The organism is Catenibacterium mitsuokai (assembly GCF_025148785.1).
Lineage (GTDB): Bacteria > Bacillota_I > Bacilli_A > Erysipelotrichales > Coprobacillaceae > Catenibacterium > Catenibacterium mitsuoka.
In genome coordinates this window covers 2,593,015-2,650,196 of the sequence record NZ_CP102271.1, presented here as the reverse complement: position 1 = coordinate 2,650,196, position 57,182 = coordinate 2,593,015, and the positions used below count along the sequence as shown (strand labels likewise).

General features: G+C 32.9%; 65 protein-coding genes and 1 riboswitch (1 of these 66 running past the window's edge). Of the genes, 50 read left to right on the top strand and 15 right to left on the bottom strand.

The annotated features are described in order from the left end of the window. Positions 1-505 precede the first annotated feature (505 nt). From rpmH to mnmE, 6 genes are all read left to right on the top strand, one after another. Positions 506-640, top strand: a complete 135-nt coding sequence (gene rpmH, locus NQ499_RS13605; RefSeq protein ID WP_006504672.1) for a 50S ribosomal protein L34 — start codon at positions 506-508, stop codon at positions 638-640. Between the two features lie 40 nt (positions 641-680). Next, positions 681-1,019: a ribonuclease P protein component gene (rnpA, locus tag NQ499_RS13600; protein WP_006504671.1), complete on the top strand. Its 339-nt coding sequence runs from the start codon at positions 681-683 to the stop codon at positions 1,017-1,019. 2 nt (positions 1,020-1,021) lie between these two features. Beyond that, complete coding sequence (locus NQ499_RS13595) at positions 1,022-1,903, top strand: YidC/Oxa1 family membrane protein insertase (protein ID WP_006504670.1); 882 nt, start codon at positions 1,022-1,024, stop codon at positions 1,901-1,903. A 5-nt stretch (positions 1,904-1,908) separates the two neighbouring features. Beyond that, positions 1,909-2,508 carry a Jag family protein gene (locus tag NQ499_RS13590; RefSeq protein ID WP_006504669.1) on the top strand — a complete coding sequence of 200 codons (600 nt, stop codon included), beginning with the start codon at positions 1,909-1,911 and terminating at the stop codon, positions 2,506-2,508. Positions 2,509-2,570: 62 nt separating this feature from the next. Next, positions 2,571-3,902 carry an MATE family efflux transporter gene (locus NQ499_RS13585; RefSeq protein WP_006504668.1) on the top strand — a complete coding sequence of 444 codons (1,332 nt, stop codon included), beginning with the start codon at positions 2,571-2,573 and terminating at the stop codon, positions 3,900-3,902. A gap of 2 nt (positions 3,903-3,904) precedes the next feature. Beyond that, positions 3,905-5,236 carry a tRNA uridine-5-carboxymethylaminomethyl(34) synthesis GTPase MnmE gene (gene mnmE, locus NQ499_RS13580; protein WP_022424775.1) on the top strand — a complete coding sequence of 444 codons (1,332 nt, stop codon included), beginning with the start codon at positions 3,905-3,907 and terminating at the stop codon, positions 5,234-5,236. Positions 5,237-5,515: 279 nt separating this feature from the next. On the opposite strand, the gene NQ499_RS13575 is transcribed toward mnmE, so the two are convergent. The 6 genes from NQ499_RS13575 to NQ499_RS13550 all read right to left on the bottom strand — a co-directional run bounded on the left by NQ499_RS13575 (position 5,516) and on the right by NQ499_RS13550 (position 10,052). Then, positions 5,516-5,956, bottom strand: a complete 441-nt coding sequence (locus NQ499_RS13575; protein WP_155812583.1) for an HTH domain-containing protein — start codon at positions 5,954-5,956, stop codon at positions 5,516-5,518. A 197-nt stretch (positions 5,957-6,153) separates the two neighbouring features. Next, positions 6,154-7,767: a hypothetical protein gene (locus tag NQ499_RS13570; RefSeq protein WP_259848557.1), complete on the bottom strand. Its 1,614-nt coding sequence runs from the start codon at positions 7,765-7,767 to the stop codon at positions 6,154-6,156. Continuing rightward, positions 7,757-7,972: a transposase gene (locus NQ499_RS13565; RefSeq protein WP_259848556.1), complete on the bottom strand. Its 216-nt coding sequence runs from the start codon at positions 7,970-7,972 to the stop codon at positions 7,757-7,759. Before NQ499_RS13565 ends, NQ499_RS13570 begins: the two co-directional genes overlap by 11 nt. A gap of 117 nt (positions 7,973-8,089) precedes the next feature. Beyond that, on the bottom strand, positions 8,090-8,239 hold the full coding sequence (locus NQ499_RS13560) for a hypothetical protein (protein WP_259848555.1): 150 nt from the start codon (positions 8,237-8,239) through the stop codon (positions 8,090-8,092). Positions 8,240-8,450: 211 nt separating this feature from the next. Beyond that, entirely contained in the window at positions 8,451-9,221 is a 771-nt protein-coding gene (locus NQ499_RS13555; protein ID WP_259848554.1) for an AlbA family DNA-binding domain-containing protein, read from the bottom strand. 372 nt (positions 9,222-9,593) lie between these two features. Beyond that, a complete protein-coding gene (locus NQ499_RS13550; RefSeq protein WP_155812834.1) occupies positions 9,594-10,052 on the bottom strand; it encodes a hypothetical protein in 459 nt (152 codons plus the stop codon). A gap of 373 nt (positions 10,053-10,425) precedes the next feature. On the opposite strand from NQ499_RS13550, the gene NQ499_RS13545 reads away from it, so the two are divergent. Continuing rightward, positions 10,426-11,265, top strand: a complete 840-nt coding sequence (locus NQ499_RS13545) for a hypothetical protein (RefSeq protein ID WP_259848553.1) — start codon at positions 10,426-10,428, stop codon at positions 11,263-11,265. A 58-nt stretch (positions 11,266-11,323) separates the two neighbouring features. Here NQ499_RS13545 and NQ499_RS13540 read toward each other — a convergent pair whose 3' ends face one another. Then, positions 11,324-12,574, bottom strand: coding sequence for an IS110 family RNA-guided transposase (locus NQ499_RS13540; RefSeq protein ID WP_259848552.1), 1,251 nt, complete (start codon positions 12,572-12,574; stop codon positions 11,324-11,326). Between the two features lie 318 nt (positions 12,575-12,892). On the opposite strand from NQ499_RS13540, the gene NQ499_RS13535 reads away from it, so the two are divergent. From NQ499_RS13535 to NQ499_RS13520, 4 genes are read left to right on the top strand one after another with little or no spacing between them, the layout of a single operon-like run. Continuing rightward, entirely contained in the window at positions 12,893-13,558 is a 666-nt protein-coding gene (locus NQ499_RS13535; RefSeq protein WP_259848551.1) for a hypothetical protein, read from the top strand. Then, on the top strand, positions 13,548-14,354 hold the full coding sequence (locus NQ499_RS13530; protein WP_006504643.1) for a hypothetical protein: 807 nt from the start codon (positions 13,548-13,550) through the stop codon (positions 14,352-14,354). Before NQ499_RS13535 ends, NQ499_RS13530 begins: the two co-directional genes overlap by 11 nt. Further along, positions 14,344-14,988, top strand: a complete 645-nt coding sequence (locus NQ499_RS13525) for an ABC transporter ATP-binding protein (protein ID WP_006504644.1) — start codon at positions 14,344-14,346, stop codon at positions 14,986-14,988. Before NQ499_RS13530 ends, NQ499_RS13525 begins: the two co-directional genes overlap by 11 nt. Next, on the top strand, positions 14,981-15,673 hold the full coding sequence (locus NQ499_RS13520; RefSeq protein ID WP_006504645.1) for a hypothetical protein: 693 nt from the start codon (positions 14,981-14,983) through the stop codon (positions 15,671-15,673). Before NQ499_RS13525 ends, NQ499_RS13520 begins: the two co-directional genes overlap by 8 nt. Before the next feature lie 28 nt (positions 15,674-15,701). On the opposite strand, the gene NQ499_RS13515 is transcribed toward NQ499_RS13520, so the two are convergent. After that, positions 15,702-16,367, bottom strand: a complete 666-nt coding sequence (locus tag NQ499_RS13515) for a BglG family transcription antiterminator (protein WP_040389608.1) — start codon at positions 16,365-16,367, stop codon at positions 15,702-15,704. 151 nt (positions 16,368-16,518) lie between these two features. Further along, positions 16,519-17,592 (bottom strand): metallophosphoesterase, encoded by a 1,074-nt coding sequence (locus NQ499_RS13510; protein ID WP_006504647.1) that lies wholly within the window; start codon positions 17,590-17,592, stop codon positions 16,519-16,521. A gap of 49 nt (positions 17,593-17,641) precedes the next feature. Here NQ499_RS13510 and NQ499_RS13505 point away from each other — a divergent pair, with 49 nt between their 5' ends. After that, positions 17,642-17,950 (top strand): BRCT domain-containing protein, encoded by a 309-nt coding sequence (locus NQ499_RS13505; RefSeq protein WP_006504648.1) that lies wholly within the window; start codon positions 17,642-17,644, stop codon positions 17,948-17,950. 4 nt (positions 17,951-17,954) lie between these two features. Further along, positions 17,955-18,821: a DUF4299 family protein gene (locus NQ499_RS13500; RefSeq protein ID WP_006504649.1), complete on the top strand. Its 867-nt coding sequence runs from the start codon at positions 17,955-17,957 to the stop codon at positions 18,819-18,821. Here NQ499_RS13500 and NQ499_RS13495 read toward each other — a convergent pair. Next, positions 18,801-19,112: a branched-chain amino acid transporter permease gene (locus tag NQ499_RS13495; RefSeq protein WP_006504650.1), complete on the bottom strand. Its 312-nt coding sequence runs from the start codon at positions 19,110-19,112 to the stop codon at positions 18,801-18,803. The two genes, NQ499_RS13500 and NQ499_RS13495, sit on opposite strands and share 21 nt — an antisense overlap. Continuing rightward, positions 19,112-19,801 (bottom strand): AzlC family ABC transporter permease, encoded by a 690-nt coding sequence (locus NQ499_RS13490; protein WP_006504651.1) that lies wholly within the window; start codon positions 19,799-19,801, stop codon positions 19,112-19,114. The genes NQ499_RS13495 and NQ499_RS13490 overlap by 1 nt, the downstream gene beginning before the upstream one ends. Positions 19,802-19,890: 89 nt before the next feature. On the opposite strand from NQ499_RS13490, the gene gloA2 reads away from it, so the two are divergent. The 7 genes from gloA2 to NQ499_RS13455 all read left to right on the top strand — a co-directional run bounded on the left by gloA2 (position 19,891) and on the right by NQ499_RS13455 (position 25,893). Beyond that, on the top strand, positions 19,891-20,268 hold the full coding sequence (gene gloA2 / locus NQ499_RS13485) for an SMU1112c/YaeR family gloxylase I-like metalloprotein (RefSeq protein ID WP_006504652.1): 378 nt from the start codon (positions 19,891-19,893) through the stop codon (positions 20,266-20,268). Further along, positions 20,261-20,674 (top strand): hypothetical protein, encoded by a 414-nt coding sequence (locus NQ499_RS13480; protein WP_006504653.1) that lies wholly within the window; start codon positions 20,261-20,263, stop codon positions 20,672-20,674. The genes gloA2 and NQ499_RS13480 overlap by 8 nt, the downstream gene beginning before the upstream one ends. Positions 20,675-20,689: 15 nt before the next feature. Next, positions 20,690-20,859, top strand: a riboswitch (Lysine riboswitch). Between the two features lie 72 nt (positions 20,860-20,931). Beyond that, positions 20,932-21,390, top strand: a complete 459-nt coding sequence (locus tag NQ499_RS13475; protein ID WP_040389609.1) for an ACT domain-containing protein — start codon at positions 20,932-20,934, stop codon at positions 21,388-21,390. A 1-nt stretch (position 21,391) separates the two neighbouring features. Further along, positions 21,392-22,291 (top strand): 4-hydroxy-tetrahydrodipicolinate synthase, encoded by a 900-nt coding sequence (gene dapA / locus NQ499_RS13470; RefSeq protein WP_006504655.1) that lies wholly within the window; start codon positions 21,392-21,394, stop codon positions 22,289-22,291. Between the two features lies 1 nt (position 22,292). Further along, positions 22,293-23,039: a 4-hydroxy-tetrahydrodipicolinate reductase gene (dapB, locus tag NQ499_RS13465; RefSeq protein WP_022424591.1), complete on the top strand. Its 747-nt coding sequence runs from the start codon at positions 22,293-22,295 to the stop codon at positions 23,037-23,039. Between the two features lie 10 nt (positions 23,040-23,049). Further along, positions 23,050-24,351 carry a diaminopimelate decarboxylase gene (gene lysA / locus NQ499_RS13460; RefSeq protein ID WP_006504657.1) on the top strand — a complete coding sequence of 434 codons (1,302 nt, stop codon included), beginning with the start codon at positions 23,050-23,052 and terminating at the stop codon, positions 24,349-24,351. Positions 24,352-24,561: 210 nt separating this feature from the next. Further along, positions 24,562-25,893 carry an ATP-binding protein gene (locus NQ499_RS13455; protein ID WP_006504658.1) on the top strand — a complete coding sequence of 444 codons (1,332 nt, stop codon included), beginning with the start codon at positions 24,562-24,564 and terminating at the stop codon, positions 25,891-25,893. Positions 25,894-26,298: 405 nt separating this feature from the next. On the opposite strand, the gene NQ499_RS13450 is transcribed toward NQ499_RS13455, so the two are convergent. After that, complete coding sequence (locus NQ499_RS13450; RefSeq protein ID WP_259848550.1) at positions 26,299-27,699, bottom strand: IS110 family RNA-guided transposase; 1,401 nt, start codon at positions 27,697-27,699, stop codon at positions 26,299-26,301. Between the two features lie 307 nt (positions 27,700-28,006). On the opposite strand from NQ499_RS13450, the gene NQ499_RS13445 reads away from it, so the two are divergent. The 3 genes from NQ499_RS13445 (at position 28,007) to NQ499_RS13435 (ending at position 29,197) form a co-directional block, all read left to right on the top strand. Continuing rightward, entirely contained in the window at positions 28,007-28,480 is a 474-nt protein-coding gene (locus tag NQ499_RS13445; RefSeq protein ID WP_155812881.1) for a hypothetical protein, read from the top strand. Positions 28,481-28,660: 180 nt separating this feature from the next. After that, positions 28,661-28,978 carry a hypothetical protein gene (locus NQ499_RS13440; protein WP_155812882.1) on the top strand — a complete coding sequence of 106 codons (318 nt, stop codon included), beginning with the start codon at positions 28,661-28,663 and terminating at the stop codon, positions 28,976-28,978. A gap of 42 nt (positions 28,979-29,020) precedes the next feature. Then, positions 29,021-29,197, top strand: coding sequence for a hypothetical protein (locus NQ499_RS13435; RefSeq protein ID WP_006506948.1), 177 nt, complete (start codon positions 29,021-29,023; stop codon positions 29,195-29,197). Positions 29,198-29,314: 117 nt separating this feature from the next. Here the strand turns inward: NQ499_RS13435 and NQ499_RS13430 are convergent, their stop codons facing one another. Continuing rightward, positions 29,315-29,578 (bottom strand): hypothetical protein, encoded by a 264-nt coding sequence (locus NQ499_RS13430; RefSeq protein WP_006506949.1) that lies wholly within the window; start codon positions 29,576-29,578, stop codon positions 29,315-29,317. A 325-nt stretch (positions 29,579-29,903) separates the two neighbouring features. Between NQ499_RS13430 and NQ499_RS13425 the strand changes: the two genes are divergently transcribed. The 3 genes from NQ499_RS13425 to NQ499_RS13415 are packed head-to-tail and all read left to right on the top strand — an operon-like array spanning position 29,904 to position 32,454. Further along, complete coding sequence (locus NQ499_RS13425; protein ID WP_006506950.1) at positions 29,904-30,599, top strand: LytR/AlgR family response regulator transcription factor; 696 nt, start codon at positions 29,904-29,906, stop codon at positions 30,597-30,599. Further along, complete coding sequence (locus NQ499_RS13420; protein WP_006506951.1) at positions 30,589-31,773, top strand: hypothetical protein; 1,185 nt, start codon at positions 30,589-30,591, stop codon at positions 31,771-31,773. The genes NQ499_RS13425 and NQ499_RS13420 overlap by 11 nt, the downstream gene beginning before the upstream one ends. Before the next feature lie 12 nt (positions 31,774-31,785). Next, on the top strand, positions 31,786-32,454 hold the full coding sequence (locus NQ499_RS13415) for a DUF4177 domain-containing protein (RefSeq protein WP_006506952.1): 669 nt from the start codon (positions 31,786-31,788) through the stop codon (positions 32,452-32,454). Between the two features lie 28 nt (positions 32,455-32,482). On the opposite strand, the gene NQ499_RS13410 is transcribed toward NQ499_RS13415, so the two are convergent. Then, complete coding sequence (locus NQ499_RS13410) at positions 32,483-33,403, bottom strand: alpha/beta hydrolase (RefSeq protein ID WP_162013206.1); 921 nt, start codon at positions 33,401-33,403, stop codon at positions 32,483-32,485. A 189-nt stretch (positions 33,404-33,592) separates the two neighbouring features. On the opposite strand from NQ499_RS13410, the gene NQ499_RS13405 reads away from it, so the two are divergent. The 14 genes from NQ499_RS13405 to NQ499_RS13340 are packed head-to-tail and all read left to right on the top strand — an operon-like array spanning position 33,593 to position 43,661. Next, complete coding sequence (locus NQ499_RS13405) at positions 33,593-34,213, top strand: L-threonylcarbamoyladenylate synthase (RefSeq protein ID WP_006506954.1); 621 nt, start codon at positions 33,593-33,595, stop codon at positions 34,211-34,213. Then, a complete protein-coding gene (gene rpiB / locus NQ499_RS13400; RefSeq protein WP_006506955.1) occupies positions 34,191-34,631 on the top strand; it encodes a ribose 5-phosphate isomerase B in 441 nt (146 codons plus the stop codon). The genes NQ499_RS13405 and rpiB overlap by 23 nt, the downstream gene beginning before the upstream one ends. A gap of 5 nt (positions 34,632-34,636) precedes the next feature. After that, on the top strand, positions 34,637-35,872 hold the full coding sequence (locus NQ499_RS13395) for a serine hydroxymethyltransferase (RefSeq protein ID WP_006506956.1): 1,236 nt from the start codon (positions 34,637-34,639) through the stop codon (positions 35,870-35,872). An 11-nt stretch (positions 35,873-35,883) separates the two neighbouring features. Continuing rightward, on the top strand, positions 35,884-36,504 hold the full coding sequence (gene upp / locus NQ499_RS13390) for a uracil phosphoribosyltransferase (RefSeq protein ID WP_006506957.1): 621 nt from the start codon (positions 35,884-35,886) through the stop codon (positions 36,502-36,504). Then, positions 36,504-36,878, top strand: a complete 375-nt coding sequence (locus tag NQ499_RS13385) for a hypothetical protein (RefSeq protein ID WP_006506958.1) — start codon at positions 36,504-36,506, stop codon at positions 36,876-36,878. The genes upp and NQ499_RS13385 overlap by 1 nt, the downstream gene beginning before the upstream one ends. After that, positions 36,878-37,543, top strand: coding sequence for a F0F1 ATP synthase subunit A (locus NQ499_RS13380; RefSeq protein WP_006506959.1), 666 nt, complete (start codon positions 36,878-36,880; stop codon positions 37,541-37,543). Before NQ499_RS13385 ends, NQ499_RS13380 begins: the two co-directional genes overlap by 1 nt. 31 nt (positions 37,544-37,574) lie before the next feature. Beyond that, a complete protein-coding gene (atpE, locus tag NQ499_RS13375) occupies positions 37,575-37,802 on the top strand; it encodes an ATP synthase F0 subunit C (RefSeq protein ID WP_006506960.1) in 228 nt (75 codons plus the stop codon). Positions 37,803-37,827: 25 nt separating this feature from the next. Further along, complete coding sequence (atpF, locus tag NQ499_RS13370) at positions 37,828-38,328, top strand: F0F1 ATP synthase subunit B (protein ID WP_006506961.1); 501 nt, start codon at positions 37,828-37,830, stop codon at positions 38,326-38,328. After that, positions 38,328-38,864 (top strand): F0F1 ATP synthase subunit delta, encoded by a 537-nt coding sequence (locus NQ499_RS13365; protein WP_006506962.1) that lies wholly within the window; start codon positions 38,328-38,330, stop codon positions 38,862-38,864. The genes atpF and NQ499_RS13365 overlap by 1 nt, the downstream gene beginning before the upstream one ends. Positions 38,865-38,873: 9 nt before the next feature. Then, positions 38,874-40,400, top strand: a complete 1,527-nt coding sequence (gene atpA, locus NQ499_RS13360; RefSeq protein ID WP_040390216.1) for a F0F1 ATP synthase subunit alpha — start codon at positions 38,874-38,876, stop codon at positions 40,398-40,400. A 2-nt stretch (positions 40,401-40,402) separates the two neighbouring features. Beyond that, the gene (atpG, locus tag NQ499_RS13355; protein ID WP_006506964.1) at positions 40,403-41,257 is read left to right on the top strand and encodes an ATP synthase F1 subunit gamma; all 855 of its coding nucleotides are present in this window, start codon (positions 40,403-40,405) and stop codon (positions 41,255-41,257) included. A gap of 14 nt (positions 41,258-41,271) precedes the next feature. Beyond that, a complete protein-coding gene (gene atpD / locus NQ499_RS13350) occupies positions 41,272-42,672 on the top strand; it encodes a F0F1 ATP synthase subunit beta (RefSeq protein WP_006506965.1) in 1,401 nt (466 codons plus the stop codon). Next, positions 42,665-43,069: an ATP synthase F1 subunit epsilon gene (gene atpC / locus NQ499_RS13345; protein WP_006506966.1), complete on the top strand. Its 405-nt coding sequence runs from the start codon at positions 42,665-42,667 to the stop codon at positions 43,067-43,069. The genes atpD and atpC overlap by 8 nt, the downstream gene beginning before the upstream one ends. Positions 43,070-43,109: 40 nt before the next feature. Then, a complete protein-coding gene (locus NQ499_RS13340) occupies positions 43,110-43,661 on the top strand; it encodes a M15 family metallopeptidase (RefSeq protein ID WP_006506967.1) in 552 nt (183 codons plus the stop codon). Here NQ499_RS13340 and NQ499_RS13335 read toward each other — a convergent pair. Next, positions 43,658-44,143, bottom strand: coding sequence for a VanZ family protein (locus tag NQ499_RS13335; RefSeq protein ID WP_040390217.1), 486 nt, complete (start codon positions 44,141-44,143; stop codon positions 43,658-43,660). The two genes, NQ499_RS13340 and NQ499_RS13335, sit on opposite strands and share 4 nt — an antisense overlap. Before the next feature lie 437 nt (positions 44,144-44,580). Between NQ499_RS13335 and NQ499_RS13330 the strand changes: the two genes are divergently transcribed. The 10 genes from NQ499_RS13330 to NQ499_RS13285 form a co-directional block, all read left to right on the top strand. Further along, entirely contained in the window at positions 44,581-47,007 is a 2,427-nt protein-coding gene (locus NQ499_RS13330; RefSeq protein WP_006506969.1) for a glycoside hydrolase family 25 protein, read from the top strand. Between the two features lie 219 nt (positions 47,008-47,226). After that, on the top strand, positions 47,227-48,840 hold the full coding sequence (locus NQ499_RS13325; protein WP_006506970.1) for a L,D-transpeptidase family protein: 1,614 nt from the start codon (positions 47,227-47,229) through the stop codon (positions 48,838-48,840). 114 nt (positions 48,841-48,954) lie between these two features. Then, on the top strand, positions 48,955-49,413 hold the full coding sequence (locus NQ499_RS13320) for a GtrA family protein (protein ID WP_006506971.1): 459 nt from the start codon (positions 48,955-48,957) through the stop codon (positions 49,411-49,413). Between the two features lie 14 nt (positions 49,414-49,427). Beyond that, complete coding sequence (locus NQ499_RS13315) at positions 49,428-50,468, top strand: acyltransferase (RefSeq protein ID WP_040390218.1); 1,041 nt, start codon at positions 49,428-49,430, stop codon at positions 50,466-50,468. Positions 50,469-50,592: 124 nt separating this feature from the next. Continuing rightward, a complete protein-coding gene (locus NQ499_RS13310; protein WP_006506973.1) occupies positions 50,593-52,038 on the top strand; it encodes a sugar transferase in 1,446 nt (481 codons plus the stop codon). A 13-nt stretch (positions 52,039-52,051) separates the two neighbouring features. Beyond that, the gene (locus NQ499_RS13305; protein WP_040390219.1) at positions 52,052-52,828 is read left to right on the top strand and encodes a DUF4422 domain-containing protein; all 777 of its coding nucleotides are present in this window, start codon (positions 52,052-52,054) and stop codon (positions 52,826-52,828) included. After that, a complete protein-coding gene (locus NQ499_RS13300) occupies positions 52,828-54,405 on the top strand; it encodes a peptide ABC transporter substrate-binding protein (RefSeq protein WP_006506975.1) in 1,578 nt (525 codons plus the stop codon). Before NQ499_RS13305 ends, NQ499_RS13300 begins: the two co-directional genes overlap by 1 nt. A 16-nt stretch (positions 54,406-54,421) precedes the next feature. Further along, positions 54,422-55,693, top strand: a complete 1,272-nt coding sequence (locus tag NQ499_RS13295) for a hypothetical protein (protein ID WP_006506976.1) — start codon at positions 54,422-54,424, stop codon at positions 55,691-55,693. Then, positions 55,686-56,786: a UDP-galactopyranose mutase gene (gene glf, locus NQ499_RS13290; RefSeq protein ID WP_226793719.1), complete on the top strand. Its 1,101-nt coding sequence runs from the start codon at positions 55,686-55,688 to the stop codon at positions 56,784-56,786. The genes NQ499_RS13295 and glf overlap by 8 nt, the downstream gene beginning before the upstream one ends. A gap of 51 nt (positions 56,787-56,837) precedes the next feature. Next, positions 56,838-57,182, top strand: partial view of a glycosyltransferase gene (locus tag NQ499_RS13285; protein WP_006506700.1) — the beginning only. Its footprint extends 771 nt past the window's final position; 345 of the gene's 1,116 nt are visible here — the first part of the coding sequence; it begins with the start codon at positions 56,838-56,840; the stop codon falls past the right edge of the window.

The window sequence follows — 57,182 nt, the reverse complement described above, 5'->3', positions numbered from 1 at the left end:
TATAAAAGAAAATGGGAATAAAGACTAGTGAATATTGACTATTCACAGTAATGATGTGCACAAAAAATGGTGAATAAGTACTTATTCATACGTTTTTCAGAGTCTTTTTCACGAGATATTCACATTTTTATTGTGAACTTAACGCTATTTTTTGAATTCTTCACACTTATTCACAAAAATTGAGAATATCTAAAAAATAGTGTTGCACCATGTTTTATGTGCATATATGTGCGGTATTTCCTCTATTCACGTCTTATTCAGATTATTGTGCACATAAAAAAATATGTTATATAGGAGAAAAATGATGGTTTTACACAATATGTGAATGAATAAATTCCGATGGGGAATGAAGTGTGGAAAATAGCTGTGAAGAAGCAAAAACTGTTGAATATAAGCCAAAATTTCTTATAAATAATATTGACTTAAAATAGTATTTCCCATATAATGACACTGCATATGTTATGTAGTATAAAAAAAGTAGCTACATATTGGAGGTGTAAAAAGAATGAAAAGAACATATCAGCCAAATAAAAGAAAAAGAGCTAAGACTCATGGCTTCAGAGCTAGAATGGCAACTGTAGGTGGACGTAAAGTTATCGCTAGACGTCGTAAAAAAGGAAGAAAAGTATTATCTGCCTAAAAAAAATCCACTTTAATGTGGTTTTTTTTCTAAAAGAAATATGAAAAAAGAATTACGTGTAAAAAAAAGTACTGAATTTGAAACCATTATAAAGAAAAGAAAAAGCGTAGCGAATAGAGAGTTTGTTTTATATTGGAATCCTAATGATCTAGAGCATATGCGTATTGGTTTATCAGTCGGTAAGAAAATAGGGAATGCCGTTGCCAGAAACAAGACTAAGAGACAAGTAAGAATGATGGTTCATGAATTGTTCACAAAAGAAGACCATAATGATTACATTCTGATTGTTAGAAAACCCTATTCTCAGAATGATTTTGAACAGAACAAGAAATCTCTTCAAAATCTATATTTAAAAATGAAAAAAAGAATGGAGAAGTAAAAATGGTATTAGATCCTCGTACAAAGAAGTACTTAAAGATCTTTGCGGTGATTGCTTTAGTGTTCATTTTTACAGGGTGTACAAGTAATGTTGACAAGAGCGGTCATTTATTAGCAAGCCGTGCTATCACTGAATCAACACCATGGTCACTAAAGGCAGGATTTTTTGATTTTATTCTTACAATTCCTATCGCAAAGGGAATCCTATTAATCACTTCATGGACAGGTAATGTCTTATGGGGTGTCATCTTAATGACTATTCTTATCAACTTGATTATCTTACCAGTTATGATCAAGTCTACTATTTCTACACAGAAGATGCAGATGCTTCAGCCAGAAATGGAAAGAATCCAGAACAAATATCGTGGTAAGAATGATCAGACTAGTCAGATGCGTATGCAGAATGAAATTATGAACTTATACAAGAAAAATAACGTTTCTATGTTTGGTTCATTATGGACTTTCTTAACATTACCTATCATGTTCGCAATGTATGGTGCTGTTCAGAGAATCCAGATCTTGTATACATCACAGGCATTTGGTATGAATTTAGGTTTAACACCTTTATCTCAGATTACTAGTGGTAAATTCATTTATATTGTTGTTATTTTAGTTATGGCTTTATCTCAGTTCTTTGCTATCGAAATCAACAACTTAATGTTGAAGAGAAACAAGAAGTATAAACCTTCTGCTCAGCAGAACCAGATGAAGACTATGAATATCGTAATGACATTAATGATCATCTACTTTGGTTTAATCATGCCAACAGCTATGTCATTCTATTGGATTACTACAAACTTAATTACTGTAGTTAGAACAGTATTTATTCAGATTCAGTATATTGAAAAGCAAGAAAATCAGAAAGACACTCATGTAATTAGGTAATCATTATGAATACTTATGAAGCTAAAACAGAAGAAGAAGCATTGAATCATGCTTGTCAGGACTTAGGTATTACACCAGAAGAATTCCATTATGAGGTTGTTGAAGTTCATAAGGGGTTATTCAGTAAGAAAGTTGTTATTGCTGGATGGTGTGAATCTATGGTTGAAGAATATATAGGTCAGTTCGTAGAAAGAACATTAAGTTCTTTAGGTTTCGAAACACAGACTACTGTCTTCAAACAGGACGATCGTATCTACTGTAATGTAGAAACAAGTAATAATTCAGTTGTGATTGGTAAGAATGGTGTTATTTTAAGAGCATTAAACTTCATTACTAAGAGTGCTGTCAATACTCAGTTCAAACAGCGTATTGAAATCTCTGTAGATATCAATGGTTATAAAGAACAGAGATACCAGAAGGTTGCTGCAATGGCTAAACGTTTTGGTAAGAAAGTACAACATTCTAAGATCAATATGAAGTTAGATCCTCTACCAGCTGATGAAAGAAAAGTAATTCATCAGGTGATTGCAGAAATGCCACATCTTGCAACACAGTCACACGGTGAAGGTAAAAACCGTTACTTAGAAATTTATTATGTTGATTAAAGAAGGCTCTGCCTTCTTTTTTTTAAATTCTTTTGATAGAATGGATAGGAAGGGAGATGCACATGAAAAAATTGAATTTATTAGAAGGACGTATTGTCCCTCTTCTTATAAAATTAACACTACCTATTATTGGTACATCATTTCTAGAAATGGCCTATGCACTGATTGATATGCTTTGGATTGGAAAACTTGGTGCTTCCTCTATTGCAGCAGTTGGTGTAGCAGGTATGTTTAGCTGGTTATCGCAGGGCCTCGCAATGATTGCGACACAGGGTGGACAAGTTAAAACAGGACATTCATTAGGTGCAGGTAATCAAGAAGCAGCTACAGATTATGCTTCATCGGCTATTCAGTTAGGGATTATATTCGCACTATTATTCTCTTTCTGTACAGTTGTATTTTCAAGTTTCTTTATTGGTTTATTTGGATTATCATCACAAGCCACTATTAATCAGGCTATTAACTATTTACGTATTACATGCGGTTTGATTATCTTTAACTTCTTAAATATTATTATGACAGGTATCTTAAATGCCTCTGGTGATAGTCAGACACCATTCCAGTGTAATAGTGTTGGTTTGTTATTAAATATTATCCTAGACCCATTCTTTATCTTTGTATGTGATCTAGGTGTTGTAGGTGCAGCACTTGCGACAGTATTAGCTCAAGTTTCTGTATTCCTATTATTTATGAGACATAACTTTAAGAAGAATACACTACTTAAACATATTTCATTGAAGAAGGTTTATTCAAAGATTTATTATAAGAATATACTTAGAATTGGTTTTCCATTAGGATTACAGAGCATGTTATTTTCTGTATGTTCAATGGTAGTGGCTGCTTTTGTCGCTGAGTTTGGAGATGCAGCTGTTGCAGCACAGAAGGTAGGTACACAGGTAGAAAACATTTCTTGGTGTATGGCGACTGGATTCCAGACATCTATTAATGCCTTCATTAGTCAGAACTATGGAGCTGGTAAGTATGATCGTGTAGAAAAAGGATATCATACAATGCTGGTATTCTCTATACTATGGGGTATTGTATGTACAAGCTTGATGGTCTTCTTCCCTCATGTGATTTATGGCTTCTTTACTGATGATTTAATGGTAACGCAAATTGGAGAGAACTATTTACGTATAGTGGGTCTATCAGAGACATTTATGATTCTAGAATTAATGATTTCTGGAGCCTTTAGTGGATTAGGAGAAACAATTCCTCCTTCTATCACCAGCATTATATTCACTCTAGGACGTATTCCGGCTATTTTATTAATCTTAAACACATTCCATTTAAATGGTATCTGGTGGGTTATTTCTTTCTCAGGTATTATTAAAGGTCTGGTTAATTTTATTTGGTTCTATAAGTATAAGAAAAGAACACTTAAGGAGGTATGACGATGAATGATGATATTATTTGTGCTATTGCGACATCTCGATTAGAAGCCGCTATTTCTATTATTCGTATATCAGGTAAAGGGTGTATTGATTTTGTTCAGAGCTTCTTTACAGGTAATCTAAATAAGAAGTCTCAGACTATTTCTTATGGCTATATTGTCGATGGTGAAGAGAAAGTAGATGAAGTACTTATATCTATCTATCGTGGACAACATACATTTACTGGTGAAGAAATGGTAGAAATCAACTGTCATGGTGGTGTCTTTATTACGAATAAAGTTCTTTCTTTATGTTTAAAGAAAGGAGCGAGAATGGCTGAGCATGGAGAATTCTCTAAGCGTGCATTCTTAAATGGACGTATTGATTTATCCCAGGCAGAAGCGATCAGTGATTTAATTACAGCGAATAATGATCAGGCAGCTAAACTCGCATTAAAAGGAATACAGGGAAATATCACAAACTTCATTAAAGACTTAAAAGAAGACCTGATTAAGATTATTACTCAGATTGAAGTAAACATTGATTATCCAGAATATGAAGATATAGAAGAACTAACAGCTGAAAAACTGTTACCTGGTTCTGTATCTTTAAGAAAGAAGATGGATGATATTCTTGATCGTTCTAAAAACATGCATTTAATAAAGGATGGTATTTCTACTGTCATTGTAGGTAAACCTAATGTAGGTAAGTCTAGTTTATTGAATGCATTATTAGAAGAAGATAAAGCAATTGTAACTGATATTGCAGGAACGACTAGAGATGTAGTAGAAGGTTCTATTCGTCTAAATGATATTGTATTGAATATGATTGATACAGCAGGTATTAGAGAAACAGAAGATAAGATTGAACATATGGGTGTTAAGAAGTCTTTATCTTTAATTGATCAGGCTGATTTAGTGCTAGTTGTATTAGATGGTTCTAGACCAATAGAGGCAGAAGATAAGGAACTATTAGAACGTACTGAAGGATTAAATAGAATTGTATTAATCAATAAATCTGATAAGGGCTGTGTGATTGATACAGAAGGTATTCATATTAGTGCTAAAGAGAATCATATAGATGAACTCATTCAACATATTAAAGATGAGTTTGACTTTAGTGCTATCACTAATTCTCAGGCACAGGTACTTGCGAATCAAAGACAGGTACAGTTATTAGAGAAAGCTTCACAGTCATTAAATGTTGCGATTCAGGCAATGGAGGATGGTATTCCTACAGACTTGATTGTGACTGATTTATATGATAGCTGGGAGAACTTAAAAGAGATTTTAGGTGAACAGGCTAAAGAAGATTTACTTGATGAATTGTTTAAGAGATTTTGTATAGGAAAGTAAAAAGATCCTCTAGGTATGGCCTAGAGGATTTTTCTATTGAAAATAAAAGGAAGGTTTTCTCCCTTCCATACTTTAACGCCCTACTCTTGTGGCGGTAGGAGCCGTACTGATAAGGTATTTCTACCTTCAAATAGATTATATGAAATTATGAATTTTTGTCAAGAATTCAGCTGTTTTTATTAAAGGTTTATTAAAGCAAATGAATGGAATGAGTATAATTAGATTGTCTCATAGGTCTATGGTAAGTACAAATGAAGCAAGTTTTTTTCCTCCTTTAATTTAACGTTTAACCTTCCAATAACCCTTTTTCCTTGAACCAACTCTTTCTAAAAGTCCTTTTTTCTTTAATATAACAATATTTCTTGTAATTGTTCTATTACTAATACCTGACAATATTACTGTTAATTGTTTAATTGTAATGTCTGGTTTATTTTTCATTATTTCTAGTATTTTTATTTCTTCCATAGTTAGTTCTATCTCATCTTTCACATCACTTTGATGATTTATTATGTTATCAGTACCATCTTGAGTATTTATTTTGTGATTGGTGCCATCTTGATCATTTATTATGTCACCAGCACCTTTTTGAATATTTATTGTGTCATTTATTATGTCATCAGCACCTTTTTGAACATTTAATGTGTCATTTATTATGTCATCAGTCCTATTTTGGTCATTTAAACTGTCTTCCTTTTTATCACAATAATTAAGATTTGGCATACTGACTACTCCCACGGGCAAGCCCTGGGGTTCCGATTGCCAAGTGTAGCTTGTAATCGTACATCATTTTCAGACTTTGGAGTTACAAGTGTAAATCTATTTGAATCAGAACTTTCATTACCAAGCAGTCCAACGACCACATTAACGGTAAATTTCTACTTTCGTAAGGAAGTATAATCAATCTCCCTGAATATGTTTTACGCTATCTTAATTCCGCTATTTAATACCTTGATCTCGTTAACCTTAATCCATTCGATTAGGGCTTTTTCTTTGTTGTAACACTTATCAAATTCAGAAATGCATTTGCTTTTATCTATATCTTTGGTTCTGTAGTCGTAACAGTATAATAGGAATGATGAATACCAGTCTCTTTGTACCTCAGTACCATCTTGCAGCTTATACATTCGGTCAGATAATCTCTTTTTAATATAGTCATCAACAGTATGATCATATTGACTTGCTCTGTAATCATTAGATACTTCAATATATATACCACCTGATACCTTGAATTTCTGTTCTACAGCAGTTTGAAACCCAGAAGGACATCTATTCTTTATAGACTTGCCAAAACGCTTTTTCTTATTAAACTTGCCTTTACTATTGATCGTAGTTTCTTTGGCTCGTCTCATAAGCCTGCCTGCATTTTTAGGTTCTGTGATAAATACATCTCCAAGACTTCTTAAATGGTTAGCGTCTTCATTTATTGCAAGCTGTCTGTTTATGGCATTGATACGACATAATTTAGAATGTTTTTCTTTTAATTTCTTATAATGATTAGAATATCTCCAAGTCTTACGGCCTTTTTTAACAGTACCATCATCATTATAATTCTGCGGATTAGTTGCACGTCTTGACCTGTCCATAGCACGGTAAAGCAGACGTTCTTTTCTCTCAGAAGTTTGAATACTGTTGCCACGCTCTGAAAGATTCTTCAAGCCCACCTCAGTATCAGATGTATAAGCAACTGTCTGTGTCCCTATATCAGCACCAATCATTCCTTTGCCATATTTATGTCTTGGACTGCCAAATCTATCATATTTAGGTTTTGCCTTGCCTTCGATGGTTAAATGTAAATATACTCTGTATTTACCTCTTATCATCTTGGGAACAAGCGTAGCATAGCAGGGTCTGTATGTATCTATGCAACAGCCATCTTTAATAAGAGTATTAACAGCCCTGTCATCCAAAATCTCAGATTCGGCAAGATATGATAAAACGGCATCTACTTCATCCTGTTGAAATCTATCATTTATTTGTATTCCAAATACCATCCTGCCAAGCTTGAAATGAAGTTTATTATCTGTAACGGATATAGGTATACCACGATTAATCTGCTTTGCACGAATACAAGGCAGTTCTCCGTATTTAGAAAAATGTAAAACATTACCATTACCATATAGGCATTTTTCCATGCCACGCCATATATCTTCGGCTTTAGTCAGAGCAAATACAGCGTCTACACCATATTTCTTACCTATTGGAATCATGGATGTTCTGCAGTATTCCCATGTAATATTATAAGCTTTCTGCATTTCATTAAGTTGTTCAGCATAAGTTTTTCGTTTATCCTTATCTTTAGAATTACCATACAGAAACAGTAATTTACGGTATCTCTTTGTACGCATAAGCTGGTTATAATTCTTTCTCATAATACCGATAAGCTCATTACCAGCTTTGCGTATCTTATCAGAAAGAGCCACTACTTTAAGTACATCAGAATAAGACATATCGGTTTCTACAGCCAGGATATGCCTGTCAGAAAGTTTATGAAATTGTTTAAGATGTCTTTTATGCTCTTTATCAGTTATCATTTTTCTGCTCCTTAATATACTTGATTACTGTAGATACAAAATATCCTCTAGACCATAAAATACCGCATCCTGCATAGGATTGTATTAATTGTGGAAATGCCTTGAATAGTTCAATAGCACTTATATCTTTAAAAGTCCTTACAACATCACAGGGAGCAGCAGTTTGTGGTACATCTACAAAGACATGTATATGGTCAGGCTTCACTTCAAGAGCCTTAATGTGGTAATAGATTTTTCTGTGATATCTGTTTCAATATTTCCTCTACATTACCTTTTAATACCAGAAATATGAATTTAGAATACCTAATGATGTGATACTGTATCAGATATTTTCAATACGAAGCAAGTCAAGAAATATGATACTCTCACCTTCCTCAGCAGAATAGATACGTGCAAGGTTTTCAAGTTCTGTTTTCCATCCGGCAGGAATGGAGATATTTATTTGTACATTGTCACTTTTAGTTCGTGCCATTACTTTTTCCACAACTTGAATGATATGCTGAATTATTAGGATTACACTGTTCTGCATGGTTATTATTGTTCGCTATATGTGCAACATTATTAGGATTTTTCTGATTACAGTGATGGTTGTTGTGTTGTATGTATGCTTATATCATAGTTACTTTTACTAATGATCTGTTTACTTTCTATACTTTAATATACATAGATTATATATCATTTTTCTAAGTATTTATCAAGTGAAATGTGGCTTTCATCCCACACGCAAGCGTGTGGTTTTTTCGCCACAAATTTATAACACTACCTTCATATTCTGCTTCATCTAGTGCATCTAAAACACCACTACTTTTATTTAAACCATTCCATCTTGTACAAAATAATCTTGAATGATGTACAGGGCTATCATCTACAATTAAAGAACCAGCTATAGTAAGATAACCTTCCTCATCAGCCAATCCAAATGATATTAAATTCTTTTCGTCAAAACTATAACCTGTCCACTTCTTATATCTTTCCCTTAGTTTTGAAAAAGAATAATCTCTTATTTTATACATAGATTTTTGTGAATCATATGATTTATTACGGCCTCGTAATACTAATCTTTGAAGTTCCGTAGGAGAGGCTTTAACACTCTCATTTCCAATTCGTATATAAGCTTCTAAAGATCCATCATTATAATAGTAATAAGGCGTTTCATCACCTTTAAATACCTCTAAAATAATTAGAATATTATCTTCTACTTTACGAAAAGACATTTTAAATTCTGGAATTGGATTTAACTTAGTTTTGATTATTTCACTAATTTTTTCTGCATCTTTAACTGGATTATCTAATCCAATGATTTCATTTTCATCAGATACTCCAAAGATTAATGCGCCACCTAATGTGTTCGCAAAAGCACTAATACTCTTACACCAGCTTTTTGGTTTTCTCAACTCAACCTTTAATTTCTTGTCATATTCTGTTGTTTCACCTACTAGATCATTTATTCTCATTCAAAGTACCTTCCTTAATTTTCTATTCACTAATATATACTCAAGATATTAAGAATTTTCTTTAAATAAACTAAAGATAAACGCAAAGTTTAAGAAAAATGTTGCTACTAGATCATCAAATTAAGCTTAACATCAGATTTCTTAGCTAATTTCTTAGCTTACAAGCATGTAGGTTATGCTTTATTTTAGTGAAGATAGAGATGTAATGTTAAGCTAAATTGAATTTTTAAATCAACTTGCATATTAAAATACTAGATGCTATAATTTGATTGCAGATTGGGATGCAATTAACATCAAACGAAAAGGTAAGGAATGGTGCTCCTTACCTTTTCTAGTTCTTTGGAGTGTACTTATCACTAGGCTACTTATCGTTTAAATCTTTTGTCCAACCATTTGCATATGTAATAAACTAAAACACCTGCCATGACAGATACTACTAAATTGGAAAGCAACTAACATCACCTCCTTATCGATGAGGAGAAGTTTGATGGATTCTATGCAGTAGCTACCAATCTTGATGCAGAAGATAACGCTAAAGAAATCATTAGGATTAATTCCCAGAGATATAGAATAGAAGACTGATTCAGAGTCCTTAATACAAATTTCAAGGCAAGACCAGTAAATCACAGAAGAGACGACAAAATAATCGCTCACTTCATGACATGCTACACTGCACTTCTTATCCAAAGGATAATTGAGATCAAGCTCAATAGAAGCGGCAGATACTTCACCACCGATGAGATAATAGAGAACATGAAGAATATGAACGTGGTGAACAACCATGATCTTTACTATTAAGTAACTCGATATATGATGCATTAAATGAGACATTCAGGTTGGATCTCGACAAACAATACTATCAGCCCAAGGAACTAAAAAATAATCAAAAATATTTCATAAGAATCTTCCCATACAACAATTTTAAAAGGGAGAAAAACGCCCTTAAACAGGCACTTTTCTCCCTTTTTTATATACCTAACTGTCAAAAACGGGATTATAGAATAATATGTTGATTTTTCAAGAGTTATTATTCAGGTTTAGAAGTAATACACTGCACTCTGTCATAAGAATAACTAGAACGTTTTTATACAAATAATTAGTAAGTAATTCTTAATATTTTTGTAAGTAATTTGAGCCGTTTCTTTTTATAATTTTACGTTATAACTATTATGAGAATGAAATATAAAAGGGGGACATAATAGTTATGATTAAACAAGTCAGAATTGAAATAAAGAACGCAGTGAATCAGATTGAGTTCAAAGTTTTGTTTGCAGCAATACTTTTAATAAGTCTAATAAGTATTTTTTTGAATTGTTTCCAGGATTATGGTCGTAATATTTTATTTATCAGGTCTTATATTGATAATTCCATGTATATCAGCATTAAGGCAAGACCTATTATGAGTGTTTTTGAATATTTATCACCACTTATTGTAATGATGATTTATTCATCTAGTAAGTGGAAAGAAGAAAAAAATGGAACGCAGTCAATGATCATCACTCGTCTAAATAAGAAAGAATATTATCTCTCAAAGTTCATAGCAAATTTTATTATCGTATTTGGCGTGGTTCTATTTTCGGGATTAATTAATCTACTTATTTCATATATTGTCTACCCTACTGTAGGATTTGATAACCGATGGGGAATACCAGTCTATGATCTTATTCAAAGATATGATAATAGAGCTTTATTGGATCTATTAAGAATTCAAAATCCTCTTGTTTATATTCTTGTCAAAAATATTATAGTCAGTACGTTTCTTGCAACGATTTCAAATATTCCTTACTGTTTAAGTTTTATCAAGCATTTCAAGGAAATGGAATTCATACAAATATGCATTATGACGTTTATTGCGATTGCTGTTGCTAGTGTTATAGGAGTTATTTTTCATATTAGTTTCATTAATTACATATCGTATATGTATGTAGATGCTAGAATCTCTTTCTCAAGTGTATGTCTATCGATAATAGTATTGAATATAGCTGAAGTATTGATTTTATTTAAAGGAATGAAGTGTGAAACAAAAATCAATCTAAACGTATAAAAAAAGACAAACTTAAAAACAAGTTTGAATAATTTAGAAAAAATAGAATAATTGAATATTATGGTTTAGTTAATTTAGAAACGTCAAAACCTGATTTCTTAAGAAACTCAATTGCTGATTCTTCTGTTAAATCTTGTTGCTTTATAGGTGGATTAGGATTTCTAAATGATTCATAATCTGAAGGATTAAATGTCTCTCCAGTAAGAATCATATGGTATATACTGACAAGCATCATTCTTGCAATTGCGATAATGGCTTTCTTGTGACCTCGTCTCTTTTTGATACGAGAATACTTAATTCCAAAATAGCCCTCCTTATCTTTGATTGCTCCAAGAGCACACTGAACTAATAAAGGTTTTAAATATTGACCTGCTTTAGAAATACGAACTGATTTTTTCTTATTAGCACTTTCGTTATTTGCAGGTGCTAATCCAGCCCAACAGGTTAGTTGTTTATCTGATTCGAATTGTTTCATATCTACTCCGATTTCTGAAATAATAAGGATTGCAGATAAAGTGCTGATGCCTGGTAGTTGGGTGATGTGCATGAATTGATCGAACATTGGTGCTGCACGTTTCATCATTTCGATTTCACAGTTATCAATATGGACTTGTAATTCTTCCATATGAGTCATTGACTCATTCATTTTAAACCTTTGATCAGTTTCAATATTGCAGTGTTTAATGGAATCTAGAATCTTATCTTTATTTTTACACGATCTATGGATACATTTCAAAATTTTCTCATCTTCAATGATATCTGACTCAAGTACTTCTTTCATGATTGCTTGTGCAGACTTTCCAAACGGATCTGAAAATACAGAACCAATACCGATATTGGAAACTGTCATACAGTTCTGATATCGATTACGTTCAGAGGAACGCATCCCAACCAATTTATAGCGATAGCGAGATATTTCTCGTAAAGCTCTTATTTCTTTGGGTGGTATAAAAGAAAATTTGATTAGATCATGTTTAAATAAATCACAGATCCATTTTGAATCTTTCTTGTCAGTTTTCTTTCCTTTAATTGCTTTGACATATTTTGGATGAGTTAAGTAAATATTGATTTCATCTTCTAAGATGTTGAAAATTGGAATCCAATATTTACCAGTAGATTCCATGCATGCATCAAAGCATTTGTGATTAATGAGCCACTGTTTAAGATTCAGTAAATCATGGTTTAAAGTTGAAAACGTTTCTTGGATGTATTCAGTAATACGAGTTTTCTTATTAGTAATACCGATTGTAGCCACAATGATATTCTTGTGAACATCCATGCCACAGCAGATTGGTCTAACAATCTTCATAAAAAAATCTCTCCTTTCATTGAAAGAAGAGAAGTGGCATTGACTGCTATCTAAGCTAATCACTCAGTTGATTGTACAATCATAAGTGTCCTGGCTCTAAGTCCAACTTATTTGTGCTTGAAAAGATAGCGGCGACTTATAAATATTCAGGATATTCTATTTAAGTAGAATTGCCTACTCACCCCTACGTGCTCTGTAGTATACCACCTCTCTTTGATTATACTATTATATCGAGAGGCACACTAGAGTTTTGGTGGATTTGAGTTTGGTTATATATTTGTGTCCGCGCAACGAAGGTGCGGGGAAATGGAGGAAAATATGAAACGATTCATTCATAAGGACCAGATGAACAACTCTATTTTCTTTGTAATTGTTGAACTGGTTGTTCTATTCATGTTTAGAAGTTCAATACATACGAGTCATGTGATGATAAATACATTCTCAGTCATCGTTATTATGATATTTATCATTCCAGTTGTGTTGTCCTATTTTTCTACGGATATATTGCGAATATTTAACTATATGATCATACCTAGATTTCAATCTAAGAAAAAACTATTTGGTTTCATTATTGAAAGAATCTTAATGGATTCTTTTAAAATGACATGTCTATTATTAGTTCCTGTTCATGTTGTGGGAACTGTAATATATCATATGAGTTTTTTAATGATCATGAGATATTATTTCAGTTTCTTTATGACTTTGATCTCTGTCTGTCTAATATATATCATCGTCTATTTAAAGATGAGAAATAAAAATATATCCATCATTATTTCTTACTTCTTATGCAATATCACCACTTTACTAGGCAGTTTACTTAGACAATATAGTATTCCAAGCATATCATCAATTATGCTTTTGGAGTATGAAAAGCCTGCAACTCTTCTTATTGTGACGATTGTGCTTATTGTTTTACTATCTGCAATTCTATATAGAGTAGTCACTCAATTTCAATTATTAGGAGAGTCTAAAAATGTATTATAAGTTCATCATAAGGAATAAGCAGATATTGCTTAGGATATTATTCTTGATTGCTTTCTCATTTTTTCTTAAGTATGCAACTCATAACAGTTATATGCCTCATGATTTATTAGGTGCGTACCAGATGTATATGGGAGGTATCTTTCTAGAAGAAAGTAAATCAATACCACAGATTATGCTTCTGTTGATCAATGCTGTGTTATTCATATACTACGTTCCTTATGAAATAATTAAGGAAATAAAAGAAAACGAGATCTATATAAAATATAGATATGGGAAGAACAGTAAAATCTTAATGCTTATTGCGATTAAGAATTTGTTTTATTCATTATTTTATCAATTGGTTTATGTACTCATCATTATGTTGAAGACCTTCCAGTTTAATCCTCTTCATGTGATAGGAACTGAGTTCATCAAATTATTTTTGACTTCTACCATCCAGTTGTTGATTATATCGTTTATGAGTGAATTCTTCTTATATTGTTTTAAATTTGAGATAGGTATTGTTCTTTCTTTGATGCTTGTTGTGAGTCCAGCTATTATTTCAGGTGTTATACTAGATCAATTTTCATCTAATTTAGAACTCTGTAAGTATATTCCTTTAAATCATGGTAATTATAATTACTATCATGCATCTACATATATGCAACATGGCATATCTATCACTTATTCACCATTGCCTTACTACAAATACCTTTTATCTATTGTGAGTCAGGTTATTGAGTTAGTAATCAGTGTTGCAGGACTTATGTGTGCTATTGATAGAAAAGAATTAATAGGAGGTCATTATGAAAATTAGTGTAAAAGATGTTTCAAGAGAAATGAAATCAAATATAATCTTGGATAACATAAATCTGGAATTTGAAAGTGGAAAAATATATGGTTTATGTGGACACAATGGTTCAGGAAAAACAATGTTGTTACGTGCTATTGCGGGATTGATTCAGACAGATCATGGAGAAATCATGATTGATGAGAAAATACTTCATAAGGATATTGATTATCCACCTGAAATGGGATTGATTATTGAGACACCTACTTTCTTTAAATATTATACAGGTATGGAAAACCTTCAGTATCTTGCTGAAATAAGAAATCAGATTTCACAAAATGATATAATAGAAGCACTTAAAAGAGTTGGATTAGATCCTAATGACAGAAGAACAGTCGCAAAGTATTCACTAGGGATGAAACAAAGATTAGCCATTGCGCAGGCTGTTATGGAAAAGCCTCAATTTATATTGCTTGATGAACCTACAACTGCATTAGATCCAGATGCTGTTATTCAATTTAAGAAAATGATGACAGAAGAAAAAAGACGCAATGCCTGTATTATCATTGCGACTCATAATCATCAGGATATAGATGAATTGTTTGATGAAAAGATATATTTAAATTCTGGCAGAGTAGAAAGAGTTGAAAAAAATGACTAAGAACACAAAACTATATTTCATGATTCTATTGGTTTTGATAAGTGTGACTATAGGATATGCATTTGTGACTAAGTATTCTTTCACAGGTGACTACTATCTCAATAAAATTAAGAAGCAGTATAATCTTGATGATTTTGTGTATTCTAATATTGAGGACAGTGAGTATTTCAATGAATCTATAAGTACACTGGATGAACTAGAAAAAAGCAGTGATCTGATTGTGAAAGTAAAACCAGACGATGGTAAATTATTTTATAACAGTATAGAAAGACAAGTAAAAATCATTGATATATACAGGGATAAGGATTCCTTGAAAAAAGGAGATACTATCTATATTCAAGAACCGTTTTCTATCTCTTATCTTAAGGGGATGGAAAGTATGAATTCCGAAAAGGGATATGTCTTGATGAATTCTAATCAGGAATATATTCTATTTTTGAAGCATCTCGATAAAGCAGATGGATATAAGTATAAGGATAACGAAAAGATAACTTATGTACCTGTCTCTACTAGATTGAGTAAATATTGTAGACAAGAAAAACCACTATTAGTCAATGCATCTAAAATTGAAGATGGAGAATTGTATTATAAAGATTTTAAAACATCATCAGCTATTTTTATTAAAACGGATGAATGGAATAGATATAATGCAATTGCATCACAGATCTATGATAAGTACAAATGAAAAAGGGAACCTCAGGTTCCCTTTGATGTTATCTTAATGCTGTACCGAAATGTAATGCTATATAAGCCAATTCATCTTCATTAAATGATTTATGATAATGTTCTTTTACAACATCATTTAAAATCATTGCACATTGATATTCTGTTTCATTTTCAGTTTTGATTTTGTCAGTTAATACATTATCATGGAGCTGTTCATCATTCTTTAAACGCTGAATTGCAGGATAGAAATGCATTGATAATCCCTGATAGAAATCATCATTCTTCTTTAGATTTAATCCTAAACGGTTATTGATTTCCTGTACGGCTTCTAAAGTAATGCTTTCAGTTTCCTGATCAATAATATCGCATTCACTAAAGAAGTCTAAATCTAATAATGTCATGTTTGATAAATACATCGCACAATAACAAATATCGTCTTCAGAAATTTTTACATCATATTTCTTAGATAAATCATAGATGATTAACTGTGAAATCTGATAAGTGTTGGCTTGTTTTAATTGTTCAATCTGAGATGAACTCATTTCGATATAAGATCCAGATAATTCTCTTGTAATTGATAAAGCAAGATGAATAGATAAGTTGTCCATTACTGTATCTGAGATATTCATGTTTGCTTCAGTCACATACTTCTTGATTGTCGCAAAGATTTCTGCTTTGCGTAATTTAAATTTTTCTTCTAATTCTATGACCATTTTTTTACTACCTCTTTGTGCCCTTATCATATAGGAAAGAAAGCGGTTTGTCTATGCTTATTTTTAGATTTGTACACCAAAAGAGGTTAATTTTCGCGAATTTATGAATCCGTTTACATGTTTTGTACAAAAAGTTGTATTTCTTGTAAAACTATTTTCTCATAGTGAGATAAATAGTATCATATTCGCATTGTGTACCAAGTCTAAATGGAAATCCCCATGAGCCATATCCGCCAGACACAAGAAGATAGTGGTTCTTATAATGGGATAAACCATATGAATTCTGATAGTAATAATGAAGAATAATATTACCTGGGAAAATCTGTCCATTATGTGTATGACCAGATAATTGAAGATCAGTGAAATATGTATGCTGATCAAATCTTTCAGGATTATGGTCTAGTGTAATAGTAGGTAAAGAAGTATTCATACCTTGAATGACTTGATTGATATCATAGTGATCTCGAGATGTCTTATCTGTAAAGCCGACAATATTAAAAGTATTATCTACAGTTTCATAGGTGTTCTTTAGAAAGTGTATGTTATATTTTTCAAAGACAGTAAAGTCTGTATGTTTACCATAATATTCATGATTACCAGATATCCAGTATGTTCCATAAGTACTCTTCATATTCTTGAATTCTTGTAAAGAACGATTCATTAATGCATCGGGTGTATTTTCATCAAATACATCTCCTGCAAAACATACAAGATCATAATGTTTATCATTCACTGTTTTTACAAGTTTTCTTACCTGTCTCATATAAGTACCAGAACTCAAATGGAGATCACTGACTAAACATATTTTTAGTTGTGATACTGAAGATGTCTTAGGAACAGTGACATGATAGATGACTTCTTTCTTATTATAATGAGAATGGAAACCAGAAATTGTAAGAGTAATCGCAATCATAGTCGCTACGATATTCCCAAAACGATATGGTCTTCGTTTCACAAATTTAAAAGAGAAACGATACAGATAAACACATATAAAAAGAATATAAATATACATAGTGAGAAATTGACACACTAGTATGAACATGGTAAAGATATGATTATATGGTTTAAAGTTAAATTTAAGTAATATACCGATTGTAGAAAGAATAGCCATGACAACCACAAATGTCTTGAAAATCAGGTGTTCATGTTTTAATAGCCATATAAAATACAATGCTGGTATAAGAATGAATATGATATATAATGCGATGTTTAGGATTTTAACCATTATGAAAAACCTCCTACATATATTGTATATCTTTTTTTGAGGAATAGTTATGAATAATTACCCTTTTGCTTTTGATGAAATATTTGATATAGATTTGACAGGTAAGTTTGTGGTCACTGGTTTGTTTACTTCGATGAGAAGAAGTGATGTTGTACATTATATATATACACATGGTGGTTCTGTATTAAGTGCCCCTACACGTGCTACCGATTATTTAATTGTCGGGGGAGAAAAAAGCAAAACATGGAAGTATGGTCAGTATGGTACTAAGATTAGAAAAGGTTTAGACTTAAGAGAGAAGGATGAAAAGATTTTGATTATCTCAGAAGAAGACTTCATGAGATGCATAGGAGGATAAGACAATGTCTATTGATGTATGTATTAAACAGAAGGGATTATTTAAAAAGACTATTCCATTAGATGTCATAGTCGGTGATGAATTGGCTTTTGGAATCAATGATGGTATGAGAATGGTGGGGGATGACCAGGAAGGTAATATGATCTTCTATAATCCAAATTCTATCGGAAGAGGTTTTCATATTTCATGGGATGAAGAAGAAAAGAATGAATTAAACCTACGCTTACTCAATCCTACTACTACAGATGAAATGCGTTCTTTCTTTAACTGCTTAAGAAGAATTACTAGTTACTGGAAATGCAGTGTTACTATTGATGGTATAGAAGAAGATATAGATGAGTACTTATCACAGGAAGATGATCTTATTGCCTTCAATCATCGCGTTATTAAAGAAGTATCAGAAAAGATTGCGAATGGTGAAACAGATTCTCTTACTTTAATGAGTACTATGTGGCCATTAGTGATTGGTAAGGATGAAGCAGAACAGTTTATTCTTAATCCACATCTATTCTCTTCATGGATGCATGAACTTCAAAGTCATGACTATTATTATGCAAAACCACAATTCTTTAAGACAGATCAGGGTATTAAAGGCATCTATGCATTAACTGAAGACTGCCCTACTTTACTCCCTAATAAACCATGGGTACCTGTAGGGTATCAGAATCCAGAAACAGGTGAAAAGCTAGAATGTGATTATTATGAAATAGCTCTTTATTCTACAACAGAAGAAAGATCATTGGGTACGATTCCTTTTGAACGTATATTTACACTAGGTCCAGATTACATCAACTATTATGATGGTAATACTGTACTCGTGAATAATCTCCCCTTAGAGGTCATGAAAAGACTAGAACACAGTCTGGATTAGAAACATATAAGTCATTGTACCTAGAAGAATAGAAAGTAATGTACTATGTTTCCATTTATGGATACATACTACCACTATAAGTGCTATGAGTTCTGGAATACCATAAGGGGCTTTTAGAACGGATACACTTTTCAAACAATACACCACTAACATTGGTATGATCGCATAAGGTAGTACTTTACCTAAATAGAGAATACTATCCGGTGTATGTTTACTAAAAACAATAAACGGAAGAGCACGGATAAGAAGTGTGACTATTGCAGCAGTAAGAATAATAAGTATGGCATGCATTAGAGATCACTCCTTTCTAAGCTCTTTTTTTCTATGAATAATGCGATTGTAATAAGAATCATAGAAGGAATCAGGAACTGATTAGGCCCAAAGAGTAATAAACAGAATATAGAAATAATAAATCCTGTGAAGGCTGGAAGATGCTGTTTTGATTTCTCTAGTTGTTCTACTAGGATGATGACAAATAATGCAGTCATCGCAAAATCTATCCCTGTTGTATCAAAAGGAATAATATTCCCGAGTACTGAACCTATAATACTCCCTGCTATCCAGGATAACTGATTGACAAGAGAAACGATAAAGAAATAGTCTTTACGATTAATATCATCAGGAAGATCAGGAGAGCAGATTAAGGAGTAGGTTTCATCTGTTAATGAGAAGATCAAATAAGGCTTTCTCCACCCTGCTTCACTATATTCTTTTAACATAGTAATCCCATAAAAGAGATGTCTGATATTGACCATAAGAGTCATAATAGCAGTTGTAATGATAGAAGCACCTGTTGATAGTAGATTAATTGTCACAAACTGCATAGAACCAGCATATATACCTGTACTCATTAAAACTGCCCAGCCCCACCCATAACCTTTATCTTGCAGTAATAAGCCAAAACCAATACTTAAGACAATATAACCAGTTATAACAGGGAGTGCAGATTTAATTGAATAAATAATTGTTTTCTTATTCATATATTACCTACCTCCTTAGTTGGTTTATACTATAATAACTATATATCATTCTTGATGTCAATGATATAATAGTAACAGGAGGTGCTCTTATGAGATTAGACACAGTACATCATATTGCAATCATTACAAAAGATTATGATCAAACAATTGACTTTTATGTCAATAAATTAGGTTTTAAGATTATTAGAGAAAATAAGAGAGAGGATAAACAGGATATCAAGTTAGATCTTCAACTTGGAGATATGGAGTTAGAAGTATTTGTTAAACCTGATGCCCCACTTCATCCTTTCCCTGAAACTGCAGGACTGAGACATCTGGCTTTCAAGGTAGAAGATGTAGAGGAAACAGTCAAAGAATTAAATGCATTAGGTATTGAAACAGAACCAATTCGTTTTGACACATTTACAGGCAAGAAAATGACATTTTTTAAAGATCCTGATCAATTGCCTTTAGAAATCCATGAATAATAGAGAAAAGCTGTTAGAGAACTATGTGCGTTTGTCTGGTATATCATTTCATAATAATGTAGCCTTTGCGCATACGAAGTATCAGGTGAACTGGAAAAAAACAGCTCTTACTATGTGGTTAGGTCATATAGTAAGCAAGAAAACAGAATTCTATGTATTAAGCTTTGAACGTGAGGGAATTACCTTTATGCAATATGATAATCTGAAGTTTCTAGATGGTGTTTACTTCTTTGATTATCGTTTTGTGACAGATTTTAAAGTGAAAAAGAAAGGGGCTGAATCAGAGATGCGCTTCATGTATCAAGGACAGGAAGTTGTATTAATGCTTCAGCGATATGCGGTAGATAGTCCCTGGATCAAAGAATATATGCACTATTTAGAAGAAAATCACTTTTTTTATGATTGATAATATGTTATTATGTTGGCAAATAGAGGTGCATGCGTTAAGAATTCGTTATTAATGGATACAGCCAGATAATGAAGGGGGAGCAAATGCCGAAGAGACAGGGAACTGTATATGAACTGTTATCTGGGGGATAAGAGAAGATCTTATTCACTGTCACAAAATATTTGTGGTGCGCTATTGAATATAATGAAGACTACTAATTATATTGCAATGGCCCCATTGCAATATTTTTTTATAAAAAAATGGAGATGATGAAGATGAACAGTGTGATTACAAGATTAGAGATTGAAGAAGACATTATTCAAGTGAAGTTAATGAATGTTGAAAAGAATCCTCTCTTTGTGGCTGATGTGTTTGAAACAATTAGTCGTGAAGGTGTGAACATCGATATGATCTCATCAGTCATGCTAGAAGATGAAATGCGTATTGATTTCACATGTGATGCAAAAGCACAAAGTGCTTTAAACAAGGCTATTGAAGAAGTTAGGAAGAATCACCCACGTATTGGTGTATTTGCATCTAAGAATGTAGGTAAGCTTGTTGTAGAAGGTCATATGGAAAATGAAGTCGGTTTTGCAAGTAAGTTATTCAAAGTTCTAGGTGATAACCAAATCCCATTTGCTCAAGTGACAACAAGTGAAGTATCTATTTCATATGTTATAGAAAAGAAATATTTAAAGAAAGCATTAGAAAAAATTCAGGAGGAATTAGCATAAAATGGAACCAATTTTTGAAGGTACAGGTGTTGCATTGGTATTACCAATGTTTGAAGATGGAAGTATTGATTATGAAGGTTATAAGAGACAGGTACAGAGAATGATTGATGGTGGTGTAAAAGCATTACTTGTCAACGGAACTACTGGTGAACCTGCAACTATTGATATTGAAGATGAATTTGAACTCACTAAGATTACAGTAGAAATGGCTAAGGGTACAGGTGTAAAGGTTATTGTAGGTGCAGGTTCTAACTATACTGCACAGGCTATTAGAAAGGCTAAGTTCAATGCTGAAGCAGGTGCTGATGCAAACTTAGTTGTAACACCTTACTACAATAAGACTTCTCAGAGAGGTTTAATTGAACATTATAAGGCTGTTGCTGCGGCAAGTGATTTACCACTTATTATGTATAATGTACCAGGTAGAACTGGTATGAAGATCAGTGTAGATACAGTAGTAGAACTTGCAAAGGTTCCTAATATTGTTGCTATGAAAGATGCAACAGATGATATTGCATATGCAATGGAAGTATTAACACGTACTAAGGATATGGACTTTGATTTATATTCTGGATGTGATGATAATATTCTTCCATTTATCGCAGCAGGAGGTAAAGGTGTTATTTCAGTATTATCTAACCTTTATCCAAGAGAAACAGAAATGTTTGCCCAGGCTGCATTAAAGGGTGATTTAGAACTTGCTAGAAAGATGGCTTATGATTTAAATGATGTTTCTAAATATTTATTCATTGATGTTAACCCAATCATGCCTAAGGCTGCTTTAAAACATATGGGTGTTATTGAAAGTGATATGCTTCGTCAGCCTCTTATTCCAACTACAGAAGAAAATAAGAAGTTATTATTTGATGCAATGAAAGAATTTGAAAGCAAGGGTTATTAAGATGAAAGTATTAGTATATGGTTATGGTTTAATGGGTAAGAAAGTAGCCCATGCAGTGATGAATGATGCAGATTTAGAATTAGCGGGTGTTGTATCTCCTGTGTTTGATGTACAGCCAGAAGTACCTGCATATAAGTCATTAGATGAAGTACAGGATGATATTGATGCCATTATTGATTTCTCACATCCTGCCAATCTAGATAGTATTCTATCTTATGCATTAAAGAATAAGTGTAAAGTTGTATTCGCTACTACTGGCTTTAGTGCAGAAGACTTAAAGAAGATTGAAGAAGCATCTCATGAGATTGCCCTCTTCCAGTCTTATAACACTTCTTATGGTGTGGCTATGATGAATAAGATGGTGAGTGAATTTGCGAAAGAATTCTTTGAACACCATTTTGATATTGAAATCATGGAAAAACATCATAATCAGAAGATTGATTCACCATCAGGTACTGCAGTAATGTTATATGATGGCATTAATAATGCTTTAGATGATTCATTAGAACCTACTTATGATCGTCATTCTATTCATCGTAAGAGAGAAAGAAATGAAGTAGGTATTTCATCTATAAGAGGTGGGACAATCTTTGGTGAACATACAGTCATGTTTGCAGGACAGGATGAAATCGTAGAAGTAAAGCATACAGCTCTTTCTAAAGAAGTATTTGCGAATGGTGCTGTTGCTGCATTAAAGGCATTAATGAATAAAGACAAAGGTTTATTTGATTTAAAAACATTATATTAAGGGGAATGGTATGGTATTACAGACACAGTTTGCTGATATAAAAGGCAATGATTTATATATAGATGGTATTAAAGCATCTGATCTCGCAAAGCAGTATGGCACACCACTTTATGTTATGAGTGAAGGTCATATTAGACATCAGATGAATGAATTAAAGACAAAGTTCATGGATAAGTATGAAAAGGCACTTCCATTATTTGCTTCTAAGTCTTTTAGCTGTCTTGCTATCTATAAGCTTGCAAATGAATATGGTATTGGAATTGACTGCGTATCTGCAGGAGAAATCAGTATCGCATTACGTGCTGGATTTGATCCAGATAAGATCTACTTCCATGGAAACAATAAGCTTCCTTCAGAAATTGAATATGCATTAAGTCATGATGTGACTCATTTCGTAGTAGATAACTTTTATGAAATTGAAAACTGTGAAAAGATTGCAGGGAAGCTAGGTAAGAAAGTAAAGGCAACTTTAAGAATTGTCCCTGGTATTAAAGCTGGTGGTCATAACTATATTATGACTGGTCATAAGGATACTAAGTTTGGCTTTAGTTCTCATTATGGTATCTATTTAAAAGCTATTCAGCAAATCTTAGAGTCTGATAATATCGAATATGAAGGAATTCATTGTCATATTGGTTCTCAGGTATTTGATTTATTCGCTTATGTGAATGCAATGCTTCAGTTCATGAAGTTTGTGAATGAAATCTATAATACATTTGGTGTTGTAACAAGTAAGATCAATGCCGGTGGTGGTTATGGTATTGCTTATACTAAACAGGATGAACCACTTGATTTTGAATCTATTACATCAGAAATCATGAAAGTTATTTATAATGAATATGATAGTCATGGATGGGAACGTCCAGCTGTTATGATTGAACCAGGACGTTATGTTGTAGGTAATGCAGGTATTACACTATATACAGTAGGATGTATTAAAGAAATCCCTGATGTACGTACTTATGTCTCTATTGATGGTGGTATGTCTGATAATATCCGTACACCTTTATATGATGCGAAATATGATGGTATTGTCGCAAATAAAGCAGGAGAAACAAAGACTAAGACTGTAACAGTTGTAGGTAAGATCTGTGAAAGTGCTGATATGATTACTAAGGATTTACCAGTTACAGCTAATATTATGCCAGGAGATATTTTTGCAGTATTCTCTACAGGTGCATATAACTACTCTATGTCTTCTAATTACAACCAGTTACCTAAACCAGCTGTAGTATTCACTTATGAAGGTGAATCAAGAGTCGTTGTAAGAAGACAGACATTTGATGATCTAATTTTATTTGATGAAGAATAGTCATGAGGAGATAGCTAAGGCTATCCCCTTTTTTTATGCATAATTATATATAATATAATTACCGTTACTTTGAAGAAAGTACCATTTTAGGCTAAAAAAAGATTGAAGAAAGTCACATTTTTGGCGAATAAAAGATTGAAGAAAGTCATATTTTGACAGATAATAAGATTGAAGAAAGTTATATATATTTAAAAAGTGAGGAGGTATTCTATGTTTTTTAAGAGAAAAGCGTATGATAAGCTACTTGAATGGAAGCATAACTATTCAGGGCGATATGCAGTTCTATTAGAGGGGGCAAGACGTGTTGGTAAGTCAACTATTGCGGAAAATTTTGCGAAGAATGAGTATAAGTCATATATTTTGATAGACTTTTCAAAAACAACAAATAATATTCTTGAATGTTTTGATGATATAGGTAATCTAAATATATTTTTTCTAAGATTGCAGGCTGAAACAGGAATAACATTATATGAACATGAGTCTCTTATTATATTTGATGAAGTACAGTTATTCCCTAAAGCAAGACAAGCAATTAAGCATCTTGTTGCAGATGGTAGATATAGTTATCTAGAAACAGGATCTTTGATATCAATTAAGAAGAATGTAAAGGATATTCTTATTCCTTCTGAGGAAATGAAGATTCAGATTTACCCAATGGACTATGAAGAGTTCTGTACTGCCATAGGTAGTAATTATGGATTGTTGAAAGATATATATAATATGGGTAAAGCCATTGGTCAGGCTACAAATCGTAAGTTAATGAGAGATTTGAGAATATATATGGCTGTTGGAGGAATGCCACAAGCTGTAGAAGCCTATGTAAATGGTAAAAACTTTTCAGAAATAGATATGGTCAAAAGACAGATTATTAATCTGTATGAAGAAGATTTTAAGAAGATTGATGCATCAGGTAGATTATCAGCTATGTATCATTCAATTCCTGCTCAGCTTGCAAAAGATACAAAAAAATATCGCATAACAACTGCGATAGGTAAGAAGAATAATGTAAGAAGTGAAGAATTGTTGTATGAATTGATTGATTCAAAGACAGTGCTACCATGTTTTAATACAACTGATCCAAAAGTAAGCTTGGCAGACACAAAAGATTTTGATAGTTATAAGCTCTATATTGCAGATACTGGTTTGTTTGTCACACTTATGTTTATTGATCGCCCAGCAACAGAAAATGAAATATATGCAAAACTATTGTCTGATAAGTTACCTATTAATCTTGGCTATTTGTATGAAAATCTAATGGCTCAGATGATTGCTGCATCAGGAAGAGAATTGTATTATCATACTTGGAACAAAAAAGGAAGTACACATTATTATGAGGTTGATTTTCTAGTATCAGATGGAAGTAAAATCAATGTATTTGAGGTAAAATCTTCAGGTATTGGAAAACATGAATCAATCAATGAATTCTGTAAGAAATATTCCAACATTGTGAATAAATCATATTTGATTTCACAAAAAGATATAGGCAAAGAGAATAGTCTATTGTTTAGACCGTTTTATCTTGTACCTTTTTGTATAAATTAACATAAATGTATATGTTTCTTTCTGTCAAAATATCAGGTGTTTATCAAGTGATACGATAGTTAGTTTTGTTGCTACATTAGTATTTGAATTGTAATTAATCTATTATTCGAAATTAGTGAGGTCTTGCGTTTTATTCACGAAAAGTGTATTTAAATCCTATTTTCTTGAATGTAACAAATTAAGTTATATATTGTAGATATATGATATCACATAAGAGAAAGACAAACTATTAGATGTCAATAAATAATCTATTTTTTAGGAATTTATTGAATTTATAGGCATTTGTCTTGATTTAGAGGTGAATCCTCTATAAAAATCCTCTTTCTTTTCTAAAAAAGAGTACACTAAAAAGAACTTTTCAACATCGTATCGTTGAAAGCTCTTACACTAGACTTTTATATACTATTAAATAATCATCGTCTCTTCTAATTTGGTGTATACAAACTTGTGTACTTCACCGTCGATATCAGAATACTGATAGATCTGTTTTCTAGTATTTTCAGGAAAGTCTAATGATATTGAATTGAAGAACGTATTTTGGGTTTCTTCTGGTAATCTCATGATATGTTCATGAAAAATTACAAAGCCGCTTTCGTTTTTCATAATGGAATAGATATATCGTGCAATTTTATTTGCGATTGCGATATTAGCCAGCTTATGTCTTTTCTTGTTTCCATTCTTGATTCTTTCAAACTGTTGTTTGAGAACTGGATTATGACGTCTGGCAAATTCAGCAATCATGTAAATTGCATGTCTGAGATATCTAGAGCCTCTTTTAGAAATCTTGCCCATGGTTTCTACAGACGTTCCAGAGCGCTTGTTTCTAGGGCTTGTTCCCGAATAAGAGACAAAACAGTCTGCGTTTTTAAATCGTTTTATATCGCCAGTTTCAGCAATAACAGTTGCAGCAGTTAAAGGACCACATCCTGTAATTGTAAGAAGCAGTTTATAAGCTGGATTTAAAGAAGCAACATCTCTAATATATCTTTCAATCATTTTAAGCTGACCTTTTATGTTTTTTATGTTTTCAACGAGGTCTAGAATGATACTTCTTCCATAAGAAGAAATATTATCAGGAACCAGAGTATCATGACACAAATCAAAGAGCTTATCGATCTTATCCATCGAACAGCGATGTTTCGTAGCTTCATAAACGACATTGAAGACTTCAAGTCTTGAAGCATTTATGATATCATGTGTCGTAGGATATGAAGATAAGACAGCGATAAAAGCAGCTGATTTAGGTTCGAAAACATATTGAAGTTCAGGAAATAAACAATCACATTGGGCGATGAGACGGTTGATTTCTTGAGAATAGATTTTTTTGATCTGATAATGTCTGTGTACTAAAGCTTTCAAATCTTGATATCCGTTTTTATTTTTAAAAACGTTGTCATTGACATATTGAACATCGGAATCAGTACCAATGATAGTTGAAATGGTTTGAGCATCTAAAGGATCAGATTTAGCAATGTTATGAGCGTTACGCCATTGATTGACAAAATCAGTATTCAAAAATTTGATGCTTTCATTATCATTGAGATTGTCTTTAATAAAGTTATAGACATTAGTAGAATAGATACCAGTAACTTCTAAAGCAAAACAGATACTGGTACAGTTATCATCGGAATAACTTCTTACAGTTTCCAAAAAAGAAGTAACTTCTGATTTAACAAATTTAAAAGATAATTTTTTTCGTAAGAATTTAGGTTTAACAGATCTACGATCACTGACCTTGAGGATAGCAGCATCTGCTTTGCCTTTAGAGGAGTCCATGCCAACATAAAGAATATAATTGTTTTCCATAAATAATGACCTTCTTTCATATGTAATCGGTTTTGAATTGCACCTCTAAATCAAGACAAACGCAACCTCGCAAATACGGAGACAAGTGTAGAAACACTGCTGCAACAAACTAATTCGGGTATAAAGTGATGTCAAGTCTAAAGGATTAAGTCTTTTTGAAGTGGACGTACATGAAGTAGCCACAGGGGGATGGAATAAAACCTTCATTCAAAACAAAACTATTATCTAGAAATTAGAATGTACAATCAATAATGAATAATAAAATTCATTAACTGATTCCGTACATATTATACGAGGAGGATGTGAAATGTTGAAGATGGATAATAGCAGAGCAAAAAAAGTTGTGAAGTATTTTGTAACATCATTTGTTTTAATTTCTTTATTAATTGGTAGTTTTGGCTGTACAAGTAACACAAAAGATAAGGCATCTATTAAGGAAGGTGCAGTATTAGCAAAATCATATGATGAGATAATTGATATGAAACATAATAATAAACAGTTTATTGTCTTGTTCACGTTATTGGATTGTAAATATTGTAATGATTTTCATAAAATGCTGGTCAAATATCTCAAAAAGAATGATATAAAAATCTATGAAGTTGTACTGGATACTGAATTTCCTTTAGATGAGATTTCAAAAAATGTAAGTAATGAATTTCCTAAGTTGAAGTATGCACCAACAATATATCTAATAAATAAAAATAAAATTAAATCTGAGTTCAAGTATGAAAAATCGAATAAGTTAGAAGAACGATTTGATAAGTGGGTTGATAGAATCTGATTTAGGGTTATTGTATTTTATTCAAGAAAAGTGCATTTAAATCAGAAATAATTGAAATTATGCAGATATTAATGTAATTTGTAATTGTAAGAAGTACTTCTACATTAAATATTATCAGAAAGGAGATTTGCTATGAATAAAATAATAACGTGTTTGAATAACAGAGTAGTGAAGATAATTTTGAGTTTAACGCTATTAGTGATGATGGTATGTACTATACCTAAAATATCAGATGTCAATGCACAATCAGGTGAAGGTGTAGATGTATGCACATGGTATAGTGCAAATGGTTTTAAATCATATGCACAGTGTCAAAAATGGTTAGAGTTCAAACAAAAACCTTATAATAAAGCAAATCAAAAGAAAATAATGAAATGTGCAACAAAAGCAGGTATTACTGTAGGTGTTTCAGCTATTACAGATTTATTAGTAGTTAATCCTGCAAAAGCAGTTAAAGATTTCGGAACCACTTTCATTGTGTGTATGTTTGGATATTAGAAGTTAATCACTCATTATGCATAGAAGTGGAAGTAAAAAATTATGAAAAAGAAAGATTATATTCGTATTGCACGTAAAAATATTTCGCTTGCTATTGGTGTTATGATTGCTAATTTAGTAATGAATGAAACAATGACAGTATGTATAGTTAGTACAGTATTAGTAGTAGGCATTTCGCTTATATTTGACATAATACAGTTACGAAATAAAACACAATGATACTTTGAACCTTTAATTTTTAAGGGGGGCAATAGAAAACTTACTTTAAATTATTGGGGGTTTCCACTTGTAAAGGGCAGTCAGAAATGACCGCCCTTTAGCGCACTCATATTACCCCTATTTAAATGTTTTATTTATTCTTTTTCTTATAAGATTCTCTCTTTTTGGTATTAGAGAAGTGTTTTTGCCTCTTATCATGTTATGTATGACTTTATATTTTCTATAGTCCTTAATGTTCATTCTACTGCCGCATTCTGGACAGGAGATAATGGTTCTCTTAAGTGTGATACAATAAATTACTTCTTTTTCATTGATTTCAGTCGTATGAGACTGTACAAAGGATTCATAATCCCTTAAAATAATCCTTAAATCATTATCCAATTTGTGATCTCCTTTCGCTTTGATTTAATATGAGCAAATTAATGATACAGCGAAAGGTTTTTAATTACACAAAAATACCTAAAAAAGTGGGAGCCTTAGGTGACCCCCACAGATTTAAAGGTGCTGTTTCCAAGACCCCCAAATATTTAGAGCGAAGGTCTGACCCCCACAAAAATTAAAGACCCGATACTTTGGAAACCTGCTTCTTTGAGGCAGGTTTTTCAATAAGTAATAGCTTTTACTGTTGAATTTTTACAATATTTTTCATTACAGTTTAAATATCTTATGAATATAATTATAATATATTATATAAGGTGGTGATTGTATGAAGGTATTAATATGCGATGACGATATTCAATTTTCAAATGTATTAGCAAATGATTTTAAAGACTACTTTTTTTATAAATTAAACAATGTAGATATAGAAATTGTGAATTGTGATTTTAATTCTTATAAAAATTCTCAAGCAGATGTTTGTTTCATGGATATAGATTTGGTTGGAGAAAATGGAATTCATATTGTGAAAGAAATGAAAAAACATAATAAGAACTTAGTTGTAATATTCGTATCTGTAAGAGAAGATTTGGTATTCAATACCTTCTCTGTTGAACCATTTCAATTCATCAGGAAAAATCATTATCAAAGTGATCTGTATGAGGTGTTTAGACAATTAAATGGAAAAATAAATAGGAAGTATGCAAAAATTATGATTCGTGATAATAAACGTTTTATTTATCTAGCAGTAGATGAAATAATAACAGTTATTATATTCATGCATGATTTGATTATTAATACATCTAGAGGCACGTACTACTCTACTGGTACATTAAAACACTTTTATGAGAAAAATAAGAAAACAAGTTTAGTACAAATTCAAAAAAACATGATTATTAATATTGAAAAGATAAAATCAATATCAAAAAATAACATCATATATGAAGATGGAAAAATATATGAAATTGGAAGAGTCTATAAAGACGATTTCAAAGCAAAGTATGAGGAGTATATATATGATAGTTGATTTTTTGATTGCAGTAATAATTGATGAATTAATTTTATCAATATCTGTGGCTTATTTTTTCAGAGTCAAACATGCCATATGCTATATTCTCTCTGTGATAATGATTTCTGTTATAGAAACGTGGACTTTTTCGTTAATGTATATTAATAATGTTGTATTGATTACTTTTGTGATTATGACACATTTGATTTTACTGATGCTGATTGATAATGACAATATTATCCAAAAGTTATCGTTCATATTGTTTTTTATGTTTATTCTACTATGTTCAAATTATCTTCCTCCATATGTTTATTCAGTAGTAAATGGTGAGGTTCTAATTAAGTCAAATGAAATACACATGAATTTTATTACACTGATGTTTTTATCTAGATTTATATTTGCTAATTTTTCTTTGTTCTTTTGTACATATTTCAAAAGAAGGAATTATAGTTTTATAACCGATAAATACCAAGTTGTTATTGCAATCATGTTAGACATGATTTTTATTTTCACTTTACTAGGTGAATCATTGGTATATGAAAGTATGTCTAGAATTGTTGTATTAATTATTATGTTCCAGTTGACCATTTTATCGGTATTATTTTGTGTGCTTTACAATAAAATACAGATGGGAAATAGAGAAAAAATAGAATTGATAAGAAAAACTTCAAAACTGGAATATTTGAGAATGAATCGTGATAATATAAGTCATATGTATGATACAATCGTTTCAAAAGAACATAGTATGATTTATTTTTTAAGGAAGATTAAAATGCTTCTTAATTGTAAAGAGTATAATAATGAGAATACAATCAATTTGATAGATGAAGAAATAAGTAAGATTGTATCGTATAGATTTATTTCTAATACAGGTAATCCTAGTTTTGATATTGAAGTAGCCAATAAAATAAATTTACTTAAAGAAGAAGGTTATGATTTTAAAATTATTTTCATGATAGGTATTGATTCTGCAATCAATAATAAGAATGTTATTGAAGAAGTAAATCAATTTATTGATTTTGTTTCTTTATACTCAAAATCAAAAAAGATAGAATTAAGAATAAAGAAGCAAGATAATTTATTGCTTATAAAAGCAATATCACTATACAGAGATGATATTCCAGACAGATATCATAAGAGGTCAATAGATGGCACAGAATCAGAATCACTTAATGAAGTGATTTATTTATGAGAGGAAAATCATATGGAAAAACAAATGAAATGTAGTCATTGTGGGCAGGTTTTTACTACTATTCCAGATAGAAATAGTTTTGGAGAAGTATGTCTATGTAATACCTGTTTACAACAAGTACCTAATCTCACAATCACATCAACTAAACTGAAAAGTACTCATCTTTCTACAAAGCAGCTGGATGAAGCTATTCAGGCAATTGATCAACAGTTAGATAAAGGTCATTTTTCTCAAGATATCAAAGAAGGAATTCATACATATTTTGATAAGTATTACAAACAACGTCAAAGTATGGATGAACAAAAAGAAATCAACTCAAAACTAGATCAAATCATAGAAAAAAATACTTCTAATGATTCGATGACGGAAGATAAGTTCACAGAATTATTAGAAGAAAGAAATAACGATTATAACTTAGATTCTATTTTAGAATGTAATGATCTTTATGAATATGATGTAGTTACTGTTCATGATTCTCATGGTAGAACAGATACAAATAGTTTGAAGAAGACATTAATAAGATATAGTGTACAGGGCTGGAGACTAAAAACAGCTTTCACAAATGAAATAGGCAGTAATATGGTAGGAGGTGCTATTGTAGGTGTTGGTATAGGAAGCAATAGTACAAGTGATGAAGTTGTGCTTATTTTTGAAAGAAAAATAAGAAATGCGAAGAAATAAGAATAGACCGAGCAAGTTGCTCGGTCTATTAGTCTACATATTTCTCTAAGAAATGAGTAATATTGCTTTGAACAAGTTTCTTCTCTTTATGATAAGATTCACCATGTGCGGCATCATTCACAATAAGTAATTTCTTTTCTGCTTGACAGGCATTATAGAGTTCTAATGCCATGTAAGTAGGCACAAAGTGATCCTGGTTACCATGTATAAATAATGTAGGGGTTTTAGACTTCTTGACTTGATTGACTGCACTGGCCTGTTTGAAGTTATACCCTACTGTCTTTTTGGATAATAATGTAGCACTAGGAAGTAATAAGAATGGTGGACATCCTTTATTCTTTAAGTAGTATTTGAATTCATCATAAGCACTTGTATAGCTGCAATCAGCGACAATAGCTTTCACATTATCAGATAATTCTTCACCACTTACCATGAGTACTGTTGCCCCACCCATGGATATACCATGTAAGACAATACTCATTGGTTCATTATGGAAGTACTCTTCCATTTTTTTAATCCATTCTAATATATCTAAACGGTCCAACCATCCAAAACCAATATAATGTCCTTCTGACTGTCCATGTGCTCTATTATCTGGAAGAAGGATATTATAACCAAGTTCATGATAGAAACGAATATAATATGCAAACTCACGATAATGGTAAGAATGGAATCCATGAACACAGATCACTAATTTATTAGAATCAGGATAAGGAAGGAACTGCCCTTCTAGCTTTAATCCATCATAAGAAGTGATTTCCATATCTATAAATGTCTGATGATCTAGCCATTGTTTATCATCTTCACTCATTGGATGTTTTAATCCTACTTTTTCTTTTTTGCGTCTTGTACATACTTTTTCTATCGCAATGCGCCCTGCTGCAAGATAAGTGGCAGATGCCGCAGCGGCTGCGCCTATTGTACCAATAACTACATTCTTCTTTTTCACGACAAAATACCTCCTTTTATTCATTATATAAGATATTTTATGAAGAATTCATGTACAAACGATTAAGTTTGAATAAATAATTGACAGATAGGTCAAAGTGTAAGTAGAAAAGGGTATGTTTGAAAGCGATAAATATATGTTTTTAAGAAAGTTTTTGTGTTAGAATAATACCGATATGAGGTGATTTTAATGACACAGGTTATAGAACCAGAACAGATGGATTTATTAGTAAGTGCAGTAAGAGATGGGAAGATTGTTGCATTTCCTACGGAAACTGTTTATGGCGTTGCCTGCTTATTCGATGATTTGAAGGGTCTTGATAGAATTATGGAAATCAAGAAACGTAACCCGAATAAAGCAGTGACTCTTATGTTGTCAAAAAAAGATGATGTAAAGAAGTATGGCTTAGTAGACGAGGGTACCCAGAGAGTGATTGATAAGTTTATGCCAGGTAGAATGACAATCGTATTAAAAAGACTGGATAGTGTGGATTCGAGACATGTTAGTGGAAAAGATACAATAGGTATTAGAATCCCAGACAGTTCTTTCGTTTTGTCACTCATTGATCAGACAGGGCCTTTATCAGTAACAAGTGCTAATTTATCTGGTCAAGGGAATACAACAAACGAAAAAGAAGTACTTGCACAGCTTGATGGACAGATTGATATGGTTGTCAGAGGACAGACTGCTTCGGCAACTGCATCTACAGTCGTGGATTTAAGTCAAGGTGATGTGAGAATACTAAGAGAAGGTTTAATTACCAAAGAAGAAATCGAGGAGGTTTATTATGAAAATTGCAGTCGCTTGTGATCATGGTGGATTACGTTTAAAGAATGTTCTTATTGATGAAATGAAGAAACAGGGTTATGAAGTTGTAGACTATGGTACTTATACTGAAGACTCTTGTGATTATCCTGATTATGCATCTAAGGCAGCTAAAGCTGTTGCATCAGGAGAATGTGAGAAAGGTGTCGTTGTTTGTGGAACAGGCATCGGTGTATCAATTACATGTAATAAGGTAGATGGTATCCGCTGCGCATTATGTCATGATGTATTTAGTGCGAAAGCGACAAGAGCTCATAATGATACTAACATGATTGCAATGGGACAGAGAGTTATTGGAGAAGGACTCGCTGTTGAGATTCTTAATGCATGGCTACATACTGATTTTGAAGGTGGAAGACATGTTAAGAGAATTGAAAAAATGATGGCTTTAGAAAAGGAGTAAGTATTATGAGAGATACAGAAGTATTTGCGAGTGTTGAGCGAGAATTGAATAGACAAAGAAACAATATTGAATTGATCGCTTCCGAAAACTTTGTATCTAAAGAAATTATGGAGCTTGCGGGCTCAGTTCTAACAAATAAATATGCTGAAGGATATCCAGCTAAGAGATATTATGGTGGATGTCAGTTTGTGGATGAAGTAGAAACATTGGCACAGGAAAGACTTAAGAAGTTATTTGGCTGTGAGTATGCAAATGTTCAGCCTCATTCTGGTGCACAGGCGAATACAGCTGTTTATTTTGCTTTATTACAGCCAGGTGATAAAGTACTAGGTATGTCTTTAAATGATGGTGGGCATTTAACTCATGGACATCCATTAAACTACTCTGGTAAGACTTATGAATTCCATGCTTATGGTGTTGATAAGGAAACAGAAAGAATCGATTATGATGAATATAAGAGAATGTGTGAAGAAATCAAACCTAAGTTAGTTGTTGCAGGGGCAAGTGCTTATGCAAGAACGATTGATTTCAAATTCATGGCTGAAGTAGCACATAGTGTTGGCGCTATCTTTATGGTAGATATGGCACATATCGCTGGTTTAGTTGCTGCAGGAGATCATCCATCTCCATTCCCTTATGCAGATATCGTGACTACTACAACTCATAAGACTTTAAGAGGTCCTAGAGGTGGTGTCATCATGTGTAAGGAAAAGTATGCAAAAGATATTGATAGAGCTGTTTTCCCTGGTATGCAGGGTGGACCTCTTATGCATATTATTGCCGCTAAAGCAGCTTGCTTCTATGAAGCATTACAGCCTGAATTCAAGGAATATAGTCATCAGATCATTAAGAATGCGAAAGCTTTAGAAGAATCTTTAAAGGAAGAAGGATTCCGTCTTGTAACGGGTGGTACTGATAATCATCTATTACTTATTGATGTAAAGAGCAGCTGTGGTATTACAGGTAAGAAGGCTCAGAGATTACTTGATGAAATTAATATTACAGCTAATAAGAATGCGATTCCTTTCGATACAGAAAAACCTTTCAAGGCTTCTGGAATCCGTGTTGGTACACCAGCAATGACCACAAAAGGATTCAAGGAAGATGACTTCAGAGAAGTTGGAAAGATTATTGCCTATCGTTTAAAGAATGAAGAAACTGATGAAGTAAAGAATGAATGTCTTGCAAGAGTAAAGAAGTTAACTGATAAAGTGACTATGTATGACGATATTAAATACTAGGAGGCCATAAGATGGTTAAAGTACTCAATCATGCATTAATTAAACATAAACTCTCAATTATGAGAGAAGAAAAGACATCAAATTATATTTTCAAGCAGAATCTTGATGAAATCGCAATGTTGATGGCTTATGAAGTCACAAAAGATTATCCTTTAAAAGAAAAGGAAATTGAAACACCTATTTGTAAGACAACTGGTTATGAACTAGATAGAGATATTATTCTTGTACCTATCTTACGTGCTGGTGTGGGTCTTGTGGATGGCTTCAGAAGAATCATGCCAACTGCGAAAGTAGGTCATATTGGTATGTATAGAGATGAAAAGACATTGATTCCTCATGAATATTATGCTAAATTTCCTAAGGGATTAGAGAGCGCAAAGGTTATTGTTCTTGATCCTATGCTTGCTACTGGTGGTTCAGCGGATATGGCTATCCAGAATATTAAAGATCGTGGTGCGAAGGATATTGAACTTGTCTGCCTTGTAGGTGCACCTGAAGGTGTGAAATACATTGAAGAACGTCATCCAGATGTGAAGCTTACTTTAGCTGCATTAGATGAAAAACTAAATGACAAGGGATATATTGTACCAGGTTTAGGAGATGCGGGAGACCGCTTGTTTGGTACTAATTAATGGGATTTGATGAATATGAAGTAAGAAGAACTTCTGTTAAAGTATTTCTTGCAGGATTGATTCTTGCAGTACTACTTTCCATCATTCTTCATTCAATCAGCTACTGCGTAGGATTTGTATTAGGTTATCTCATTGATTTATTAATTTTACAGATCAATATGAAGATGACTGATACAATACTTTCTATCCAGACTGCAGGTAAGACAATTGCGGTTATGTTATTTATGGCTAAATTGTTTATTTTTGCCGCTGGTTTTGCGATAGCTGGATTCTTTCCAGAAATAGTAAACATGTATACTGTATTTCTGGGCTATCTAGTAGTAAAGATTTCTATTTATATACATGCATATGGAGAAAGGAGGCGTATGAGATAATGAAAATCACTATTCAGCCAGAACTGATATCATCATTGATTGTGACTGTGCTACTTTCTATTTTCTTTGTTTATGCAGGTAAAAAAATAAGAGAAGCAGATCCAACTAAGAGACCAAAAGGTGTGGTCCTTCTTGTTGAAACCGCCATTAAGATGGTTTATGACTACATGGGAACAATCATGCCTAAGAAATATGCGAAGAACTACTATCCTTATTTCTCTATGTTATTTGCATGGCTGTTGGTATCTAACTTATTTGGATTAACAGGTTTTGATGCGCCAACTACTAACTACTCAATCACGTTATCCTTAACATTAATTACATGGGTATTAATTCAGATCAATGCGATTAAGTATCAGGGTGTTGGCAGTTATATTAAGGGAACTTTGATTCCCCCAACAAACCTATTTGGTTTGGTTTCACCATTGATTTCTATATCAATGCGTATTTTCTGTAACTTATTGAGTGGTACATTTATTATGGCCTTAGTATATCAGGCAACATCATTCTTAAGTTATAAGTTGATTCCATTCAACTTTTTAGGACCAGTGGTAGCACCACTATTACATTGTTATTTCGATGTATTCTCTGGATGTGTACAAGCACTGGTATTCGTTACACTATCTTCAATTCTGATTTCTAATGAAAATCCAGATGAAGAATAAATGAAAAAATGTCAATAGGAGGAAATTGATTATGACAAGAGGTTTAATTGCAATCGCTGCTGGTATTGCAGTACTTGCAGGTTTAGGTACAGGTATTGGTGAAGGTTTAGTTGCCGCTCATGCAGTATCTGCAATTGGAAGAAATCCTGAGGCTGAAAGCAAGATCCGTACTACTATGATCTTAGGTATCGCCTTAACAGAAACAGTAGCCCTCTATGGTTTACTTATTTCTTTCATCTTATTATTCGTATTCAAATAAAAAATAGTTTAAGGAGGAAAAAACTATGCCAGATATAGCCGCAAAGTTATTTCCAAACCCTACCACTATGATTGTTCAGTTATGTTCCACTGCAATCATGCTTCTTCTGTTCAAGAAATATTTATGGAATTATGTATTAGAATTCTTCCAGAAGAGAGCTGATTTTATAGAAGGTAATATCAATGATGCGAAGGCTAAGAATGAAAAAGCATCTGAATATCTTCTAGAAAGTGAAAAACAGGCTAAAGAAGCTGCAAAACAGTATAAAGAAATCATAGATCAGGCTAAGGAAGATGCCGTAAAGGCTAAGAGTAAAATCATGGATGAAGCTAACAAGCAGGCTCAAGAAAAGATTGAACAGGCTCGCCATGAAATTGAATCTGAAAAGCTTGCAGCACAGGATGAAATGAAGAAAGAAATTGTGGATGTTGCTGTTGAAGTGGCTACTAAAGTCATGGATCAGAATATGAATACTGAAGCCAATAAAGCTTTAGTAGATGATTTCGTAAAACAGGTTGTTAACTAATGGATGCAAATGTTGCAGAACGTTATGCTGAAAGCTTATATCAGTTAGCGTTAGAAGATCATGCGCTAGAAGATTATCTAGCAGACATGAAACTAGTTGATACAGTTTTAGAAAGTAATCCAGAATTTGAAAAATTCTTCTCTCATGTGCTTGTAGATGATGAAGCAAAGTGTGCATTACTCGATAAAGGTTTTGGCACTTCAGTAAATCATTATGTATTGAATTTTCTTAAACTGCTTGTAAAGAAAAGAAGAACAAGATATATTGCGCCTATTACAAAAAGCTTTATTAAGATGAGTAATAAGCATCTTGGTATCGAGGAAGGCGTTATCTTCACACCTTTCGCATTAAGCGATGAACAGGTTAAGACAATTGAAGAAGCGATTTCTCAGAAAGAAAACAAAACAATTACTTTAAGAACTGTTGAAGATAAGACACTTATTGGTGGTGTTAAGGTTCAGATTGAGAACCGTGTCTATGATGGCTCATTAAAGAACAAAGTCAGCAAGCTCAAGACTGAGCTGTTGAGAAAGTAGGTGACGCAAGTGGCATTAAGACCCGATGAAATCAGTGCTTTAATCAAAGAGCAGATTAAGCATTATGATGATGTCATGGAACAGAAAGACGTCGGAACAGTTATGACTGTTGGTGACGGTGTCAGTGTTGTTCATGGTTTAGACAATGCAATGCTAGGTGAATTGATCCTTTTCCCAGGTGATGTTTATGGTATGGTCATGAACCTAGATGAAGATAGTGTTGGTGTTACTTTATTAGGTAATGCGGACGAAATTAAAGAAGGCGACGAAGTAAGACGTACAGGTAAGATCATTGAAGTACCTGTAGGTGATGCAATGCTTGGTCGTGTCGTTAACCCTTTAGGACAGCCTATTGATGGTCAGGGTGAAATTATCACTACAAAGACTAGACCAATCGAAAGAGTGGCTCCTGGTGTTATGACAAGAAAATCAGTAGATCAGCCAGTACAGACTGGTATCACTACTATTGATGCAATTATTCCAGTTGGTAGAGGTCAGCGTGAGTTAATCATCGGTGACAGACAGACTGGTAAAACAGCTATCGCTGTTGATACAATCATCAACCAGAAAGGTCAGAATATGTACTGTATCTATGTCGCAATTGGTCAGAAGAACTCTACAGTTGCACAGGTTGTTGAAAAATTAAAGAAGGCAGGCGCAATGGATTATACTGTTGTTGTTTCTGCATCAGCTTCTGAACTTGCTCCAGTTCAGTATATTGCTCCTTATGCAGGTTGTGCTATTGCTGAAGAATGGCTTGACCAGGGTAAGGATGTATTAATCGTTTATGATGATTTAAGTAAGCATGCCGTAGCTTATCGTACAGTGTCTCTATTATTAAAGAGACCACCAGGACGTGAAGCTTATCCAGGTGATGTATTCTACTTACATTCAAGACTATTAGAAAGATCTTGTCGTTTAAATGAAGAAAATGGCGGAGGTTCTATCACTGCCCTTCCAATCATTGAAACACAGGCAGGGGATATCTCAGCTTATATCCCTACTAATGTTATTTCTATTACTGATGGTCAGATCTTCTTACAGCAGGAATTATTCAATGCTGGTTTCAGACCTGCCATTGATACAGGTTTATCTGTATCACGTGTAGGTTCTACAGCACAGATCAAGGCTATGAAGCAGGTTTCTAGAAACTTGAAGTATGAATTAGCACAGTATGAAGAAATGCAGTCATTCGCACAGTTTGGTTCTGACTTAGATGCAGCAACTAAGAATGCGATTGAACATGGTGAACGTGTACGTGAAGTATTAAAACAGGCACAGTATGCACCAAGAGATGTTATTGATCAGATCATTACTCTATTTGCACTTGAAAATGGATTCGTTAAGAATGTTAAAGTGGAAAAGGTACAGGAATACATGGATGGTTTGGTAGAGAAGTTTGCTGTTGCACATAGTGATCTTCTTGATGAAATCAGAGAAAAGAAAGTATTATCTGATGAATTAACTGCTAAGTTGAAGGAAGCTGTTAAGGCTTATACAACTCAGTTCGAAAACTTACAGAAAGCTGAGGCTTAATTATGGCTGGGCAGATGCAAGCCATCAAGCGTCGTATCAAATCAATTGAATCTACTAAGAAAATCACAAGAGCTATGGAACTTGTTGCTAGCTCTAAGCTTTCTAAGACTAGAAATCAGTTGAATGACATGAAGCCTTATTATACACAGGTAAAGGATACTTGTGCACAGATCTTATCTTCTGCAGGAAATGATATTGATTCTCCTTATTTGGTATTAAATGATAAGGGTGAAGATGTTTATATCGTTATCACTTCTACTTTAGGTTTATGTGGTGGATATAACTCTAATATCTTTAAGCAGGTTGAAGCATCAGTGAATGATGCCAAGAAGATTATCGCGATTGGTAATAAAGGCTTAAATCAGTTTAAGAAACATTTTAAAGGTGAAGTAGATGGTACTTATGTAGACCTTAATACGACCCTTGATTTTAGAAGTGTTGTGAGATTAGTTGCGTCACTTCTAGAAGGCTATAAGAAAAAAGAAATTAAGTCTATTCATATTGTATATACAGAATATGTGAATGATTTAACTTTCGTACCTAGAGATGTGACTCTTCTTCCACTTAAGGCAGAAGATCTTGTCTCTGATAAGAAATTCCATAAAGATACATTGTTTGAACCAAGTCCTGAATCAGTACTTGGAAGCTTAATTCCGATGTATTTACAGGCCGTTATCTATGGTTACTTGATTGAATCAGTGACTGCAGAAAATGCGTCTAGACGAACATCTATGAAGAATGCAACAGACAATGCAAATGAATTAACAGATGAGTTGTTATTAAAATACAACCAGGCACGTCAGAGCGCGATTACGAGTGAAGTGAGTGAAATCGTTGCTGGTGCCAATGCACAATAAGAAGGAGGTGCCATATGTCTTTGAATGTTGGTAAGATTATCAAGGCTCAGGGTCCAGTTGTCGATGTACAGTTCGCTGCGGATAAAGATCTTCCAGATCTAAATACAGCTATCACAATTGATAACCATGGTGAAGAGTTAACTGTAGAAGTTGCTCAGCATATTGGTGATGATATTGTAAGATGTATCGCAATGGGTCCTACTGATGGTCTAACAAGAGGTATGGATGCTGTGGATACTAATGCACCTATTAGTGTTCCAGTAGGTAATAAAACACTTGGTAGAATGTTCAACGTATTAGGACATTCTATTGATGGTAAAGATGAATTGACTGAAGAAAAACATATGCCAATTCATAGATCAGCACCTACATTTGCTGATCAGAGAACAGAAACTGAAATTCTTGAAACAGGTATTAAAGTCGTTGACTTGATTTGTCCATTCATCAAGGGTGGTAAGATTGGATTGTTTGGTGGTGCCGGTGTAGGTAAGACAGTTCTTATCCAGGAATTCATCAACAACATCGCAACTGAACATAACGGTTTATCAGTATTCGCCGGTGTTGGTGAACGTTCTCGTGAAGGTAATGATTTGTATTATGAAATGAAAGAAAGTGGTGTATTAGATAAGACAACACTAGTGTTTGGTCAGATGAATGAACCACCTGGATCAAGACTTAGAGTTGCATTATCAGCACTTACTATGGCGGAATATTTCCGTGATGAACAGGGACAGGATGTCTTACTATTCATCGATAATATCTTCCGTTTCACTCAGGCTGGTTCAGAAGTATCTGCCCTACTTGGACGTGTTCCATCTCAGGCAGGTTATCAGCCAACTCTTGCAACTGAAATGGGTCAGTTACAGGAACGTATTACTTCAACTAAACAGGGTTCTATCACATCAGTACAGGCTGTTTATGTACCTGCCGATGATATGACTGACCCTGCTCCAGCAACTACATTCACACACCTTGATGCAAGAGTTGTACTTGATCGTAGTATTGCAGCATTAGGTATTTACCCTGCAGTAGATCCACTAAACTCTTCTTCTAGAGGTCTTGATCCAAACGTTGTTGGTAAAGAACATTATGAAGTGGCTCATGGAGTAACTCAGATGTTACAGAAATATCAGGAATTACAGGATATTATCGCAATTCTTGGTATGGATGAATTGAGTGAAGAAGATAAACTTATCGTTGCACGTGCAAGAAGAATTAGAAACTTCTTATCACAGCCATTTACTGTAGCTGAACAGTTCACAGGTTTAGATGGTAAGTATGTACATGTTGATGATACAGTAAAAGGATTTAAAGAAATTCTAGAAGGCAAATATGACGATTTACCAGAGCAGGCTTTCCATAATGTAGGTACTATTGAAGAAGCAGTAAAGAAAGCTGAAACTTTAAGTGAGTAAATTTCATTTACATATCGTCACTCCTAAAGGTACCTACAGGGATGTAGACGTAGATATTCTGAACATCAGAACAACTGATGGTCAGATGGGTATACTTGCTCACCATATGCCATTGGCGAGTGGTGTGGAAATCGCCGAAATGAATTATAGGATTGATAAAGACAGATATGAATTCGCTGTTGGTGGTGGATTTGTTTATGTAGATGGTGATAATACTGTTACACTTATTGTGAATGATATTGAATCGCCAGAAGAAATCGATCTACGTAGAGCTGAAGAAGCAAAGGCAAGAGCTGAAGAGAGATTAAAATCAAAGAATCCAGATATCGATTATCAGCGTGCTGAAATTGCGTTAAAGAAGGCTATTACACGTATTCATGTCAAAAACAATTACTAAGATCCAGGGTTAATTCCCTGGATTTTCTTTTGGAGATAGTATGAACGATGATTATGTAAGAGTTAAAGATTATATTCCTGATATATATGTGGAACTACGTTATGCGACAAAACGTAACTTTACTCATACTAAAGTATATGATTTTGATGAAGCGTATTTAAGAAGAGGTACAACACTTAAACTTAAGAAGGTTCAGGAAGAATTAAAAGGATTAGGTTATAGCCTTAAAATCTGGGATGCTTATAGACCATTTACTGCACAACAGTATTTCTGGGAACTAATTCATGATGATGAGTTTGTTGCTGATCCCACAAATGGTCCTAAAACACATAACTTTGGAAATGTCGTAGATGTCACTTTAGTAAAGAGCGATGGAAGTGAAATAGATATGCCTACAGAGTTTGATGACTTTACTAGTAAAGCAAGTAGAGATTATTTATGGTTAACAGGAAGTCCTCTTAAACATGTTCTATTATTAGAAGAAACGATGGAGAAGTATGGCTTTATTGGCTATGAGGGTGAATGGTGGCATTATACAGATGAAGAGTCCTATGAGTATATAGAATTCAATCCAAAGGAAAGACACAGCTAATGATGCTGTGCCTTTTTGATTATGATATAAATGATAATTGTAAGAAGTATTCCAATACATGCACCTGTGGAATCTATGAGAACATCTTTAAAACTTGCACTGCGCCCTCCTACAAAGAACTGATGAAGTTCATCTGAACAGGCATAAAGAAAGCTGATTAGTAAAGAGATACATGCTTTGAAACGTATAGGATATTTTTTATATGTAAACAAAAGTGACATTGTGAGAATACTTAAGATAAAATATGCAAACATATGCGCACATTTACGAATAATGAATTCTAGGAAACCAAAAGCTGCAGGTGATAATGCGGCCACTAAATCATGCCCTGTAAGACTCTTTGAAATATGTCCTAATAGATATAAGACAGAATGAGAAGAAGATGCACTTGCTGGACCTGTTTGGCTAGAGAAAAAGAATATAAGTCCCATCCAGGCAATGATGAGTAGAGTGAGTAGAATACGTAATACTTTTTTCTTCATTATTTTTCTCTCCTTTCTTAGGGTATCAATATACATCAGGCAAAGAAAAAATACAAATGAATAAGAAATTCTAAACAAACATAAGTATATGTATATGTAAGAAATGAAAATACGCTAAAGTGGAATTTAACTTTTCACTTTAGAGAAATGAAAATACTTTCATAAGGGGGTTACTGATTATTCAGGGTGATGGTATAATATATTTATCAGTAATATAGATGTCTAAGGATTCAAAAAAGAGTAGTTAAAACCATAATAATATGAGAACTAAATAGAGGAATTGAATCAATAGAGATCAAACAGACAAAAGAAAATATTTTATGCAAGGCCCTTTCATTTTTCATAAATTTTAGGAAATTATGTGAATTATTTTACCTAAATTGATGATTAATAATGTAGATGTTAAAATTTTTTGATACGCGAAGGAGAGTACATTTATGAAGAAAACATTTTTTAAGTTTTGGGTTATTATTTTATCTTGTTTTATGGTTTTAAGTAATGCATCTCTACCATCCTATAGTGAAGATATCAGTGATAATGAAAAGAATGATATTGCGAATAGCTTTAGATATACAGATGGAGAAACTAGAGAAGGACATTCTATGAGTCTCTTTTCACGTTCAGCGGTTGATTCTTCCTGGCCTAAGGATTCAAAAGCTATCGCAAAAGGTATTGATGTAAGTACCCATAATGAAAAGATTGACTGGAAAAGAGTAAAACAATCAGGTGTTGATTATGCGATTATTCGATGTGGATATGGTACAAATGAAACATCTCAGGATGACAAGAGATGGGAAGAGAATGTAAAGGGATGTGTAGAAAACAATATTCCTTATGGTGTGTATTTGTATTCTTATGCAGATACTGTCGCAAAGGCTTCTAGTGAAGCAGATCATGCGATTCGTTTATTACAAGGTAAGAAGTTAAGCTATCCTGTTTATTATGATTTAGAAGAATATGCAGTGCGTAATAAAGTGAGTAAGACAGGCATTGGTGATATTGCGGAAACATTCTGCAATAAGTTATCTGCAAAAGGATATACAGTAGGTATTTATGCCAGCAAGGATTGGTTTACGAATTACTTAACAGACAGTCGATTCTCTTCCTGGACGAAGTGGGTTGCACAATATAACAGTACTTGTACTTATACGGGTACTTATGATATGTGGCAATGTTCTTCTACTGGTAGCGTACCTGGAATTTCAGGACGTGTCGATTTGAACTATGCGTATAAGACGTTTAATGGTCCATCTAATGTGAATAAACCTCAATATTCTGATGGATTACATCAAGTCAATGGCGGACTTTACTATTATACAAATAACCAGATCAATAAATCATATAATGGTATTGCATCCTATAATGGTAATGATTATCTGGTTGTGAATGGTAAGGTGGATACATCTAAAACTGGATTCACCCAAGCAGGTGTGAACTGGTATATGTTGAGTGCAGGTAAGGTGAATAAGAACTTTACTGACCTGTATTACTACAATAAGAACTGGTTCTATATCAATAAAGGTGTATTGGATTGGTCATTTAATGGCCCGGTTTCATACAACAACAATATCTATTATGTAGAAAGTAGCATGATTACCTGGAAGTATAATAATGTAGCAGCATATAATGGCATTAAATATTACTTCTCAAGTAGTCAGATAGATTATGGATATAATGATTTATTCTATACAGGTGATACCTGGTATTATATAAAAGGTGGAAAAGTAGATACGGGATTCACCGGTCTCTATTATTTCAACAGTGATTGGTATTATATAGAAAATGGACAAATTACCTGGACCTATACAAGTCTAGTTAAATACAATGGAGCCATTTATTATGTTGATCGTAGTATGATTCGATGGAATCATAGAGGCTTAGTAGAATCAAATGGTACTTTGTATTATGTTTCAAATAGTATGGTAGATTATAATTTCAATGACCTTTATGAACAGGATGGAAAATACTACTATATTAAGAATGGTCAGGTAGATAAGAGTTATACTGGTATTTATAAATATAATGGTAAACGTTATTATATTGAGAATGGTGTGATTAATCCACAATATACAGGTGTCGTGGAGAATGGTGGAAATTATCTCTATGTCACTAAGGGGATTGTAGATGAAAATTATACCGCATTAACTTACTATAAGAACAACTGGTATTATTTTGATAATGGTTCAATAAACTGGAATTACAGCAACTTAATTCTTTACAACAACACTTGGTACTATATTCATAAAGGTATGATTCATTGGAACTACAATGGTGTTGTTCAGTACTATCAGACAAAATATTGTGTGAAGAATGGTGAGGTTGCCTGGAATTATACAGGACTTGCACAAAGTGAAGATGGTACTTGGTACTATATTAAGAAGGGTGTTGTAGATTATAGTCATTCAGGACTTATTTATTATAATAATGAATGGTTCTATGTGGATCATGGTGTGATCAACTGGGATTATTGTAGTTTAGTTCTTTATAATAAGAGATGGTATTATGTGGATCATGGTAAGATCAATTGGGGCTATACGGACTTAGTGAAATATGGAGAAACATGGTACTATGTGAGAAATGGTGAAGTAGATTGGAATTTTACTGATGTCGTTTATTATTATGGTACTTGGTATTATGTGAAGAAAGGTAAGCTTGATTGGAACCACACAGGCTTATTCCAACATTCAGGTACTTGGTATTATATAAGAGATGGACGTATCAACTATAGCTATAAAGGTCTTGTTTATCATTCTGGTAATTACTTCTATGTAGAAAATGGTGAAGTTAACTGGAACTTCAATGGTTATGCCCAGGTGAACAATAAAGGAACTTACTATAAAGTAGTTAATGGTAAACGTGTTTAGAAATGATGAGTATGATTGATATCCTCCTATTAGGAGGATATTTTTTATGAGAAGAATTATTTATCTAAAAAAGTGGATAAAGGGATATGTTTAGAGAAGTATTTAAACATTAAATATAATAAAAATACAATCTGATACAAATAATTGATTATAAAGAACTATAAGGGTAAAATAAATATGGGATGATAATCCTATTCTAAAGAAAGGAGGCGACATTTCATGAAGAAACTAAGTAAGTTGTTATTAGGCTTGATTTTATCTTTTATGGTTATTCAGGTACCTCTTGCTTTGAATCATTCTGTTTATGCATTAGATGATGAAACAACAGAAGATGTAATTACACCAAAGTCAGGACTTATGTATGAAGATAATCAGTTTGTCTATTATTCAGATGGGAAAGTAAACAAAGAGTTTAAAGGACTAGCTGAATACAAAGGTGAAAAGTATTATGTACAGAATGGGACTGTAGATACAAAGTTAACTGATGTAGTCTATATTGATGGTACTTGGTATTATATTGATAAAGGTCGCTTGAATGAAAAAACAAGGGATGTTATTTATCATTGTGGTGGATGGTACTTTGTAGAGAATGGTACGATTGACTGGACTTATACAGGTGTAGTAGAACATTGTGGTGGCTACTTCTATGTTGAAAAAGGTCAGATCAACTGGAACTATACTGGTGCATGTAAAACAGATGGTGTTTTATACTACATTCGTAAAGGCTCTCTTGATACGAATAAGAATGGTTTAACATATGTTGATGGGACATGGTTCTTATTAGAAAAAGGTAAGCTAAAGACTGATTATACTGGTTTAGTTCAGTATGAAGGTAGATGGTACTATGTTGAGAATGGTATTCTTAATTGGAATTATACAGGTCTAACAAAGTACTATAGTACATGGTATATGGTTGTGAATGGACAGTTAGACTGGAAATTCAATGATGTCACTTATTACTTTGGTACTTGGTACTATGTAAAGAATGGTGTTCTTGATTGGAATTATACAGGTTTAACACAACATTGTGGTACTTGGTATTATGTAGACCATGGTAGAATCAATTGGGATTATACAGGCTTAACAAAGTATTATAGTACATGGTATATGGTTGTGAATGGACAGTTAGATTGGAATTTCACTAATCTAACTAAATACTATGGTACTTGGTATTATGTAGAAAATGGTAAGCTAAACTGGAACTATACTGATTTATTCCAGTACTTTGGTACATGGTATTGTATTAGAGGCGGTGTTCTTGATTGGAACTATACAGGTTTAGCCTATCATGCAGGTAGTTATTACTACATTAATCATGGTGTATTAGATTGGAATTATTCTGGTTCTGCACAGATCGATGGTAAAGGCAGATACTATGAAGTAGTTAATGGTGTGATGGTTTATAGTGCTTTAGATAAGATGCGTGGATTAGTGCGTAATGAAACAAGTCCTACAAACTATATTATACTTGTAGATAGAGCGGCACATCGTGTAGGTATCTTTAAAGGCGGTAAGAACAACTGGCAGGATGTACAGTATTATAAGTGCTGTGTTGGTAAACCTTCTACCCCTACTGTAAGTGGTACTTATTATGTGGGTATTAAAGGTAAATACTTTAATACAGGCTCAAGAGGTAGATGCTGGTATTATACACAGATTACTGGTAACTACTTATTCCATTCAGTTATCTATGATAGACAGAATACTCCGAAGAAAATTATTGATAATGCGATGGATGCAGCAGTCTCTCATGGCTGTGTAAGATTAGATGTTGATCATGCGAAATGGATTTATGACAACATTCCTAAGAAGACTAAAGTAATTATTTATTAACATCTCTAGGTTCCTCCTATTTAGGAGGAACTTTTTTTGTAGAGTACAATTTAATTGGGAGAATACCTCAATATGATGTATACTTATTCTGTATGAGTGTATCATGGAGGTTTTATGAAAAAAGATAAAGATATATTTGATAGAATCATGGAGTGGAAGATCTTAAGTATCTTTAATCCATTTTATAAGAAATATAAAGAAGTATTACTCTATTTATTCTTTGGTGGTTTAACGACTTTTATTAGCATCGGTTCTTATGCATTCTTTGATATTGGTATGCATATGGATCCAATGATTGCGAATATCTTCTCTTGGATATTAGCGGTATTATTTGCGTATATAACAAACCGTATCTGGGTATTTGATAGTAATGCGGAAGATATGAATGGGATTCTTAAAGAAATGGTTTCTTTCTTTGGGGGACGTGTTGCAACTCTTTTAATGGAAGAAGTCATTTTATATGTGGGTATTAAGTTATTAAGTATGAATAGTATTGGTGTAAAGGTTTCAGCACAGATTCTAGTGCTTATTGGAAATTATTTAATTAGTAAGCTATTTGTATTTAAGAAGTAATGAGGGGTATTTATATGAAAACGAAAAAGATAGAATATATCGATTTGGCGAATGTTATTGCGGCAATTGCAGTTGTATTTCTACATACCAATGGATGTTTCTGGGAATTTAATAAATCAAGATATTGGATTACTGCGAACTTAATTGAAAGTGTATTTATTTTTGCAGTTCCTGTATTCTTTATGATTTCAAGTGTGACATTGATGGATTATCAAAAGAGATATAATACAAAGACTTTTTTAAAGAAACGTTTTTCTAAGACAGTGATTCCATTTCTATTCTGGACATTTGTAGGTCTAGTATTTGATATTGTTTTCTTACACACACTTAAACCATCTGATTTAACTTTAAGAGTTCTAGTAGATGGTATTATTAATAATCAATTTGTGACTATTTATTGGTTCTTTATGCCATTGTTTGGAATCTATTTATCTATTCCTCTTTTTGCATCTATTCCGGAAGAAAAAAGAATCGAGCTATTTAAATATTTATTCATCATTGGATTTATTTTTAATGGAACTATTCCATTCCTTCTTTCTGCAATGCATATTGATATGGCGTGGCCTTTAGGAATTAATGTGGTAAGTGGTTATGCAATTTTTGTAGTTATGGGTTATTTGATTCATAAGATGGATTTTACACCTAATCAAAGATGTATTATTTATGTAGCTGGTTTGGCTGGTTTCTTAATGCATTTTGGAGGTACTTATTTTGAATCTTATGCATTAGGTGGTGTAAGCCAGATCTATAAGAATTTAATGCAGGCCCCTATTTTGATGTATTCTGGTGCGGTTTTCTTATTTATCAAACAGATCAGTAGTAAAGTCATGCAGACTAAAATATCTAAATCTGTACAGTTCATTAAGAAATATACATTCCCTATTTATTTAATGCATTATTACATTATTGAAATCTTAAATAGATACCTACATCTTGCGAATTATACAAAGTCAATTATCTATCGTTTAGGTATGCCGCTTGTTGTGATTCCTATTACGATTATTTTAACGGCATTCATTCGAAAATTAAGAGTGGGAAAGAAAGTATTACCATAATTACACAAAAATTACACATAGATGGCCTTGTAATAAGGTATAATAACGGCAATGAGTGAATTACAGGCCATTTTGTGGTATAGTTAACTTAGTACGAACTTAACAATAAGGATGTGAATATAAGATGTATAAAAGGAAACTAAGAGGATGGGCAAAGCATTTAGACTTTTTAATTGCGGACCTGATTTGTTTACAGCTAGCCATTTTTCTAGCTTACTATATGCGTCATGGAATACTTGATTTATATACTAGATCATTGTATGTCAATATCGCTATAGTTATGACATTATTGGATATGTTGATTATTATATTCTTTAATATTTTAAAGAATATTTTAAAGCGTAATAACGTTACAGAAATGATAAAGGTAATAGAGAAATCGTTATTATTAATGGTTGTATCTACTGCTTATATTTTCTATGCGCAGAAGGATGATGTATCACGTTTAACTTTAGGTTTTACATGTGTATTTGATGCAATGTTTACTTATATTGTGCATTGTGTTATGAAGCCAATTGTAAGACGTAGAAGAAAGAATAATAAGAAGTCATTGATTGTGATTACAGAGTCTGAGTATATTGATTCTATTACAGAGAATAAGAAAACATTTGGTTTAGATGAATATCAGAGTGTTGGATTTGCGATTCTAGATAAGAATATGGAAGGCCAGAAATCAAATGGCTGGTCTATTGTTGCGTCTCAGGATACTGTCATAGATTATGTATTGAGACAGTGGATGGATGAGGCATTGGTTATTCTTCCTAGAGAAGATGTTTTCTCAACTTCTTTAGTTAAAGACTTAGCTGAAATGGGTCTTGCAGTACATGTAGAAATCAGTGAATATAACTCATTAAAGGGTTATCGTAAACAGTTTGAAAGAATGGGTGAAAACCAGGTATTGACTGTCAGCATGAACTCTATTAATGAATACGACTGGATTGCCAAGAGAATACTAGATATTTTAGGTGGTTTAGTAGGCTGCTTAATTACACTCATTCTAACAATTTTCTTAGCTCCTGCAATTTTTATTGCGTCTCCAGGACCAATCTTCTTTAAACAGAAGAGAGTTGGTAGAAATGGTAAAGTGTTCAATATGTATAAGTTTAGAAGTATGTATATGGATGCTGAAGAGCGTAAGAAAGAACTTATGGCGCAGAATAGAGTCAAGGACGGTATGATGTTTAAGCTTGAATATGACCCTCGTATTATTGGCTGTAAGAAGAAAGCCGATGGAACTATTAAGAAGGGTGTGGGTAACTTTATTAGAGACTGGTCTCTTGATGAATTCCCTCAGTTCTTTAATGTATTAAAGGGTGATATGAGTTTAGTAGGTACTAGACCTCCTACTCTTGATGAATGGAATAAGTATGAATTACGTCATAGAGCACGTCTTGCATTTAAGCCAGGTATTACAGGTATGTGGCAGGTAAGTGGTAGAAGTAACATCACTGATTTTGAAGAAATCGCAAGATTAGATAAAGAATATATCAAGAACTGGAAGTTCAGTCTTGATATTCATATCTTATTGAAGACAGTACAGGTTGTTTTCAAAAAAGAAGGATCAATGTAAAGGAGTAATGAATATGCCATCAGTAAAGATTATTATTGCGACACATAAGAAGTATCGTATGCCTGATGATGAGATGTATGTTCCTGTACAGGTAGGTGCAGAAGGTAAAGATGATCTTGGATATACACGTGATAATACAGGTGATAATATTTCTTCTTTAAACCCACAGTTCTGTGAGTTAACAGGATTATATTGGGCTTGGAAGAATTTAGATGCAGATTATGTAGGTTTAGCACATTATCGTAGACATTTTAGAGGTAAGAAGAAAACAAAGGATCCATTTGATTGTGTTCTTACTTCTAAGGAAGCAGAAGAATTATTAAAGGACAATGATATCTTAGTGACTAAGAGACGTAATTATTATATTGAAACAATTTATGATCATTATGTTCATACACTTTATCCAGAACCACTCGATGAAACAAGAAAGATTATTGAAGAGAAGTGTCCAGAATATTTACCAGCTTTTGATAAACATATGAAAGAAAAGACAATGCATGCTTTTAATATGTTTGTGATGAAGAAAGAATATTTTGATGCTTATTGTGAATGGTTATTCGGTATTTTATTTGAATTGACAAAGAGATTTGAAGATGCTGAATATAATAGTTTCCATGCACGTTATCCAGGTAGAATTAGTGAATTATTATTAGATGTATGGATGATGGAGAACGGCTATGCATGTAAGGAAGTGCCATTTGTATACATGGAAAAGATTAACATGTTTAAAAAGGGAATGGGATTTTTAAAGGCTAAGTTCTTGCATAAGAAGTATGGAGAGAGTTTCTAATGAGTTTATTTAAGAGAATAATTACACTTACACTTGTATTAACTATGATGACAGGCTGTTCATTTGTGAATAATGCAGGTGCACAGAAGGTATTTAATTTTGCGGATTCTGGTTATGTGACTTCACTTGATGCATCAAAGGCTATCGATGAAACATCTACGAATGTGATTCAGGCTTTTGGTGATGGCTTATATGCTTATAATGTGAAAAGTAAGTTAAAGCCTGCCATTGCGAAAAGCATGAAAGTCAGTGATGATGGTAAAACATATACCTTTGAAATTAGAAAGAATGTGAAATGGTCTAATGGGGATCCCGTGACTGCAGAAGACTTTGTATATGCATGGAAGAGAGCCTTATCTATGCGTTCTGATGCATCTAAGCTTCTTACCTCTTATGGTGCAGCCATTGCAGGAGCAGATGAAATCTACAACGGTAGAAAGTCTGCAGATACATTAGGGGTTTATGTGAAGGATAAGAAGTTAGTCGTTAACCTCGCTTATAAGACATCACGTTTTATGGATTTAGTGACTCAGCCAGTATTCTTCCCATTAAATCAGAAGTTTGTAGAAGCACAGGGAGATCAGTATGCAACTTCTCCTAAGGCATTATTGTCATGTGGGACATATAAGGTCTCTTCTATCTCTAAAGATAAGATTACTTTAAAGAAGAATAAGACATGTTATATCGCAAAGAAGACAAACATCGATCTTGTGAATATGTATTTTGGAATCAGTAATGAAGACAAGATCAAGATGTTTGATGAAGGCAAGATTGACTTTGCGGCAGTGACTGGTGAAAATGCGAAGAAGTATGATGGTAAAGATTCAAGTACTGCAGATTCGGATAGTGTTATTTGGGATTTAGTGCCTAATTTCAAGGATCAGTATTTATCAGATGCAAGAGTACGTGAAGCAATGTCTTTATTACTTGAAAGAAAGAAATACAATAAACAGGTATTGCATGATGGAAGTCATAAGGCACAGGGATTACTTCCTATGGGAATCTGTTTCAACTCTAATAAGCAGTTTATTCGAGATGCTTCTCGATATAAATTAAAGTATGACAAGAAAGAAGCAAAGAAAACTTTAAGCAAGCTTCTTAATGAATACCAATTGAAGAAATTCACATTTACTTTAACTTATACAAATGATTATCCAGCAACTAAGGCAATTGCGGGTAAGATTAAAGAAGATCTTGAAGCAACAAAACAAATCAAGGTGTATTTAAAAGAAGTAAATACTGTAGATTATAATCAGGCAGAACTTTCTTTATTACGTATCAAGGGTGTATGTAATGATGCTTATGATTATCTAGCCCCTCTTGCAGTCAATAACCAGGGTATTAATCATTATGCGAATAATGAATTCAATAACTACTTTAGAACTGCAGTGAACGCAAAGGATCAAGATGAACGTTACTATGCATTCTTAAATGCAGAAAGAGTCGCAATGCGTGATTATGCATTCATTCCAGTTGTTCATCAGGGACAGAGATACTTAATTAATATGAGTGTCACTGATTTGATTCGTAATTTCTGTGGTGCCCCATATAGCTTTAGATATATGTATATGCGTTAATTGAGGAGAGTATTGTATGATTAATAAAATAAAAACATTTATTCAGAAAATAGTGACTCCTCAAATAGGCTTGGCTGTTTTATCTATTTACTACTTCACACTTTTATTAGATATGACAACTTTAAGCTATAGTTTTGCGAAGGCTGCCACTTTATGTAAGCTGTTGAGATATATTTGTTATGTATATTTCTTGATTATGATTTGTAAGAAATTCAAGTCTTTAGACTTGAATGAGTATAAAGAGAAGATTAAAAATTTTAATAAGAAACAGTACTTTATTGCAGGAGTCGTTATTATCGCATTAGTGAGTATTGTGGCTAATCTAGTTCTTACTAGAAATAAAGCATTGTTTTTCTTATTATTCACATTGATTTATGCAAGCTGTTTTGAGTTTGATGATGTTGTGAATACATTATTCTCTACGCAGTTTATTTCATTGATTCTTATTGTGACATTAAGTTCTTTAGGACTGATGCATGATTATATTAACAACAGAGTCGATGGGACAATGAGACATTCTTTAGGTTTTGGGTACCCTACTTATCTTTCTCAGTTTGTTATGTTTTTGATTCTCTATTATTCATATAAGAAAGATTTCAAGATCAGTCCTGAAAAGTTAGGTTTATACCAGCTGCTTATTGTATTTGTTTATTTCTTAACAGACTCAAGAACAGAATTACTTGTATCAGAATGTATTCTTATCTGTATCTTTATGAAGTCTACAGGTATATTAGGAAGATTTAAGAATATTGTAGAATTCTTTAAGAAGGCTTTTACAGTATGTTTCCCATTATATCCAATTGGAAGCTTTGTGATTGTAATGTTGTATGGGTTAATCTTTAATACAATGAATGTGAATGGCATTGTATTCAAGATTGCTCAGAAGTTAAATAATATATTCTCAAATAGACTTTATCAGACATTCTATGATTTTAAACGTTATGGATTTAGTTTATTTGGTTCGAATATAGATTTAGTTGGGTATTCACTTACTAAAGGAAATGAGGATGCCATTATTAGAAGTAACTTCATTGATAATGAGTATATGAGAATCTTATTTGAAAATGGATGGATCTTCTTTATTGCCTTCTTCACAATCGCAGCTATAGTGATCTGGTATCTTTATAAGAATAAAAAAGATGGATTACTATTTATTTCATTCGTTATTACAACATTCAGTTTATTGAATCCTAGAATTATTTCTATCACATTATCAATATTCTGTTTTATGATTATTCCAGTATTACATGATTTACTATTTAACCAAGGAGGACACTTAGATGAGTAAATATGATTATCTAGTAGTAGGATCAGGTCTTTATGGCGCAATCTTTGCGCATGAAGCAAATAAGAGAGGAAAGAAGGTTCTTGTCATTGATAAGAGACCTAACATTGCAGGAAATATCTATACTGAAGAAGTAGAAGGTATCAATGTACATAAGTATGGTGCACATATCTTCCATACAAATAATAAGGAAGTATGGCAGTATATCACTCAGTTTGCAGAGTTCAACAGATTCACAAACTCACCTGTTGCGAACTATAAGGGAGAACTTTATTCACTTCCATTCAACATGTATACATTCAATAAGATGTGGGGAGTAGTGACTCCAGAAGAAGCTGCTGCAAAGATTGAAGAACAGAGACAGGAAATCAAGGGAGAACCAAAGAACCTTGAAGAACAGGCTATCTCACTTGTAGGTAGAGATATCTATGAAAAGCTCATCAAAGGCTATACAGAAAAGCAGTGGGGAAGACCATGTACAGAACTTCCATCATTCATCATCAAGAGATTACCAGTAAGACTTACTTTTGATAATAACTACTTCAATGCGTTATATCAGGGTATTCCAATGGGTGGCTATACAAAGATGGTAGAAAACATGTTGGAAGGTATTGAAGTAAGATTGAATACAGATTACCTAGAAAACAAGGAAGAACTAGACAGCCTTGCAGATAAGGTTGTTTATACAGGACCTATTGATGCTTACTTCAACTATAAGCTAGGTACATTAGAATACAGATCAGTCAGATTTGAAACAGAAGTATTAGATAAGCCAAATTTCCAGGGAAATGCAGCAGTGAACTATACAGACGCAGAAACACCTTGGACAAGAATTATTGAACATAAATGGTTTGAATTCGGTACACAGCCTAAGACTGTCATCAGTAGAGAATACAGCTCTGAATGGAAACTAGGAGATGAACCATATTATCCAGTCAATGATGAAAAGAATGGTGCCTTATATGCAGAATATAAGAAGCTAGGCGAAGCAGAAACTAAAGTAATCTTTGGTGGAAGACTAGGAGAATATAAGTACTATGATATGGATGCAGTTATCGCAGCTGCATTAGACAGAGTTAAAAAGGAATTTAATTAATTATTTAGGCAAAGATGATGAATCTTTGCCTTATCACAATGGAGGCTTATTATGAAGAGTGTATTGATTATAGGAATGACACCTAATCCTGGTGGCATAGAAAGTTTTTTAATGACCTACTTCAGAAAATTAAAGAACACCTTTAAAATAGATTTCCTTACTACATTTGATACATGTGCTTATAGTCAGGAGATTCTAGATAATGGTTCTAGAATTTATACAATTCAGTCAAGTCAGTTTAAACAGGTTAAAGAATTTAAGCAGGAAATGACAAGTTTCTTTCAGCACCATCATTATGATATTATCTGGTTTAATGCGTGTGATTTAGGTAATTTTGGTTTGTTGAAATATGCTCAGCTTGCTTCTCCTGAAAAAGTGATTGTACATGCACATAAT

Bases quoted from the DNA above. Each gene is read 5' to 3' on its own strand.
- NQ499_RS13455 (WP_006504658.1), top strand. From the start codon at position 24,562: ATGTTTTTTAAGAGAAAAGCGTATGATAAGCTACTTGAATGGAAGCAT.
- rpiB (WP_006506955.1), top strand. From the start codon at position 34,191: ATGAAAATTGCAGTCGCTTGTGATCATGGTGGATTACGTTTAAAGAAT.
- NQ499_RS13300 (WP_006506975.1), top strand. From the start codon at position 52,828: ATGAGTTTATTTAAGAGAATAATTACACTTACACTTGTATTAACTATG.
- NQ499_RS13555 (WP_259848554.1), bottom strand. From the start codon at position 9,221: ATGAGAATAAATGATCTAGTAGGTGAAACAACAGAATATGACAAGAAA.
- NQ499_RS13475 (WP_040389609.1), top strand. From the start codon at position 20,932: ATGAACAGTGTGATTACAAGATTAGAGATTGAAGAAGACATTATTCAA.
- NQ499_RS13330 (WP_006506969.1), top strand. From the start codon at position 44,581: ATGAAGAAAACATTTTTTAAGTTTTGGGTTATTATTTTATCTTGTTTT.
- NQ499_RS13490 (WP_006504651.1), bottom strand. From the start codon at position 19,801: ATGAATAAGAAAACAATTATTTATTCAATTAAATCTGCACTCCCTGTT.
- NQ499_RS13530 (WP_006504643.1), top strand. From the start codon at position 13,548: ATGTATTATAAGTTCATCATAAGGAATAAGCAGATATTGCTTAGGATA.
- NQ499_RS13340 (WP_006506967.1), top strand. From the start codon at position 43,110: ATGAACGATGATTATGTAAGAGTTAAAGATTATATTCCTGATATATAT.
- NQ499_RS13575 (WP_155812583.1), bottom strand. From the start codon at position 5,956: ATGCCAAATCTTAATTATTGTGATAAAAAGGAAGACAGTTTAAATGAC.
- NQ499_RS13510 (WP_006504647.1), bottom strand. From the start codon at position 17,592: ATGGTTAAAATCCTAAACATCGCATTATATATCATATTCATTCTTATA.
- NQ499_RS13380 (WP_006506959.1), top strand. From the start codon at position 36,878: ATGAAAATCACTATTCAGCCAGAACTGATATCATCATTGATTGTGACT.
- NQ499_RS13545 (WP_259848553.1), top strand. From the start codon at position 10,426: ATGATTAAACAAGTCAGAATTGAAATAAAGAACGCAGTGAATCAGATT.
- NQ499_RS13595 (WP_006504670.1), top strand. From the start codon at position 1,022: ATGGTATTAGATCCTCGTACAAAGAAGTACTTAAAGATCTTTGCGGTG.
- NQ499_RS13550 (WP_155812834.1), bottom strand. From the start codon at position 10,052: ATGTCTCATTTAATGCATCATATATCGAGTTACTTAATAGTAAAGATC.
- NQ499_RS13335 (WP_040390217.1), bottom strand. From the start codon at position 44,143: ATGAAGAAAAAAGTATTACGTATTCTACTCACTCTACTCATCATTGCC.
- NQ499_RS13500 (WP_006504649.1), top strand. From the start codon at position 17,955: ATGTCTATTGATGTATGTATTAAACAGAAGGGATTATTTAAAAAGACT.
- dapA (WP_006504655.1), top strand. From the start codon at position 21,392: ATGGAACCAATTTTTGAAGGTACAGGTGTTGCATTGGTATTACCAATG.
- dapB (WP_022424591.1), top strand. From the start codon at position 22,293: ATGAAAGTATTAGTATATGGTTATGGTTTAATGGGTAAGAAAGTAGCC.
- NQ499_RS13450 (WP_259848550.1), bottom strand. From the start codon at position 27,699: ATGGAAAACAATTATATTCTTTATGTTGGCATGGACTCCTCTAAAGGC.
- NQ499_RS13405 (WP_006506954.1), top strand. From the start codon at position 33,593: ATGACACAGGTTATAGAACCAGAACAGATGGATTTATTAGTAAGTGCA.
- lysA (WP_006504657.1), top strand. From the start codon at position 23,050: ATGGTATTACAGACACAGTTTGCTGATATAAAAGGCAATGATTTATAT.
- rpmH (WP_006504672.1), top strand. From the start codon at position 506: ATGAAAAGAACATATCAGCCAAATAAAAGAAAAAGAGCTAAGACTCAT.
- NQ499_RS13495 (WP_006504650.1), bottom strand. From the start codon at position 19,112: ATGCATGCCATACTTATTATTCTTACTGCTGCAATAGTCACACTTCTT.
- NQ499_RS13305 (WP_040390219.1), top strand. From the start codon at position 52,052: ATGCCATCAGTAAAGATTATTATTGCGACACATAAGAAGTATCGTATG.
- atpE (WP_006506960.1), top strand. From the start codon at position 37,575: ATGACAAGAGGTTTAATTGCAATCGCTGCTGGTATTGCAGTACTTGCA.
- NQ499_RS13385 (WP_006506958.1), top strand. From the start codon at position 36,504: ATGGGATTTGATGAATATGAAGTAAGAAGAACTTCTGTTAAAGTATTT.
- NQ499_RS13590 (WP_006504669.1), top strand. From the start codon at position 1,909: ATGAATACTTATGAAGCTAAAACAGAAGAAGAAGCATTGAATCATGCT.
- atpF (WP_006506961.1), top strand. From the start codon at position 37,828: ATGCCAGATATAGCCGCAAAGTTATTTCCAAACCCTACCACTATGATT.
- NQ499_RS13445 (WP_155812881.1), top strand. From the start codon at position 28,007: ATGTTGAAGATGGATAATAGCAGAGCAAAAAAAGTTGTGAAGTATTTT.
- glf (WP_226793719.1), top strand. From the start codon at position 55,686: ATGAGTAAATATGATTATCTAGTAGTAGGATCAGGTCTTTATGGCGCA.
- NQ499_RS13515 (WP_040389608.1), bottom strand. From the start codon at position 16,367: ATGGTCATAGAATTAGAAGAAAAATTTAAATTACGCAAAGCAGAAATC.
- NQ499_RS13525 (WP_006504644.1), top strand. From the start codon at position 14,344: ATGAAAATTAGTGTAAAAGATGTTTCAAGAGAAATGAAATCAAATATA.
- atpG (WP_006506964.1), top strand. From the start codon at position 40,403: ATGGCTGGGCAGATGCAAGCCATCAAGCGTCGTATCAAATCAATTGAA.
- NQ499_RS13365 (WP_006506962.1), top strand. From the start codon at position 38,328: ATGGATGCAAATGTTGCAGAACGTTATGCTGAAAGCTTATATCAGTTA.
- rnpA (WP_006504671.1), top strand. From the start codon at position 681: ATGAAAAAAGAATTACGTGTAAAAAAAAGTACTGAATTTGAAACCATT.
- NQ499_RS13310 (WP_006506973.1), top strand. From the start codon at position 50,593: ATGTATAAAAGGAAACTAAGAGGATGGGCAAAGCATTTAGACTTTTTA.
- atpD (WP_006506965.1), top strand. From the start codon at position 41,272: ATGTCTTTGAATGTTGGTAAGATTATCAAGGCTCAGGGTCCAGTTGTC.
- upp (WP_006506957.1), top strand. From the start codon at position 35,884: ATGGTTAAAGTACTCAATCATGCATTAATTAAACATAAACTCTCAATT.
- NQ499_RS13520 (WP_006504645.1), top strand. From the start codon at position 14,981: ATGACTAAGAACACAAAACTATATTTCATGATTCTATTGGTTTTGATA.
- NQ499_RS13540 (WP_259848552.1), bottom strand. From the start codon at position 12,574: ATGAAGATTGTTAGACCAATCTGCTGTGGCATGGATGTTCACAAGAAT.
- NQ499_RS13295 (WP_006506976.1), top strand. From the start codon at position 54,422: ATGATTAATAAAATAAAAACATTTATTCAGAAAATAGTGACTCCTCAA.
- NQ499_RS13570 (WP_259848557.1), bottom strand. From the start codon at position 7,767: ATGATAACTGATAAAGAGCATAAAAGACATCTTAAACAATTTCATAAA.
- NQ499_RS13505 (WP_006504648.1), top strand. From the start codon at position 17,642: ATGAATAATTACCCTTTTGCTTTTGATGAAATATTTGATATAGATTTG.
- NQ499_RS13435 (WP_006506948.1), top strand. From the start codon at position 29,021: ATGAAAAAGAAAGATTATATTCGTATTGCACGTAAAAATATTTCGCTT.
- NQ499_RS13395 (WP_006506956.1), top strand. From the start codon at position 34,637: ATGAGAGATACAGAAGTATTTGCGAGTGTTGAGCGAGAATTGAATAGA.
- NQ499_RS13315 (WP_040390218.1), top strand. From the start codon at position 49,428: ATGAAAACGAAAAAGATAGAATATATCGATTTGGCGAATGTTATTGCG.
- NQ499_RS13425 (WP_006506950.1), top strand. From the start codon at position 29,904: ATGAAGGTATTAATATGCGATGACGATATTCAATTTTCAAATGTATTA.
- NQ499_RS13420 (WP_006506951.1), top strand. From the start codon at position 30,589: ATGATAGTTGATTTTTTGATTGCAGTAATAATTGATGAATTAATTTTA.
- NQ499_RS13325 (WP_006506970.1), top strand. From the start codon at position 47,227: ATGAAGAAACTAAGTAAGTTGTTATTAGGCTTGATTTTATCTTTTATG.
- NQ499_RS13320 (WP_006506971.1), top strand. From the start codon at position 48,955: ATGAAAAAAGATAAAGATATATTTGATAGAATCATGGAGTGGAAGATC.
- mnmE (WP_022424775.1), top strand. From the start codon at position 3,905: ATGAATGATGATATTATTTGTGCTATTGCGACATCTCGATTAGAAGCC.
- NQ499_RS13585 (WP_006504668.1), top strand. From the start codon at position 2,571: ATGAAAAAATTGAATTTATTAGAAGGACGTATTGTCCCTCTTCTTATA.
- NQ499_RS13480 (WP_006504653.1), top strand. From the start codon at position 20,261: ATGAATAATAGAGAAAAGCTGTTAGAGAACTATGTGCGTTTGTCTGGT.
- gloA2 (WP_006504652.1), top strand. From the start codon at position 19,891: ATGAGATTAGACACAGTACATCATATTGCAATCATTACAAAAGATTAT.
- NQ499_RS13535 (WP_259848551.1), top strand. From the start codon at position 12,893: ATGAAACGATTCATTCATAAGGACCAGATGAACAACTCTATTTTCTTT.
- NQ499_RS13415 (WP_006506952.1), top strand. From the start codon at position 31,786: ATGGAAAAACAAATGAAATGTAGTCATTGTGGGCAGGTTTTTACTACT.
- NQ499_RS13560 (WP_259848555.1), bottom strand. From the start codon at position 8,239: ATGGCACGAACTAAAAGTGACAATGTACAAATAAATATCTCCATTCCT.